This window comes from Maribellus maritimus (assembly GCF_022267315.1).
In the GTDB taxonomy this organism is placed as follows: Bacteria; Bacteroidota; Bacteroidia; order Bacteroidales; family Prolixibacteraceae; genus Draconibacterium; species Draconibacterium maritimum.
In genome coordinates this window covers 57,672-115,342 of the sequence record NZ_JAIKLE010000014.1, presented here as the reverse complement: position 1 = coordinate 115,342, position 57,671 = coordinate 57,672, and the positions used below count along the sequence as shown (strand labels likewise).

The window sequence follows — 57,671 nt, the reverse complement described above, 5'->3', positions numbered from 1 at the left end:
AACACAACAAAAACACCAACAAAGAAGTAAAGTTCCTGCAAATTTGGATTTTCCCAAATGCAAAAAATCTCACACCGCGATATGACCAGATTTCGATTCGCGATGTTGAAAAAGAGAACACATTCTATCAAATACTGTCGCCAAATGAAGACGACCAGGGAGTATGGATTCACCAAAACGCATGGTTTCATCTGGGTAAATTTGAAGCTGGAAAATCAGAAACGTATCAATTAAAAGATGCCAGCAACGGAGTTTATGCTTTTGTTCTTGACGGAGAAGTTGAAATAGCCGGACAAAAATTAAACAAACGCGATGGCTTTGGAATTTGGGATATCGAAAGTTTTCAATTCAAAGCACTTGAAAACAGCAGGATTTTATTAATGGAAATACCTATAAATTAACAAATTAAAGATTTAAATTTATAATACTAATAATTAAAAATTACAATGATGGAAAGCAAAAAAATAATTTGGAAAGTAGATGCAGCGCACTCAGAATTCACATTCAAAGTAAAACACATGATGATTTCGACAATGGGTGGCGAATTTGGAAAATTTGATGTTACTGCAGAAACAAAAGGCAACGATTTTACAGACGCTGATATTCAGGTAGAGGTGGAAGTGGATTCAATTGTCACAAAAAACAGTGACCGCGATGCCCACTTAAAATCTGACGATTTTTTCAATGCTGAAAAACACCCGCTGATTACCTTTAAATCAAAATCATTTGACGGCGAAACTCTGGTTGGTGACCTCACCATCAGAGACGTAACCCTGGAAGTTAGTTTAGACGTTGAATTTAATGGAATTGCAGTTGATCCTTACGGGCAAACAAAAGCAGGTTTTGAACTTACCGGCGCAATTAACCGCAAAGAATTCGGCTTAAAATGGAACGCTGTAACCGAAGCCGGAAACGTAGTTGTTTCTGACAAAGTAAAACTGGAAGTGAATGTGCAGTTGGTAAAACAAGCATAATACATAGAATAAATTCAGAAAGCATCAGTACAAAATACTGGTGCTTTTTTATTGCTCTTTTTGTTTCACCCAAATTAATTTCGAAGCGCTGTATCCGCGTTGCTCCGCTTTTTTAAGAATGCCAATTAAAACATGTTCGTCCAATTGAGTAGTGCGACTCAGAATCCACAAATATTTGTCGTTTGAACTTCCAATCAGCGCCCACTGATAATTTTCATCCAGTTCCAACACATTATAATCGGCATAAAAAATCCAAAAAAAAGACACTTTCAATTTGCCCGGCTCGTCGGTTAGTTTTGCTTTTCCAACCGCCTCACTCAATTCTCCATTCAATGAATTTTTATAGCCTCGATTTACGACTTCTATTTCTCCATCATCGCGTTTAGAATAAGTTGCAGTTACGCCAACCAAGTCACGTTCAAAACGGTGGTCGTAACGTGCAATTTCGTACCAGGTTCCTAGGTAGCGTTCAACATCAAGCTCTTTTACAGTTGAATAATCCATCGTTCCGGAATTTTGAGATTGACATCCAAAACCAATAAACAAAACCGAAAAAACAACAACCAAATAGTTAAGTTTTTGCATTTTATTCTTTTTTGTTAATAATACACACAAAAACTCATATTGTTTGTACGAACGGGACTAAAAAAAACAGCCTACTTTTCTAGCCTTCGAATCATTTCCAAACACATCCGTCCGTTATGATACGGCGCTTTCCAGGCATTAATTTTATGGTCGGGAAGCAAATCGAAATTTTTATCGCGTGCCCAAAACCACTCTCCGTATTCATGATTAATAATGTGCTTTTGAATGAACTTCCAACTTTTCTTCGTAAACTCCGCATATTTTGTATCGCCGGAAATTTGCCATGCATTAAAAAAGCCAATAACGGCTTCCGCCTGCGGCCACCAGTGGTATTCTTCCAAAAATTTTCCGCTTTCTTTTTCATAAAAAATACCGCCATTTTCCTGTAAACCTTCGGCAATTGTAATTTCCACCATCTTTAAAGCAACCGGTTTTATTCGATTTATTAAAGCTTCGTCGCCTAAAACCTCGGCAGCTTCATACAAAAGCCAGCTTCCTTCAATATCATGACCGTAAGAATCGATATCTCCGCGAATCGTCCAGTCATCATCAAAAAACAACAAAAAGTGACCGGTTTTTGAATCGATAATTTTATCCAGGAAAATATGAATCAGTGCTTCCAGCTTTTGTTTCAGAGCCTCATCTTTCCAAATTCGATATAAATTGGTATAAGCTTCCAAAACATGCAAATGTGTGTTCATAGATTTCCGCACATTCATATCTTTCGGGCTCAGCCGTTGATCCTCGATACTATTCCAGTTGGCAGTACTGGCTTCAATGTAGCCTCCGAATTCAGGCTCGGCACCGTATTTTTCCAAAAGCATAAACATGGAAATTGCCAATTGTTTTGTCACGTCGTTTTTGAAAGCAAGATAATATTCAGAAAGCGCGTAAATGAAAAACGCCTGAGCATAAAACTGCTTTTTCGTGTCCAGCGCGTCGCCATCGGGAGTAACGCACCAGAAAATTCCGCCATTTTCATTATCCCAGAAATTCTCCATTAAAATACGGTAAGCTTCATCGGCCATTTTTTTATAACCCGTTTCCGGGAAAATGCGGTGGGCTGCTGAAAAAGCCCATAAAATTCGGGTAACTAGCACTGCCGAATGTGGTTCTTCAGGAAAAATTTCATTTTCATTCGACACCTGCCCGAAGAATGTTTTTCTCTGCGGGTCATAAACCTTTTCCTGCCAAAATTTTAAAATATTGTTGGTTAGTTCGTTTTCAAATTGCGGCTTAAAAATTTCTGGTTTCAACTTCTTTTTTTTAAAAAATTAGACCTTTGTTAAAAAAATAAATTTTTATCGTGGTCAGGGAAAAATATTCCGGCGTCAATTCGGACGCGGTCAAGCGTTTCCATCAAATCAACACTCATTTGCCAACTCATCCGGTCGCTTTGAATTTTACCGGCATCCAGACATTCCATTACATGTGCGGCCTCGTACTGGTACCCCCAACCTTTTTCGTGCCCTGAATGCAAAATCTGCTCATCCTCACCATTCTTTTTTACTGTAATATTTGTTGGCGTAAACCAGCGCGGATTCAAAATCATGTAGCCGTTTTCAAACCAATATTCAGTTTGTGTAGGAGACAATGATGCAAAACTGGATGTAAGATTGGCCATCTCACCATTTTTGTATTTGAAAATCATACTGATGGTTTCTTCTGAGCCTGTAGGGCTGAAATCAACCAGCGTTTTCACCAACTCTGGTTTTCCAAGCGAAGTTAAGGCAGCAAATACCGGATAAATTCCAATGTCGAGCAAAGAACCGCCGCCCAGTGCCACATTGTACAAACGATTATCGGGATTAAACTCACCGTTAAAAGCAAAATCGGAACGAACCAATTTGAGTTTGCCCAATTCACCCGACCGGATAACTTCCATTGCTTTTACAAAACTTGGCTGAAACATGGTCCAAAAAGCTTCCATCAAAAAAGTGTTATTTTCGTTGGCACAGGCCACCATTTCTTCTGCTTCATTTTTGTTGATAGCAAAAGCCTTTTCACACAACACTGCTTTTTTATTTTTTAAACAAAGTATTGCATGCTCGCGGTGAAACGAGTGAGGAGTAGCCACATAAACAGCGTCGATTTGTGGGTCAGCAAGCATCTCCTCATAACTTCCGTAAGCTTTCTCAAAACCAAATTCATTGGCAAAATCCTGCGCTTTTTGCAAACTGCGAGAAGCCGTTGCATACAGATTTGCGTTTGAAAGCAATTTTAAATCACTACTAAATTTCCGTGCTATTTTTCCACAACCCAAAATGGCCCAATTGTACTTTTTATTCATTTTTGTTGGAATTAGATTTCCGGCAAAAATAAGTCTCTTTTAGCTGAAATCTTAATATTTTCCCTGATTCCTTTCGATCAATTTATTTATGGTTTCCACACTTTTCCCGGAACGGAATCCGTCTTCAGGTGTGTTTAAACAATAATCTAGCAAACGGTCAACAGTGGTAGTTGCCACGTGCATGCGTGTATCCGACGAAGCGTAATAAATAAACACCTCATCTTTTTCGTTGCGAATCCAGCCGTTGGCAAACAATACATTCGAAACATCCCCTACCCGTTCTTCGTTTTCGGGCGCTATAAAATAACCTCCCGGACGGGCAATTACTTCTGAAGGATCTTTCAAATCAGTCATAAACATAAACAAAACATAACGTAAACCAGCAGCGCACCCACGCACACCGTGTGCCAGATTTAACCAACCTCTTTCGGTTTTAATCGGAGCCGGTCCCTGTCCGTTTTTCAGTTCTTTTATGGTATGGTAAATTTTTTTATCGATAATCTTTTCTTCCGGCGCTTCAGCTTTTGTAATATCATCAACCAATGCCCAGCCAATGCCACCACCGCCGCCAACATCGATAAATCCATCCTGCGGACGGGTATAAAAAGCATATTTCCCGTCAACAAATTCAGGATGCAACACCAGGTTTCGCTGCTGCCCGTGATGCGAAATAAAATCGGGTAAACGTTCCCATTTTATCAAATCTTTGGTACGGGCAATCCCGCCGCTGGCTGTCGCTTGCGAAGTATCTCCTTTCGGAGCTGACGGGTCTTTCCGCTCAGCACAGAAAACACCGTAAATCCAACCGTCTTCATGCTGCGTTAAGCGCATATCGTACACATTGGTATCCGGGTCTTCGGTTTGCGGAAGTGTAATTGGTCGCTCCCAAAAACGCCAGTTATCAATTCCGTTCGGACTTTCAGCAATAGCAAAAAATGATTTCCTGTCCCAGCCTTCGGTACGTACCGCCATCAGATATCTCCCATTCAGATAAATTGCGCCTGCATTAAATGCAGCATTAATACCGATACGTTGCATTAAAAACGGATTATTTTCGTAGTTCAAATCGTAACGCCAGTGCAGAGGTGCGTGTTCCCCTGTGAGAATCGGCCGTTTGTAACGATAATAAATTCCGTTATAATTTTTCGTAAGGCGCTTATTCTTTTTTGTGAGCAATTTTTCATGCCCTTTTTTTAAGCTTGTGAGTCGTTTATTAAATTCTGCAATTGTTGGTATCATCGTTCTGTCAAAAATTAATTAATAGTGATTATTTCTCCGGAAGTTTGTTCCACCATGTTTTTTTCAAAATCACACCACAAACCACCGTAATAATTATCGTTATCCAAATTGGAAATGCATCTTTCAAAATAATATAGATTGGAAGTGCCACCAGCGCTGTCTGGCCAATTGTTCCAACTACAACATTAAACATATCGAGTTTGAAATTTTTATTGGGTTTAAAATCAGGGTCTTCAGCCATAACTTTCTTTTTGATTGGCCCCCAAAATCCCCAGGGATTTACTGTTTTGTAGAATGATTTTAGTGTTGCTTCGTCGGTTGGTTTTGTTAAGAAAGTTCCTAACAATGCACCTGCGGCAGATATAATTAACAACCACGGGAAGTAATACAAATCGAGTGTTTTAGTGAATACGTAAGGGAAAATCAAAGCCGGAATCAAACCGAAAACCATTCCCCAGAAATAGCCGTAGCCGTTAAAACGCCACCAGTACCATTTTAACACGTTTGAAACCACGTAACTTCCGTACAAAGCAGACACAATCCACTGCAACATGCTGTTTACATCTTGTGCAAAAATCCCGAAAATGATACTTACAATTACCACCACAATTCCGGTAATGTAATTCATATTTTTCACCTGATTATTGGACGCCTCCGGTTTTACATAACGCAAATAAATATCGTTTACAATATATGCCTGCGCAGCATTCAGCGTTCCGGCAAAAGTGGAGTTAAAAGCGGCCAATAAACCGGCAAGTAGCAATCCCATAAAACCAACCGGCACAAATTCTGCAATCGCCGAGGGTAAAATCTGCTCAAAATCAATTTGTCCACCTACCATTAAATTCAAACGGTCGTAATACACGATTCCAAGAATGGCAAAACCGGCAATCATAAAATAACGGATAGGCATCAAAACCACTGAAACAAAACCGCTCATTTTAGCTGCCTCCTTCGGTGATTTTGTTGAAAGAATTTTCTGCATATCGTATGTTGGAGCAGGTCCTGCAATGGAAACCAAAACTCCTTTAAAAACCATCATCATAAAAAAGATGGAGAACAAAGAATAACCGTCGCTGGAAATTTTTGAATTTACCTCGTCAATAATTCCACGCCAATCGAGGTCGTTTAACCTCCATCCGAAAAACGGAGTTTTCCACCCTTCCGGAACAACCAAGGATTCTGTCGCGAGAGCTTTCATTGCCAAAACGCCAATCAAAATCGCAGAAATTGTCATGATTATATATTGCAGAACATCGGCCCAAACGATACTTGTCATTCCACCTAAAACAGCATAAAAAACCGCAAACAATGTAAATGCAATTCCATAAACATGAGGCACATATTCCGGTGACACGTGAAATGGGAAATAAGGTTGAACGATATCCCAGGGAATAAAAATCATTACAAATTTACCGAGCCCTATAAATCCGTAAGCGAGATATCCCAAACACATTATCAAAGCAAAAACCACAACTACTCCGTGCGAAAGATTACTGTCGCGGGAGCGGCCAAAACGAGTTGTAATCCACTCTGCACCGGTTGTTACACCTGAACGGCGCAACCAGACACTCAGAAAAACCATAAGGAAAACCTGGTTAAAAACCGGCCACAACCACGGAATCCAAATACTCTTTAACCCGTAAACAAAAAGCAGGGTTACCAGCCACATGGTACCGGAAATATCAAACATACCCGACGCATTGGAAAGACCAAGCATATACCAGGGCAATTTATTCCCTCCTAGCAAATAATTTGATTTACTTTTTTGGGCCACCTTTTTTAATACCAGGCCAATTACAACAGTTGCAACAAGATAAGCAAATATGATTACAATGTCGGTTACAGTTAATTTCATTACTGTTTTAGTTTAAGTTTGTGTTGATTAAGATATAATTCAAGTTATCCTCCTGGTTCTTGTAAAAAATACAATAATACGATTTTTATTTGTTTTGCGGTTGTTATGAAGATGAAATTAAATACGTTTTAAAACAACTTTGCATTTGTAATAAAAATTCATTTTGATAAATTCATTTAAAAATACCAATTTTATATCCCGTAAAGAATATTCTGAAAAGTATTAAATCAATTTAAACCTGAAAAAAATGATGAATCGAAGAAATTTTATTGGAAAAACTGCCGCAGGTGCAGCTGCCGTTACAATAATTCCAAGGCATGTGTTGGGTGGAAAAGGATTTGTCGCTGCAAATGACAAAATCAATGTTGGTTTTATTGGAACTGGTAAACAGGGAGGAATTCTGTTAAATTATTTTACCGAGAACTGTAAAGAAATTGTCCCCATTGCAGCCTGCGATGTTTATAAAGTGAAACTTGATAAATTTGTAGATCAAGCAAAAAAATTACAGGGAGGAAATGGTTCGCCAAAAGTGGAACTAAAAACTACAGAATATTACGGAGAACTATTGGATAATAAAGAAATTGATGCAGTGGTAATTGCAACTCCCGACCACTGGCATGCTCAGGTTGCCGTTGATGCGGCAAAAGCAGGAAAGGATATTTACTGTGAAAAACCAATGGCATTAACCGTTGCGGAAGGAAGAGCGATGGTTGACGCCACTCGAAAATACAATCGGGTTTTTCAAACCGGAAACATGCAGCGTTCCTGGAGAGATTTCCGCCACGCCGTTGAATTAGTGAGAAATGGTTACATCGGTGATATCAAGGAAGTTAATGTTCACGTTGGCGATCCGGTTGTGCAGTGTAATTTGCCTACTGAAGAGTTGCCCAAAGGATTAAACTGGGATATGTGGGTCGGTCCTTCTTTATATCAGGAATTTAATTCAGAACTTGCTCCTCCTGTTGAAAGAGATATATACCCAAACTGGAGAAACTATCGGAATTTTGGCGGCGGTATGATAACAGACTGGGGAGCTCATATGTTTGACATTGTTCAATGGGCACTGGATATGGATAAATCGGGACCGGTTGGTTTTATTCCTCCTGAAAAACCAGCCAAACGCGGGCTAAAAGTGGTTTACGGAAATGATGTGGTTATGAATCATACTGACTGGGGAGAAACAAATGCCGTTCAGTTTGTTGGGACCGAAGGAAGAATTGAAGTCAGCAGAAGTTTCTTGCGAACCTACCCTGATGAAAAACTGGCTAAAGCTGAATTAAAAGAAACAGACAAACGGGTTTATTTCAGTGATAACCACTACCAGGATTGGGTTAAAGCGATTAAAAACAGGACCAAACCTATTTCAGATGTTGAAACCGGACATCGCACTGCATCGGTTTGTAATCTTGCCAACATTGCTTACGAACTACAACGTCCTTTATTATGGGATCCGGAAGCTGAAAAATTTAAAGGTGATGATTTTGCAAACATGATGCTTTCCCGCCCGATTAGAGGAAAATGGGATTTTACTGATTTTTAACAAAAAACAAATATTCCCGGAGATTTTAAAATCTTCGGGATACTTTTCATCCCAGCACCTTCCATTTTTATGTCAGCTCCAAAATACACCCATCCTCTAAGTCTTACACCTTTTACCGGTCAAAATAAACTTTCAAAAATGCAAACTGTTAAAGCAAAATAAACAAACCATAGAAGCCGGGGAGATAAATAAATTGTAACATTCCTGATAAAAAGAAGTCAAATAAAACGGTTCATCACTGAGAGACTAGTTTGAGTTACAAACAAGCAACTTATGTTCTATTTCAGACTGAAACAAAAACATATTAAAAATTAAACAGATGAAAAAAACGCTTCTTTCAATCGCAGGTATTTTTCTTTCCATAGCTTTATTTCCCCAACAGTTTAACAAAAAGAAGTTGGATCTGTTGTTTGAAAACCTGGCTTCGTACAATAAGTTTATGGGAAGTATTGCGGTTTCTCAAAACGGAAATCTAATTTATCAAAAATCAGTTGGCTATTCCGATGTTGAAAGCGGAATTACACCCGATAATCACACGAAATACCGCATCGGGTCTATTTCTAAAACTTTTACCTCAGTTCTTATTTTAAAAGCTGTTGAAGAAAAAAAATTGAATTTGGATGAAACGCTTGATACATTTTTTCCTTCCATAGAAAATTCCGATAAAATTACCATACAACACCTTCTTTATCACCGAAGCGGAATATACAGTTTCACTGACGACCCGGAATATCAGAACTGGAGAACTGAACCAAAATCGGAAAAAGAAATCGTAGGTATTATTTCAAAAGGAGAAAGCTTATTCCTGCCTGGAAGTATATACAAATACAGTAATCCAAATTATATTTTGCTCTCTTATATTCTTGAAAAGACATATAAAAAATCTTTTGCCAAAATTCTGGAAGAAAAAATCACAAAACCTCTTCAACTAAAAAACACTGGCTTTGGCGGAAAAATAGAAACAGAAGCCAATGAGGCTTATTCTTATTTGTACTCAAAATCGTGGGAAAAAGATAAAGAGACCGACATGTCAATTCCGATGGGAGCAGGAGGAATCATTTCAACCCCGGAAGAATTAACTCAATTCATTGAAGCGCTGTTTGAAGGAAAACTGATTTCAAAAGAAAACATAGGAAAGATGACTACGATAAAAGACGGTTACGGAATGGGAATTTATATACTGCCGTTTTATGATAAAAAGGGATTTGGGCATTCAGGTGCAATAGATGGTTTTACGTCAACTGTGGTTTATTTTCCTGACGAGAATATTTCATTTGCGCTCACATCAAACGGAACAAATTACAGCAACAACGAAATAACCATCAAAGTATTGAGCAGTGTATTTGGGAAACCTTTTGATATCCCGGAATTTAAAATTTATGAAGTAACATCCGCTGATTTGGACAAATACCTCGGAATATATTCAAGTAAGGAAATTCCTTTAAAGGTTACAATAACAAAAGATAGTTCTGCATTAATTGCTCAGGCTACCGGACAAAGGGATCTGAGGCTCGACGCTTTTGACAAAGATAAATTCAGCTTTGACAAAGTTGGGCTAATAATGGAATTTCAACCGGAAAAAGAAACCATGTTGCTAAAGCAGAATGGCAGCGAATTTCATTTTACAAAAGAAACCGCTGAGATTAAAAAGTAAAATAAAAACAAAACGATTTATGTATAGTATCAACAAAAAATCGACATTAAAAAAAGACCGGAACATTCATCAATTGTATTTCATCTTTCCAGGCTTTTGTCGAGATATATTATTACTGATTTTTATTCCTTCGATTTTTTCTGTGCGTCGCGCATCGGATTTGAGCCTCCTCCTAAACGTCGATCAAAATTTGATTTGTAAAGCTGAAAACGTGTTGGATGTACCTTGGGTGGCCAATTATTATTATCCAAATCAACATCGGCAGTTTCAAGAAATGGATCAAGAGTGATATTACTTACTTCTTTTTGGAAGAAAAACACCTTTGAAACCTCTTCATTATTCCGACGCCAGATTTCAGCCGGAATTCTTTTTACTTCTTTGGTTCCGTCATCAAAAGTAAATTCAAGAATTATTGGCATTACCAACCCACCTATATTTTTAAAGTCAAGCTGATAATAATTATAATTTCCTTCCTTAATTTTATTTTCTTCCTCCGAGTAGCCATTTTTTTTCTTTTTATATTCTTCAATGTCCTTTTGGGTCACCTCGTATTCATCGTAGGTCGAATAAAAATCATGAGTGGCGGGATCAATGGCCGTTACCGTCTGGTCTATGGTTTCCATGTTTCTGATATCTGTAATCGACACCAATTCTTCATCCTCCTTTTTCTCCAACGGCTTTTCAAGCTCCGGATTATCAGTTTTTGGCTGAAGCCACGTTACTTTATCCAATGAAATATCAACATTGTCGGTGGTATAAAACCAGCCACGCCAAAACCAATCCAAATCAACCCCCGAGGCATCCTCCATGGTTCTGAAAAAATCTTCCGGTGACGGATGTTTAAACATCCAACGCTGTGAATATTGTTTAAAAGCAAAATCAAACAACTCACGTCCCATAACGGTTTCACGTAAAATATTTAAGGCAGTTGTTGGTTTGCTGTATGCGTTGCTTCCCAAATTCCATACTGATTCAGAATTGGTCATGATTGGCGAAATATATTTTTTGTCGCCTTTCATATAATCCACAATTTTGTACGCTTGCCCGGCTCTTGATGGGAATCCATATTCCCACTCCTGCTCTGTAAGAAATTCAAGAAACGTATTTAATCCTTCATCCATCCATGTCCACTGTCTTTCATCCGAGTTTACAATCATCGGAAAAAAATTATGTCCGACTTCATGAACAATTACGCCAATCATCCCATATTTTGTTCGCTCGCTGTAAGTACCATCCGATTCAGGGCGGCCACCGTTAAAACAAATCATGGGGTACTCCATTCCAATTCTGTCGGTATGAACCGAAATTGCTACGGGATACGGATAATCGAAAGTAAATTTCGAATAGGTTTTAACGGTATGTGCAACCACCCGGGTTGAGTATTGCTCCCAAAGTGGGTTCCCTTCTTTGGGATAATATGACATCGCCATAACTGTACGATCGCCAAATTTTACACCCATCGCATCCCAAATAAACTTCCTTGAACTGGCAAAAGCAAAATCTCTGACATTTTTTGCTTTAAATACCCAGGTCTTCTCTTTATCCGATTTGTTTTTCTCTGCTTTCCGGGCATCATCCTCTGAAACAATCATCACCGGTTCTTTTGCCGATTTGGCTTTTTCATACCTGCGGATTTGGGCTTCTGTTAAAACTTCGTCGCTATTTTGCAGCTCTCCGGTTGCCCCCACAACATGATCATCAGGAACAGTAAGGCTCACTTCAAAATCACCAAAAGGAAGGGTAAATTCACCTGTTCCTAAAAACTGTTTATGCTGCCAGCCTTCAACATCGTTGTATACAGCCATACGCGGATAGAACTGAGCGATTGTATATAAATAATTGTCTTCATCTTCAAAGTATTCATAACCTGAACGACCATTATCACGTAAACGGTTATTGATATTATACCACCATTTTACAGAAAATGAAATGGATTCCCCAGGCTGCAAAACTTCAGTCAAATCAACACGCATCATCGTTTTAACAATGGTGTGATGCATAGGATTTCCTGCGGCATTTTTTACTTCTTCGATTTTAAAGCCACCATCAAAATCACTCTCCATACGTTCCAATTGTCGAACAGAAATTCGCTCTCCCATCTGAGATGTTCTTATTTTAGGAGAATCCGAATCCTTCGCGCGCATATTCTGGTCCAGTTGCATCCAAATATAACTTAGCGCATCAGGTGACTGGTTATGATAAGTAACGGTTTCCTCGCCATAAATCCGCTGGTTCTTGTCGTCCAGTTTTATGTCCATCACATAATCTGCCTTTTGCTGCCAATACTCATGTCCCGGGGCTCCGGAAGCAGTCCGGTAAACATTTGGAGTAGCAAACTCTTGTTTTAACTGTCTGAATTTGTTTTTATTGGTGTTCTCCTGCGCTGCTCCGCTGATCGCAAATAATATAAAAACGACAACAAACATTTTCAAAAAGGCAGAATATTTCATTTGAAAAAAACTTTTTGTAAGAAATCTGATTAATAAGACAGCAATTTTAACAATAATTACAAGACATTGTTCTTTATCCCCAGAATTTATTCTGAATAATTAAAGTTAACGCAATACCGGCCGCTGCACCGGAAATAAATATACGCCAGATGTGATGTTTTACCCGGAATAACTTCAAGGCTAAACCAAGTATTAAAAAATAAACTGAGAGGATTACAATCTGCCCAATTTCAAGCCCAACATTAAAGGCAAACAATGGTTGAACAATAGAAGTTTCGGCGCCAAGCAATTCCTTTAGGTAATTTGAGAAACCAAGCCCGTGAACCAAACCAAAAACCAGGGCAATAATATAAATCAGCTTTTGTCTTCCTTCCTTTGCAGGAAATAAATTTGATACGGCAGTGATAAAAATGGTAACCGGTATAAGAAACTCAATTACCGGCGCCGGAATCAAAACGTAATTTAGAGTGGAAAGAGCGAGTGTTACAGAATGACCGATGGTGAATGCAGTAACCAGTATGAGAACTTTTTTTATTTCAGAAAAAGAATAGGCAGCACACAAGGTTAAAACAAAAACGATGTGATCGTAACCATGAATATTTATGATGTGCTGAAAGCCCAGTGTCAGATAGAGCTGGAATGAATTCATTATTTAATACCTTTGTTCGAAAATTTAACTCAAAAAAAGAAACGGTGAAAATAGTCAAAAAAATAATCTTTCTTTCTTTACTTATTTTTTTTGCAGAAACAGGAACAGGCGCTGCACACCCTTTTTATGTGAGCATTTGCCAAATAAATTACAACACTCAAAACCGTGCATTGGAAATTTCTGTTAGAATTTTTGCGGACGATTTAATGGCTGCCCTTGAACAAAGAAATGTGAAAGACCTGCATTTGGGCGAACCTCAGGAAAACAGTGAAACAGATAAATACATTTTCAGTTATTTAAAAGACAAATTACAAATTGCAACTGAAGAAAAAACGCTTGATTATTTTTTCCTTGGAAAAGAAATGGAAGACGATGCAGTTTGGTGTTATTTGGAAACTGATGAAGTAAAAACTTTCAATAAAATAGAAGTAACAAACACCATTTTTACCGAGTTGTTTGACACGCAAAACAACATTGTACAGGTAACTTCGAAAGGAAAAACCAAAAATCTGCTCCTTAAAAAAGGGAATACAAGCGGAAGTCTGAATTTTTAAATATTTTCTTTTTATGTAGTTATCCCAAAGCACAAATCGATTTCTCAGAGACTTGGCAGTAAAACGACAAAAATACTTAGGATTGTCAGGTTTACTTTTATGACTGCCTCAAAAAAAGAAGTTATATAATTTTTCAAAAAGTTACTGCATAATTTACTTTTTCCCAAAAACATCAAATTCACAAAACAATTTTTAAATTTGTCACTAAACAAAATAAATTAAACCTAATACAATGCAAAAAGAAAAATACACCCGATTTGTGCAATTCGTTTTAGTGGTAATATTTCTATTATCAGCAACAACCGGGATAGCTTCAAAAAAATCAGGGGCCGACGATCTTCCATCGCTAAAAGGGAAAAAAGTTTTAATGGTTTGGGGTGGATGGAACGGGCACTTTCCAAAAGAATTAACAGAAAAAGTACTGGCCTTTTTTAAAGAAGAAGGGGCCATTGTAACCGTTTCCGATTCATTAGGAGTATACACCAACAAAGAACTTATGGGAGATATGGATCTTATTTTCCAGTCGTGGACAATGGGACAAATAACCAGTGAACAGGAAAAAGGACTTCTGGCTGCTATAAAAAACGGGGCCGGACTGGCGGGCACACATGGTGGTTTGGGCGATTCTTTCCGCAATAACACAGAATACCAGTTTATGGTTGGAGGGCAGTGGGTGGCACATCCAGGTGGTGTTATCGATTATTCGGTTCAGGTTACCGATAAAAAAGACCCTTTAACAAAAGGATTGGACGATTTCGATATTAAATCAGAACAATATTACATGCATGTTGATCCCAATGTAAAAGTGCTTGCTACTACAACAATATCAGGCGAGCATGCTGAATGGGCAACAGGAGCCGTTATTCCGGTTGTTTGGAAAAAATATTTTGGAGAAGGCCGTGTGTTTTATATTTCAGTCGGTCATACTCCTGCCGATTTTGATATTCCCGAAGCATGGGAAATTTTAAAACGAGGTATAAAGTGGGCCAGCGGAAGCAAATATTTACCAAAAGAAGAATGGGTAAGCCCGGTTTATCCCGGACAATAAAGTCAAATTAAAAATATAGTAAAGCATCGCTGATCGCGGTGCTTTTTTGTTTTCTGTAGATTAAGTCTTTGCTCCGAAAACAAAACGCCTAAACAATTCATTTTTATTCGCGTTGAGTTTTTATTAATTCGCAGTTCATCAAAAAAAACTACCGGATAAATGAACAAGATTCGAAATAAAAAACCGGGCATGGAATATCGCCGTTTTGGAAAAACTGAAAAATACCTGAGTGCAGTTACCCTTGGAGGTATGCGTTACAAACACGGAGGTAGAGAGCCGAAAAATGAAATTCCTGCAGATACTCTAAAACAAGCAACAGAAGTAGTGGAATTGGCCATGAGTCACGGAATCAACCACATTGAATCGGCATGGGGCTACGGGAAAAGCGAAAACATTTACGGGAAAGTTTTAAATGAAGAATTAAAAATTCCACGGCACAACTATCACCTGATGACCAAGGGAAATCCGAAAACTGCGGCCGATATGAGAAAAATGGTCGAAGCACAGCTCAAAGCCCTGCAAACCGACTACCTTGATTTTTATGGCTGGCATGGTATTAACAACGAAGAGCTACTGCAAAAATCGTGTGCATCAAAAGGTCCGGTTGAAGAGTTGCATAAAATGAAAGAAGAAGGAATTATCCGCCATGTTGGATTTAGTACACATGCACCGCTTCATGTAATTACCGGAGCCATTGGAACCGGCTTGTTTGAATTTGTAAATCTGCATTATTACTATTTTGATCAACACAACCTGGAAGCGGTCGAAAAAGCGGCAGCAAATGATATGGGAACTTTTATTATCTCCCCAAACGATAAAGGAGGGCAATTATTTAATGCGCCTCAAAAAGTGAAAAATGCAACGCTGCCTTTAACGCCAATCCAGTGGAACGCCAGGTTCTGTCTTCATAACAGGGCGATTCATACGCTTTCGTTTGGAATGACCGAAGCTGCGCATTTTGAGGAAATGAAAGGAATTTTTGCTTCTTCAAAACTTTGGAGCAATACAGAACAAAAAATAAAAGACAAACTCGACAGTTTTCTAAACAAAGATCCTTATTCCTTTTTTGAAGGTTTTGATCTTTCAAACGATCCTTCCGGAATAAACATCCCAGCGGTTTTACGATTGCGGAAACTGTGGAAATGTTACGACATGAAAGATTACGGAAAATACCGTTACAAAATATTTGAAAATAAAGGACATTGGTTTCCCGGCCTAAAAGCTTCAAAAAGCAATGTTGAAAAAGTAGATTGCTCAAAAGTTCCCGGTGAAATTCCACTAAAGAAAATGCTTTTGGAAACCCACGAGGAATTGTATACACCTGAATTTAGGCTGGCTAAAAAAGAATAAAATAACATCATTGCTGCATCAACAATTCATTTGATGTAAAATTTATATCTTGTGTCGCAATATTTTAACTAAATCAACTATCATGTTTAAAATGAAATCAAACAAACAACTAAAAATTATTGCCTTATTCCTGTTTGCAATTACACTCACTCTTTCAGGCTCAGCACGCGATTACTACCAGTTAAAAGTGTACAATCTGAAAGACAAAAACCAGGAAACACTTGTAGACAATTACCTGAAAAATGCTTACCTGCCCGCGTTGCACCGGACCGGAGTAAAACAAGTTGGTGTTTTTAAACCCGTTGACGCAAGTGGTGGCATGAAAGTAATCGTGCTTATTCCACTCAAAAATGTTGACCAGTTTGAAAAACTGGAGACAACTCTTTTGAAAGATAAAAAATTCCAAACCGATGGTGCCGACTATATCAACGCATCGTGGGAAAATCCGCCTTATGAACGAATGGAATCAATCATTTTGAGGGCTTTCGCTGATATGCCTGAGTTTGCGATTCCTGAACACAAAACTCCTGCATCGGAAAGAATTTACGAACTGCGCAGCTACGAAGGTCCAACAGAAAAATATTACCGGAAAAAAGTTGAAATGTTTAACGAAGGCGGAGAAATTACGATTTTTAAAAACGTAGGAAGTCAACCTGTATTTTTTGGTGAGGTACTTTCAGGAAGCACCATGCCCAATCTGATGTATATGACCACTTATTCAGATATGAAATCGCATGATGAACATTGGAATGCTTTCCGAACTCACCCCGATTGGAAAGAGCTTTCAGCCAAAGAAGAATATAAACATACCGTTTCAAATTCAGTTATTCAGTTGTTACATCCAACCGAATATTCTGATTTTTAATCGATTTTAAAAAGGATGTTTTGGAATATAAAACATCCTTTTTTCAACAAAATCCGGTGTTTGCGGTTATTAGATTTAATTCTATTTTTGAATCATGATTTATCATAAAACTTTTCGACATAAAAATTCCAAAACATGGGTGGTATTTATACATGGAGCCGGTGGAAGCAATGTTGTATGGTTTAAACAGTTGCGCGATTTCAAAAAGTATTTTAATGTACTTTTGGTCGATCTGCGTGGGCATGGAAAATCAAAAAAAGAATATTCAAAAGAAGAAACATATAAATTTGATGAAATTGGGCAGGATGTAATTCAGATTATGGATCATCTGCAAATTGAAAAAGCGCACTTTGTTGGAATTTCATTAGGATGTATTGTTATCCGTGCCATAGACAAACTTGCCCCGGGACGCGCAGAATCTATTATTCTGGGAGGTGCAATTATCCAATTCAATTCAAAAATCAACAGCCTTTTAGGTGTTGCCAAACTGCTGAATTCCATTCTCCCTTATATGTGGCTTTATAAACTAAATGCGTGGATTTTGATTCCATCAAAAAAACATACACAGTCGAGAAAACTGTTTATAAAAGAAGCTATGAGACTGGGCGAAAAGGAATTCAAAAAGTGGCTGCGCATGTCGGGCGAAATTCGCGACAACCTGCAGGAGTTCCTGATTAAAGAAGCATCAGCGCCCGTATTGTATTTGATGGGCGAACGCGACCACATGTTTTTGCCGATGGTTTCGAATCTGGTAAAAAAACATCTGAATTCAAAACTTGAAGTTATCAGTAACAGCGGACACGTTTGCAATATCGATCAGCCAAACGTTTTTAATGAACGCTCTATTTTTTTTATAAAAAGCATTTCAGATTAACAAGATTTTCGGGCGTAGAAAACATTCTCCGGCATTTTTTTGTTCCGAAGTAAATGTGTGTAAAATATAAACTCTTATGACAAAAAGAATAGGTCTGTACCTGATTCCGTTCATTAGCGTTTTTGTTATTTTATTTTCGGCTTGTACAAATGAAGAAGGGCTCGTTGCTGAAGATCCTGACAACACGCCGGAAAATATTATAATAAAATCAAACGATTTTCTTTCAGAAAGCAAATATGTTAAACTTGTTATAGAAATAACTGCGGTACAGGGTTTTGAACCTTCTGCTGAAGCAGTAAACAATCTAAAGGTTTTTCTGGAAAACCTTTTAAATAAAAGCGGAGGAATTACCATTGTTTCCAACTCGATAGCTTCTCCTGAAAAGGAAAGTTATTCTCTTGCTGACATCAAAGAAATTGAAGAGAACTGCCGGACCAGTTATCCTGAGGGAAAGACCCTGACAGCATGGTTTTTCTTTGCCGATGCTGATTATGCCGGGAATGAGGACGATTCAAAAGTATTGGGAATTGCTTATACTTCCACTTCTATGGCTGTTTTTGAAAAAACGATAGATGAATTTAGCGGAGGATTTTGGAAACCATCCACGAAAATTTTGGAAGAAACGGTTATGAAACACGAATTCGGGCATATTCTTGGTCTTGTAAATAATGGTACTGACATGGTTGAAAATCATCAGGACACCTCGCACGGAAGTCACTGCAACAACGAAGATTGTCTGATGTATTATGCCGCTGAGCACAGCAGTGGCGTAGTTCGCTTTTTAAGAGGTGGCGAAGTACCTTCATTAGACGCCAGTTGTTTGGTAGACTTAAAAAACAACGGAGGGAAATGAGTTGTTCTTTTTAACAATTCAGAATGGGAATTTCCAAAAAAAATTGAAACAGCCGTTGCTGCTTTTATAAAGAAACCCAATAGGAAAGTTTTATCAGAAAAACGTTATGCGGATCAATTCCAAAAAGATCTCTCATATCATTCCCATACGAAAATGTTCCGTTAGTAGCTGTACTGGTTCTGCCCTGCGACCAAACCAGGAAAAGCGTTGAGCCGGGTAAATATTCCCACCGGACAACGAGATTTGAGCGAAACTGCCGGAAATTAAAATCAGGGTTGTCAAAAGAATACATTGAACTTTCACTGCTGTTTTCTGTAATTGTATAACTGCGTTTTTCTGCATCATAACTGATTTCACTGTTCAAAAAAGTATGATATCTGTCTTTAAACTTATCTGCATCAGGTTCCAGAATATGTTTAAATTCTGAATACTTTCCTGCAGAAACAAATGGCTGTCCATAATATTCAAGCGAAAGTTCAGGGGTAAAAGTATAATTCAAACGAAAAGTAAAACTCAACGTTTTCTGTTCTATTTCTGCAAAGATATACCTGGCGGGGTCATTTACCTGTTGGATTGTTTCCACATATTGCAGTACGCTTTCAGAGATGCTGCATTCCGGATTAATTGACACAGACAGTGCATTCATCGGCCGGTAGTTAACCCCCATCCAGTAGGCTTGTTCCCGGTAATTTTTCAAATCTCCTATCCCTTGATAATTCCCGCCATACAACGAAAGTTTTTTGGAGTGGTCTGTTGAGACATTCAGGTTCATTTCCTGCCCTCCCGGCAAAGTAAACGAGGGACCTCCCCGTAACAAACTTGTTGAAATATTTTCTCCTATACGGGTAAAATTCCCATTTATCCGCCATCTGTTTTTAAACTGAGCATTAAAATTTGTATTGGTGAAGGTTGACAGTAGTTTTCCTGAAAAATTCCAATACATCCAGTAGTTTGTGTTCAGATAAAAATTATTAAATATTGAAAACGGATCGCGCAAATAATAGGCAACCCAGGTACCATGATGAATTACATCGGAATACCGCATATATCCGATATCGTTAAATTCCAGCCCGGGAGAACGAACCGTAAGCGCTGTCTCAAACTGAAGTCTCTTTTCGCTGGTTCTTCCGAATTTAAATGTTCCTCCGTATCCCGACAAGGAAGTAAGTGTAGAATCAAGAGACACATAATCAGCATCGGGACGCTGATAATACCTGGCTGAAGCCCCCTGAAGCCAGCTAATAGCCTCTTCCTTTCCGCTCACATAACTAAATTCTGCATTTCCGCTAAAATACCATGTGCGTTCTTTCCAACTATAGCTGAAATCAATTCCTCCGGTATATGCTTCAGCCGGAAGATAATCAAGCGCCGGATTTGTAATATCCCTGTTTACTGCGGTTACAATACCGCCCAGAGTGGTTTCACCTTTATTAAAATCCTGTTGTACCCGACCTACAAAATAGTTGGTAAGCGGTTCAACCGACTCTTCCCTTCTGTTGCCGTTTTTGTCAATCAGGGCATTTTCGTTGGCAGTAACACTTTCCAGAATTCCAACCGACAAGCCGTTTTTTGTTTTCCCTGATAATTTTAATGCACCGAGTATAGTTGTTGCTTCGGGGACTTCTGCGTTTTCGTCATCACCCAGATCCGGATAATTGTGTGGATATCTTCCAATCCTACGGGAGTAAAACAGGTTATCAGCCTGCATATTATGAATTACAATTGACCTGGAAGGTTGAAACTGGTATATATTTTTTCCTTCAACAAAGAATGGACGTCTCTCCGAAAAATAGGTTTCAAAAGCCGTTAAGTTTACTTCCGACGGATCCGCTTCTACCTGTCCGAAATCAGGATTTATAGAGAAGTCAAGCGTAAGATCATTGGTTATCGCAATTTTCCCGTCAAGCCCGGCAGAGATTGAACTTTTCTTCCCGTCGAGAAAAGGATTTCCTTCTTCTTTTTGAAAACGTTCCATGCGTGCAACCGTATATGGCAACAGTTCAATCTGGCGTTTTGGTTTAATTCCACGTATACCGTGTAATTCGCCATATAAATGAATTTCACCCGGAGACCCCTTGGGTATAAACTGCCAGATAGAACGCTCTTCGGAGCGAAAAATATGACGTATAAGCTGAATCCCCCAAATATGTTCGTCTTTTTTTCCAAACCGGAGTTGACTTAACGGTATTCTCATTTCGGCGCACCAACCTTCTTTGTCGATGGTAGTTTTGAGATACCAAACCGGGTTCCAGCTTTCATCCCAGTTGTTTCCGTTCTGGGTAACTGCCTCATCTCCTTTTGCTCCGGAAGCCATGGCTGTAAAAGAAAAAGCAGTTTGCTGATCATAATAACTGTCAATAATAATACCCACCATATCTCCGTCAAAATTATCCCTGCGCGACATTCTCCTGCTTATCTTTTCTGGCTCACCGTCATAAGCGCGAATGAATACATACAAATTATCGTCATCATAAAGTATTTTGAAAGCTGTTTTTTCCGAAGGAGGCTTATTCTCGTAAGGCCGGGTTTGAATAAAATCATTCCCCCAGTCAACATTATTCCAACAGGAATCATTTAACACCCCATCTATTTCGGGAGCTTTTTCTGTAAACGCAGTTTGAAATACTTTTTTGTCAATGTTTTGCGAAAAACAGTTTGTGAACATATGAACCAATAGTAGTCCAGCTATCATCGGAACTATTTTATACTTCATTAGCCAGTAGTTTTGTCGGTTATTAAAGGACATTAAAAAATAAAGACTGTCTTTTTTCAGAATCGTTTCACTTTGTCTTCAAATGATTCTTATTTATCCTGAATCAAGAATCTTGCCGAAAATACTGATAGTCAATTTTATCTGATTCCGGATGTACCATTTATGTCCTGTAATCTTGTTATTTGCTTCGAGTTTAAAAATGACATGATGAATTATAAAAAGCTCGTTCCTAAAAAAAAGCAATCTCCGTTACCCTCCCCTTACCAAATCTATATTCGCCACCAAAACTGTTGAATTGTCGCGATATTAGTACAGACACCTTCCCACACCCAAAATTTATTTCAAAAAATGATCTCATTTATTTTAAACCCAAAAATTCCAACTCACCAAACTAAAAATATCCGGTTCCGTCGGCAAAAATTGCCGGTTCTTCTATTTCATTTCCAAAAAAATGGTGGCCAATATAGTTTTGAGAATAAAAGCAACAAGATGTTATGAAAACAAAAACAATTATTTTGATTCTCTCAATTCTTTCACCTTTTATTTTGAAAGCGCAGCAAACTGAAACACCGGAAAGCTGGAGTTTAACCGATTGTATTGATTACGCGCTGGAACAAAATATTCAGGTTCGGCAAAGTATTCTGGCCAATTTGTCTGACAAGGTGAACAAAAAACAGGCAAAAGCAAACAAATTGCCGTCGGTGAATGCTTCAGTACGCCAGAATTTTAGTTGGTCGAATTCAGAAGATTTTACTACGGGAAGTTCTGAATTTACAGGAAACAACAGCACCAGTTACTCCGTTAGTTCCAGCCTTACGTTGTACAACGGTTCGCGTTTAAACAACCTTGTCAAACAGGCAGAGTTCGATATGCAGGCAGGTATTTACGACTCGGAAACCATAAAGGAGTCGGTTACTATTAGCATCTTGAATGCCTATTTGCAGGTATTATTTACAGCCGAGCAGGTAAAAAACGCCGAACGTCAGATTAAATCGACAACAGAACAGTTAAATCTTGCACAGGAGCGTTTAAATTTAGGGATTATTTCGCAGTCGGATTATTTGCAGGTAAAATCACAACTGGCATCTGAAAAACTGAGTTTGGCAAATGCAAACAGTCAGTTTGCCATTGCACGTGTAAACCTGATGCAATTGATGGAACTCCCGGTTAACGAGGATTTTACTATTGTCAATCCTGATTTGGGTGATTCTGTGAACCAGAACCTTTCGCCACTTTCTTCTGATATTTATGCCATTGCGCTGGAAATTAAACCTCAGATAAAAAGTGCAGAATTCATTAAAGAGAGTGCGGCATTAAACAGAAAGATTGCAGAAGCCGGTTATTATCCCACACTTTCAGCAGAAGCAGGATTAGGAACCGGGTATTCCAACCTATCTGAGGCAGGGTATTTTAACCAGTTAAACGACCAGATTTCACCTTCGTTCGGACTTTCATTGTCCATTCCTGTTTTTCAGAAAAAGCAGGTAAAAACCAGTGTTTCGCTGGCAGAAATAAACTACCAAAATGCTCAACTTCAGGAAATTGACACAAAAAACCAGCTGCGTAAAGAAATTGAACAGGTGACTGTGGATGTGGTTTCAGCTCAAACAGAATACGAAGCAAGCCTTGAGCAGTACAATTCCACATCGGAATCTTATAACCTGGCAGAAGAAAAATTTAAAAACGGATTGATTAATTCAGTTGATTTTCTGTATGAGAGAACAAATTACATTCTAGCTGAAAGTGAATTACTTCAGTCGAAATACAACCTGATTTTCAACTATAAAATCCTCGATTTCTACATCGGGAATCCTATCACACTTTAACCGAAACAATTAAAAACACAATACAATGAAAAAGAGAACCATTTTTATTATCGCAATTCTTGCAGCCGCTTCAGCCATTGCATTTATGGCACTAAAACCCAAAAAAGTAAATGCCGATAAAATCAACATCGAAACAGCAAAAGCTGAAACCGGTTCGGTGAGCAAAACGGTAACGGCAACAGGAACGCTCGAAGCGATTTCCACGGTTGAGGTAGGTACACAGGTATCCGGAATTATTGAAAACATTTATGTGGATTTCAACTCGTATGTAAAAAGAAACCAGGTAATTGCACAAATTGACACAACAAACCTTGTTGCTCAGCTGGAACAAAGCCAGGCAACGCTCGACAATGCAAAGGCAGAACTGGATTACCAGCAAGCCAATTACAATCGTTTAGCACCACTCAATGATAAAAAACTGATTTCGCAGTCAGACTTCGACCAAACAGTATATAACCTGAACAAAGCAAAAGCAAATTACAACAGTGCAATTGCTTCACACAGAAGAAATCAGATCAATTTAAATTACGCGTTTATTCACTCGCCCATCGATGGAATTGTGTTAAACCGGGCTGTTGAAGAAGGCCAGACTGTGGCGGCAAGTTTTAACACTCCCACCCTTTTTACCATTGCCAACGACCTTACGCAAATGCGCGTGGAAGCCGATGTAGATGAAGCTGATATAGGCCAGGTGAAAGAAGGACAGCGTGTGGAATTCACTGTTGACGCATTTCCTGATGATGTTTTTGAAGGAGAAGTAACCGAAGTGCGTTTGGAACCTACGGTTACCAACAATGTAGTTACTTATACCATCATTATTTCAGCGCCAAATCCTGATTTTAAACTGATGCCGGGAATGACAGCAGAAACAGAGATTTATGTTCAGGAAAGAAAAGATATACTGGTAGTGCCAAGTAAAGCACTGCGTTTTAATCCCGACCAGAAACTGCTTTTAAGTTATATGAGTGCCCGGCCAAAACCCGACGGCCCGGAAGGTGGACAAATACCGGAAAGTAATGCCAATAAGCAGGTAACAGGAAATGCACAGGCCAACCAGGGCAACGTAGTTTGGGTGAAAAAAGATTCTGTTATTCGCCCGATTCCAGTAAAAACAGGCATGGACGACGATATTAATGTAGAAATTTTGGCAGGAATAAATCCGGGTGACGAAGTGATTCTGGACATGGAAGAAACCGGGAAAATTGCCAGTGCTCCTACTGCAGGAGGCAACCCTTTTATGCCGGGACCTCCCGGAAGACGGTAAAAAATAAAACCGCTTTAGAAATCATTTAAACAGGAAACACAATGAAAAAAGCAATTATAAAAGTAAAAGAACTTCGAAAAGATTACCATGTTGGCGAGATGATCGTACATGCCCTGCGTGGAATTGATCTGGAAATTTTTGAAGGAGACTTTGCAGCCATTATGGGAGCCAGTGGTTCAGGAAAATCAACAATGCTAAACATTTTAGGGTGCCTCGATAAACCCACCGACGGTGATTATCTTTTGGACGGAGTGAACATGGGTAAACTAAATAAAAATCAACTGGCTGCATTGCGAAACAATAAACTGGGATTTATTTTTCAGTCGTACAACCTTTTACCACGTACCACAGCACTCGAAAATGTGGAACTTCCGTTGTACTATAACTCAAAAGTAAAAGCTAAAGAACGCAGGGAACGTGCCAAACACGCTTTGAAACAGGTAGGGCTTTCTGACCGTATGGATCACATGCCCAACCAATTGTCGGGCGGACAGCAGCAACGTGTGGCAATCGCCCGATCGTTGGTAAACGATCCCGTTGTTATCCTGGCCGATGAAGCCACCGGCAACCTTGATACACGCACTTCTTACGAAATAATGGAGCTTTTTCAGAAACTAAATAACGACGGAAAAACCATCGTATTTGTCACGCACGAAGCGGATATTGCCCGTTTTATGAAACGGAATGTAATCTTCCGCGACGGACGAATCCAAAAAGAAAACGATGTAACCGACCGTTTTAACGCCTCAGAACTCATTGAAGCTCTGCCGGTGGAAGAAGAGTTTGCATCATAAAATTATCAGAAAATGAACTATAAAAATCTTACAAAAATTGCAACCAATGCTCTGAAAAGAAATAAATTCAGAGCGATTCTTACGATGCTGGGGATTATTATTGGCGTGGGTTCAGTAATCGGAATGCTTTCTATTGGCGAAGGGTCCAAAAAAAGCATACAGGAAGAAATGTCGGATATGGGCACAAATATGATTATGATTCGGCCTGGCACGGAACGACGTGGTGGCGTAATGATGGGAAATTCCGATACAGAATCATTGCAAATTTCAGATATTGAAGCGATAAAAAAAGAAGCTGTAAATATTTCTGCTGTTTCACCCCAAGTGAGTTCGAGCGGACAGGCTGTAAATGGAAATAAAAACTGGCCCACTTCTATTTATGGTGTGAATGCAAATTACCTTGATATTCGAAAATATGAAATTGAAGACGGCCGGATTTTTACCGAACGGGAAATAAAATCGCTTGCCAAAGTATGCCTGGTGGGGCAAACCGTTGTGGAAAATCTGTTTGAAGACAATGTTGATCCAGTGGGGCAAACCATTCGTTTTAAAGGAATTCCGCTTAAGATTATTGGCGTATTAAAAGAAAAAGGAGAAAACGGAATGGGAATGGACCAGGACGACATGTTGATTGCACCCTACACTTCGGTTCAAAGAAGAATGCTGGCAATCACGCATATCCAATCAATTTATGCTTCGGCAGTGAGTGAAGAAAAATCGGATGTAGCCATTGACGAAATTGAAACCATTTTACGAAGAGAACACAAACTTAGAGAAAGCGAAGCGGATGATTTCCAGGTACGTTCGCAGGCTGAAATGGTGGAAACATTTTCATCCATCAGCGATATGCTGACCATGCTTTTAGGCGCCATTGCCGGTATTTCGCTTTTGGTGGGGGGTATCGGAATTATGAATATTATGTATGTTTCGGTTACGGAAAGAACAAAGGAAATCGGGTTGCGCATGTCGGTTGGCGGACGTGGCATCGACATCCTGGCGCAGTTTCTGATTGAAGCAGTGCTTTTAAGTATTGTTGGTGGAATTATCGGGATCATATTCGGACTTCTGATTTCGTATGTGGCAACCACGCTGTTAAATTTCCCCATGGTGATTATGACACAGGCAATTGCCGTTTCGTTCCTGGTTTGTTCGGTAATTGGTATTTTCTTTGGATGGTATCCGGCACGAAAAGCTGCCGGCCTTAACCCGATTGATGCTTTGAGACATGAGTAAAATAACCTGAAAAACAGAGATAACCCATGGAAAAAGTTATTTTTGTTTCGAGGTAAAAAACACAAAAATGAATATTTCAACTGTTAGAAAAAAAGGACTTCCCGTATTGCTTCACTTTCTCGCCTGGTTTATACTGCTTATTTTGCCGCAAATAATCATCAGACGATACAGGGGAAACATCGACTTTATTCCCTGGGATTTATACCTCTCAGCAGCAGTTTTTGGTTTTATCTTCTATTTCAATTACTTGTGGCTGGTGCCCCGGTTTTATTTCAAAGAGAAAAAAACGGTGTATTTTATTGTTGCAGCGGCCCTGATTATTGGCTTTTATTTTGTTTTTATTTATATCAATAGCTTTGACCACAATCCTGAAAGAGAACGGGCTATCAGGGAAGGCGTTGAAAACCTGACACGTGAAAGACGCAGACGACCACCTTTTCGATTGTTCCAAACCTACCAGTATAGTATCGTTTCAATTATTATTACAGTATTTTCGCTGGGGCTTAGGGTAATAGAAAAACATTCGGCCAGTGAAAAACGACAGAAAGAATTGGAAAAAGAAAAATTACACTCCGAACTGGCGTTTCTGAAGAACCAGGTGAGTCCGCATTTTTTCTTTAATACGCTCAATAATATTTATTCACTTATTGAAATAAACACAACCGACGCCCAGGAAGCAGTGATGAAGCTTTCGCGTTTGATGCGTTACCTGTTGTATGAATCAGAAAGTGGCTTAACGCAACTGAGCCACGAAATAAATTTTCTGAATCATTATATTGACCTGATGCGGTTGCGGCTTTCCCGAAAAGTCGACCTTCAGGTAGATCTTCCGGCAAACGATAATAATCTGAAAGTTCCGCCGCTGCTGTTTATTCCGTTTATTGAAAATGCATTTAAACACGGCATCAGTTACCGCGAGAAATCGTTTATTTACATCGCTATGAAAGTTGACGATTGTAAAATTTTGTTTACTTGTAAAAACAGTATTGGAAGACAAGCCGACAAGGAAATTAATGAAAATCATTCCGGTATCGGATTGGAAAATGTAAAAAAACGGTTGAACCTGATTTTTCCTGATAAATATGTTTTAACCATTGAGCCTACAGAAAAGGAATTTGATGTTTCACTTGAAATTGATTTAAAAGACTGCTGATATGATACGAACCATTGCTATCGACGATGAACCCCTCGCCCTGCAGTTGGTTGAAGGTTATATTTCGAAAACACCTTTTCTGGAACTGGTTGATACTTTTGATAATCCGTTGGATGCAATGGATTTTCTCAACAATAAAAGCGTTGATTTAATTTTCCTCGATATTCACATGCCCGACCTTTCGGGAATTGAATTTACGCGTATTCTTCAAAACCGGCCAAAAATTATTTTTACAACCGCCTATGAAAAATATGCACTTGAAGGGTTTAAGCTTGAGGCTGTGGATTACCTGCTTAAACCTTTTAATTATGAAGAATTCCTGACAGCCGCAAAAAAAGCACAAAAATTGATTGGCCTCGAAAAGCAGTCGCACGAAAAAGTTGAAGCCAATAACGAATTTTTGTTTTTAAAATCGGAATATAAAATACGGCGAATAAATTTTAACGAAATCAAATATATTGAGGGGTTAAAAGATTATGTGAAAGTTTATCTTCAAAACGAAACCAAACCGATTCTTTCGCTAAATACGTTAAAGGCGTTGGAAGCAAAACTTCCCTCCGAAAAATTTATGCGTGTACATCGTTCCTACATTGTTAACCTCGAAAAGATTGAAACCATAGAACGCAGCAGGATTGTTTTTGGGAAAACCTACATTCCGGTAAGCGAACAATACAAAGATAAATTTCAGGAATTCCTCGATAAAAATTTTTTATAATTACTCAGTACAAAAACACGACGCCGGTAAACCCGCTCCGTTAAATAAATTTGGAGTTGCAGTATTCCGCCACGCAAACCGAACATTCACAGGCTCTTTTACTTTTTTTGACTGAATAATAACCTGCTCTCCCTTAATCTTGGCAACTGCGGGGTAATATACATTATCATCGCCCGCAATTTCAAAACAATTTAAACTATTGCCTTTCGCATATAATCCAGTAGCGTGTTCAAAAGAGATTAACGCTTTGTTTTTGTCGATCTCTATCGATTTAAAAAGTGGACCGGAATCTTCTATTTTTTCGGTTTCATAATAGCGGTTTAAAGCCATATTTGCAAATCGCAAGCCCACATCCTGTTTATTTTTAGGATGAATATTGGTTGTATCACCAATATCGCTAAGTACTACCATTCCTGTATTTTCAACTTCCTCCAGGGTTTTTCTCTGTGCCTCTCTGACTATGACTCCCTCCAGCGGTTTTCCATATTTGTAAGGTGCAATCTGAGCAAAATAAAAAGGAAAATTATATCCCCAGTTGTTCCGCCAGCTTGCGATTAAATTTGACAATAACCTGGTATAGGCATAGCCGTTTATGGTATTTGCTTCGCCCTGATACCACAACACTCCTGCAATACGAAAAGGAATAAGCGGAAAAATCATTGCGTTATAAATTCGTCCTGGTTCAACAGGTCCCCAGGGAACAGTTTTTTTTAAAGCAGCGGCGGTCTGCAGAAAATCATCGTTCTTAATAACTTTCTCCGGCATCCATGCTTCGGCTGGTGTTCCTCCCCAACTAGAATTAATTAAACCTACCGGAACCCCCATCTCTTTTTGGAGCTGTCGTCCAAAAAAATATGCAACAGCACTAAAATCTTTCATGGTTTCCGGCGAACATGCTTTCCATACTCCTGTACAATGTTCCTGTGGATAAAGCGAAGAACTGTTCTGCACAGTAAAAAGACGTATTTCGGGATAATCAGCTGCGGCAATTTCTTCATCGCGATTGTTAATACCTGCCATCGCGGTCCATTCCATATTCGATTGACCGGAACATAACCAGACTTCGCCAACGAGGACATTTTTGAGTACAATTTTGTTGTAACCTTCTATTGCGATGTTATAGGGGCCTCCAGCCCCCGGCGTTTTCAGTTCTATTTCCCAGGTTCCCTGACTTTCTACTTTGATCGACTTTGATTCGTCCATCCAGTCACCTTTTATAGCTACAGTCTCGCCCGGTTTTGCCCAGCCCCAGAATTTGACTTCTGCGTTTTGCTGAAGTACCATATTATCTGAAAATATCTCAGGAAGCGAAATACTGGCTACTGCTGAATGATAAAAACCAATAAATACAGAGATAACTAAAATTGACAGTTTTCGTATCTTTTTCATTTTTTGCAGAAGAATAACGGTTTCAGTAAAAGTAGGCAAAATATTATTTTCCGCCTGACTTTCCCTGCATTTGAAGGCTTAAAAACAGTTAAAATAATTCTACTTCGGAGAAATTTATATGTTTTTGCTAAATTTAGCGTCCTAATCCTTGTTCAATGAATAAAAACCTAATTCATATTTTAACTTGCCTTACATCGATTTTGTTTTTTTCAAGTCAGCTATTAGCACAAGACTTTACACTGGAAATCACGATTGAAAATCAACCGGATAATCTAATTACTTTAGGTGAGGTAAAGGGCGATAAATTCACTCCAATTGACAGTGCACAGGCAGAAAACAACGTAGTCAGGTTTACCTTTCCGGGAAATACACATACGGGAGTATACCGTTTAATTCTTGGCCAAACCCTGGTTGCTAAAGTCATGAATGAAGCTCCCCAACAACTCGATCTTATTTTTAACGGTGAGAATATCATTCTGAAAACCGACTTTAATGCGCCGGAAGATAGGCTGCAGGTAATTTTATCGGAAGAAAACAGGGTATGGCATGAGTTCAAAAGACGGGAAATTTTATTCAGGGAAGAATTAAACACCCTTGAGAAGGAGGTAGACTATTACTCCGGTAAAAACAGTTCTGAAAAATTGGCCGCTTCCATCGAAAATTATAACCGATTACAAAAACGGCGTGATGAATTTATTACTGAAATTACAGATAAAAACAACCAGCTGCTGGCTTCAAGAATGATCCTGCTTTTTAGAGAACCTTTTCTGGATGGCTACCTAAGCCCGGAACTTCGAAAAAAGATATTTCAAACAGAATACTTAAAAAACAAAAATTTTGCAAACGATACACTGATTTACTCACAGGTGTATACCGACATTATTTTTAGTTACCTGGTAAGCTTTAATCAAAAAAATTATACGCCGGTACAACGTGAAAATGAATATAAAAAAGCTGTGGATATAATTCTTCCGGCAACAAATCAAAATCCAAAAGTGTATGAATTTATTCTCGATTATTTAATTCATGGTTTTGAGGTTTTACAGATGGGTAATGTCCTTTCTTACATCGGCGAAAATTATGCGGAGACGGTTTGTAAAACAGACGAAAAAACAACGCTGGAAAGAAAACTGTTATCGTATAAGATGAGCCCCGGAACTTCAGTTCCCGATTTTACACTCAACGACATTAACGGTGATCCGGTTACACTTTCCGAAGTACAAAAAGAGAAAACCTTATTGTTGTTTTGGGCAAGTTGGTGCCCGCATTGCAACGAAATGATTCCCTACATCAAAAGCTGGATAAAACAACAAAATACTCCTGTTGAAACAGTTGCTATTTCACTTGATACCTCAGCTGAAGAATGGAAAAATGCAATAGCAAATCTAAAAACCGGCGCATGGTTTAACGTTTCCGATTTACAAGAATGGGACGGGCAAGTAGCGACCGATTACAACATTTACGCCACACCTACTTTGTTTATCATCGATAAAAACCGGAAAATTATCGCCATGCCTGTTACAACAAAAGATCTGGCCGGACTAAGTTTGTAATAAAATACGACTTTTTGATGTATTGTTTAAATAAAAGCGGGTAACAAGCCGGGGGCACATTTCAGCGACTCTCCGGCAGAGATCCCTCTACTAATTTATTCATCAGTTCCACCGATCTCTGAACTCCATCTACAGCCCGAACCTGTTTCCGTATGTTTGCTGCTTTTCTCCGGTACTTTTCTTTTGAGATCTCTTTTACTGTTTTTAAAATCCGTTTCTCCGAGACGGCATAGAGCGGAATCCGAATCGCCATTCCTTTGCGTGCAATCCCATCGATATTGGCCTGTTGTTCTGCCTGAAAACCGATGCCTACAAACGGTGTTCCTGCCCAGGCAGCCGTTTGGATGGTTCCCTGCCCGCCATGAAGAACAGCTACATCAGCCATTTCACTTACCTGAGCAGCGGGCAAAAAGCGGGTGGCAAAAAAGTTGTCTGCTGATCTTCCGAGTTCATGAGGATCAATAATCGTGGTAGTAGAACAAACTATATTTAAATCAGGATTTTTTCTTAACGCTTTTACAATCAATTTGAGTGTTTCCGGATATCCCGAACTTCCGAGCGAACAATAAACATTGATACCGGGCCGGGCAAATACTTTTTTTATTCTGTTATCAAGTAAAAAATCAATCCTTGAAAATATAGGCCCTGTATAATAATATCCGGGAGTGAGATCATCTTCAGCCAAACCACTTAATACGGGTAAATCCGGCAACAAAGTAATGTCGCCTCGAAACAAATCAGTAATATTATAAATTGGTTTTAATCCAAAATGTGCCCTTGCCTCATTAAAAGTAGTAAGCGATGCTTTGGCAGAATCGCCCAGCAACACTTTCTTCATAATTTTCCGTTTGACTATACCGGGTAAAATATGCCGCATAAAAAAATTCCGCTCCATCGTATTGGGCATATTATACATTTCGTGGTGAATAAAAGCCGGACAATTGACCGTTGGCACCTGCGTAACCATAGGCAATTTGGCATACGGAACCGATATCATACAACTCAGGTTTAACCCGGCATATACACCATCTGGCTGAAAATCGCCAAAAGCTTTTAAATCGGCCTCGGCCATTTTTATCCATTGTTCTTTTGATATCGGAAGAGGTGTCCCAACAGCAGCTTTATAACGGTTAATATCCATTATAACCTTATGCTGCTCCCACGTCAGTTCAGGCTGAAGATTTTTCTCATCAATTCCGGCTTCTGCAATATACTTATTGTGTATCCCGCCATGATTAAAAAATTTTACCCTGGCTCCTGTTCTTTTCATACCAATTGCGGTTTCCAGAGCACGTGTAAAATCGCCCAGATTATGTCCATATGAAAAAAAAGCCCATTTGAAATTAGATCTATGCATTAGCCGGTCGTTTTAATTGGAATATTTTGCCTGATATAAACCCCGTTTATACCCCTTATGTTTATCAAAAGAAAAGATAAACAAAACAAAAGAAGTTTCCCCGCTTATGTGTCATAAAATATGAACGAATAAATCTGAGTTTGTAATTATAAATGGCAACAACTACTTTTATTGCTGAAAAAACAGCCTGATGAACCTTGAAAATGAAATTCAAAATGAACTAAAATCCCGTGGAGCAGATCTTGTTCATTTTGTTGATATTTCGCATCTGCATAAAAAGCACAATAAAAATTTTCCTGTTGCCATTTTAGTTGGAATGATTTTATCGCGCAAATATCTTGGAGAGCTTACGCTCAATCCCGATTATGTTGCGGAAAAAATTCGAACTAAAATTGTTAAAAACGACGAGTTCGAAATAAAAGAAAAACAAACCGATGCATTAGCCGATTTTATGGCAGTTTTTCTCACGAATAAGGGCTACAGAGCCTATTCACAATCGGAGAAAAACATTGCTGACACGGGGTTTTATGATTTTAACAACAACCGCACTCCCCTGCCCCACAAAACCGTTGCCCTCCTGGCCGGACTGGGGTGGATTGGCAAACACAATCTGTTGGTAACCCGGGAGTTTGGAAGCGCCATTTCCATGTGTACAGTGTTAACCGACGCACCATTAAAAACCAAAGCTTTTCCTCTGCCAACATCTTCCTGTGGAAATTGTAAAGTTTGTGTAGATGTTTGTACCGACGGTGCTTTACATGGAAACAACTGGAAACCCGGACTGGAACGCGAAAAGATTATCGATGTAAACCAATGTACAACCTGTATAAAATGTCTGGTTTTCTGCCCGTGGACACAAAAATATATATCTGAAAAAGAAGCTGTTGAGACATAAACAAATGTTTGCTTTTACTGAAAAGGTTTGCTACTTTTAATTGAATAATAGACAGCCAAATTTAAATCGCATGCCTCAAAAATTAGAATCATATTAAATGACAGAGATAAATAAGTCCAAAAATTTAAATTAATCCATATAGAATTAACAAATGAATCGACTTTTGAACAATATTAAATCAACTATATACTTTCTTTATAGTTTCTCCGGTATTCGACATCTTTGGGAAAATATAATTTGGCCTGTTGAAAAGGAAACAAAAAAAAAGAAACCGAGTACATTCTCTTTTTGGATTATTGGTCTTTATATAGCCTTATTCGGTATTTCATCTCAACGGTATGAAAATAGAATTGATTTAATCGAAAATAGAATTAGCTCAATATTTACTCAGTTATCAACGCCTCTTTATAAAAACGCCTTCCCAAAGATTGCTGAAATACAACAATTATCATGTCCTTTAAAACCGGACATTAAAAAACCTTTAACAGTTTTTCGATCATTATTTGTGGATACTATTTATCCTGAAGGTGTTGACATAATGAAAACAACTATTGAGAATTGGAGAGATAGTTTACATTTAGCGGAATTATTTGGCGCCGATTTGAGTGATGCTTATTTATGTTGCGCTGATATGGAAAATGCAGGCTTGAGTCATGCTAATTTAAGTCATGCATATTTGTGCGAAGCAAATTTAAGTTATGCGTATTTTATGGATGCAGATTTAAACCATGCAAATCTTATTCGTGCAAATTTGAGTTTTGCGGATTTATGCTCTGCAGATTTGAGCTATGCTAATTTAAGTTATGCTAACTTGAGTAATGCTGATTTACTTGATGTTGATTTTAAGGGTGTATATTTGGAAAGAGTCGATTTCAAAAACGCTCATAATTTAAAAAAAGAGCAACTATCAAAATCTTATTTTACTGATAAGGCTCCAATCAACCTCCCCAATGGAATTGATCCACCTTTACAATTTGAGGAATGGAAGAAGTTATTTGGAACAAGCATGGATATTCCTATTCCATTTGATGGAACAATTACTATAAAAAAAATCCAAATTGATACTTTTGAGAACCTGCTATTAACCCCAGATGAATAGAAAACTTCGCTACCGCACACTTGTATCGTATGTGTTATAATTAAAAATAAAACCAGAGGTTAAAACCTGTTCAACAAACCTTAACTAATCGTTCCCCAAATGACAACCAAAAAAGAAATCGAATCAATTATACAGCGGCAGGGTTTTGCCGATTATAAATGGATAAATCCGAAAGACATTGTAGTTGCACGGTGGGTGCGGGTAAAATGTACCTTCGGGTGCAGCGATTACGGACTGGGAACCTGTCCGCCCAATACACCCACTGTGAGCGAATGTGAGAAGTTTTTCAAAGAATACAAAAGCGGAGTAATTATAAAACTCACCAAATTTGCAGATAAGAACGCTTACCCATCGGAGTGGTCGCGGGAAATGACCAATAAATTACTGGAAACAGAAAAGGCCGTTTTCCTGCTGGGACATCAAAAAACTTTCTTGCTCAACCAAACCTGCTGCACCTTATGCAAAGAATGCCCGGGAAACCGCTCCGATTGTAAAGACAAAAAAAAATCGAGGCCCAGCCCCGAAAGTTTCGCCGTAGATGTTTACCAAACCATTAGAAACATTGGAATGGATATAAATGTAATTTCAGAAAACCCGTCGGAAATAAACCGGGTTGCGATATTGCTGATAAACTGACAAAAACGCAAACAACTCAATACCTTACCAAAGCGAATCCCTATGTTTTAATTGAGCTTTCGTTACATTTGTATTGTGTTTTATAATTTAAACTGACAAGCTGTGTAGAAATGATAAAAACAACTTCCGAAAACAAAAACTACAAAGCCGTTGATATTGGCCCGTTGGCTGAGCTGGCAAAACATGAGTTTATTCATCCCAAATTCAAAACAACGGATAAAGGCAGAATATTTATCGGGGAGCTTCTACAGACCACCGGAGCAGAGATTTCTTTCAGGGAACTACCAGCCGGAACAGTTATTTCATTTTTACATAAACATATTAAACACGAGGAAATCTATGTGTTTTTAAAAGGTAGCGGGCAGTTTCAGGTGGATGATGATGCTTTTCAAATAAGTGAAGGTTCAATCGTAAAAGTATCAGTGCACGGCAGCCGGGCACTAAGCAGCGACTCAAATGAACCGCTGGTTTATATGGTTATTCAGTCTCATCAAAATACCCTGGCAGATTACAATGTTTCTGACGGGTACCGGGTTGAAGGCAACCTAAAACTATAGATTAATCACAGCTCAACAAGTCATTGTTTCAGAATCTCTTTAAGCACAATTTCATCCGAAAAATACATTTGGTGTGAATGTCCGCTCAACTGCTCCCCGATGGGTACTTTACGATTAAGTTCAATACTTTCAAAACTATCGGATAAAGGATCTTTCAGAGTAAGCGAACAAAGCCAGTCTTTGTAGGAAAAATAATCCTGCCAATGCTGAACATTTGGATTTTTCTGAGCCTGAAAAAGCACCTCTCCAATCCAACGGGCACGGTTTATTATAAAACCTAGAGAGGCACCCAGTGTAACTACCCGAATCTTTTTATTTTCAGGAAAAAGGTTATTATATGACAAAAACTCAGTAGCTAATATACTTCCAAAACTGTGTGCTAAAATCTGAATGGAATCAAACCTGTCGTCTTTTCCAACTTTTTCCATCACTGTAATAATACGTTCCCTGATTTTAGAGCGAAGGGTTGAATCCTGCAAATAACTCCTGCTAAAATAAGCCATACTGATGATTCTGTCGGTTGGAAAAACAGTTAACAACAAGGTAAAAATACCCCAAACAACCCAGCTTTTCCAGCTGGTTATTGAGTTGATAAAACATACCAGCTGTTGGTAGTCCTGCAAATAATTTTTAAGTCCGTCGGCAAAAATTAAAAGCAGACTAAGGTACCAGCCGAGCACCAGCAACATACTCCCCAAAAGAGGCAAAGCCATTTTGGGAGTATAAAAGATAGCACGCCAAATACCTGAAAACAACCAGTAGGATATTAACGTTGTACTTTTAAAAAACCGATGTAATGGTCGTTCCTCACTAAACGATCTTTTTAAATCTCCCCAAAATACTTCAAAAACATAAAATTCCTTTACCTTTTTTGTATCATGATAGGTAAGTTGCACTTTTTTGACTGTTTTACTTGTGCTGAGATCTGTTTCAGTGACTATACTGACATCCGCAAAAGAGTTGACGTTTACAAGATCTTTTTCCAGTTGATCAATAGCTTCGTTCTTTACCGTACAGTGAGAACCATGGATATACAATATCGCTTCTTTTGAGTTCATTTGGTTCACAATCTTAGCTTTATAACAAGTTAGTTTATAAACCAATAAGGTTTAAACCTGCCGAATTGTTTAAAAAGAGCTTTGAAAAAAAAAACGAACGAAAAGATTGTTTTAAAAAGAAAGCAAGAAATATTTTAGTATCCGGATAAAAGCCAAAAGAAAACTAGTCAATCCTTTATAAACAGATCTCTTCAACCGGATAAATAAAAAAAGTGCCGGAAAATTCTCCCGGCACTTTTATCCATATCTTTTTTATACAATGGTTCGAAATAACAGATTGTTTGAATAGTGTTAAAACATTATTGGATCACAATTTCACCGGACAGTTTATTCATCTCTTCCCGAAGGTACTGTTTAAATCCATCTTCCGTTTTCCATTGATCTTTCTCCAATCCCCACACCGCAGCAAAATAGTGTTTTGCAGGTACTTTGTCTTTACACTTCTGACCAATGTAATATGTTTCTGAAATTATATTACTAAAACTCTTTTCTACTACCGTTTGGTAGCCCAATTTAAAAAAGTTGATGTCAGTGGTTCTTCCAATTTTTCCTGTTTCATTTTTAGGAACCAAGACGGCCATTCCCAGTTCATCGTTATTTAGCGACTGAACATCGTGTGTACCGATACACTGAAAATCTCCTGCCTGAAATTCAAACGGTTCTCGTTTTAACATGCTGGTTACAATTCCGGTCACAATCTGATCGCCTTCCCTGCGACCATTAACAGTCACATCAGACTCAAACCAGTACTTCCCCGGATAAATCGAAATACGCTCAACTGCTTCCAGCATTTCTCCATCAACTTCCCAACCGCTGTAACGAAGTTCAAAAACAGAACGTACCGGTCCTTCCGTCAATTTCTGATAACTGTATTTTTTTGTTGAGCCCAGACGAAACAAGGAATCATTTCGCATGAGAGCTACCCCCCCCGAACCAAGAGAACTGCCGCAATGCAAAACATCCATTCCCCAGTCATCCAGGTCATGATAATTGGTAATTTCTTCAGTATGAATCTTATCAATAATTAATCCGGGCAATAGTTTACCAAATAAATCCTTTACATTTCTGCAATCAAAATAATTCCGAAATGCAATTTTATCATTCTCCCAGCTCACGCTTTCTCCCTGGGCAATAATTTCAAACCCCCCGGTACATGGCAGGGCGTCGTAAGCATCTACTTCTTTATAAGTTCCATCGTCCTGGATAATTCCTAAACGAAGATTTGTTCTTTTCTCAAATGACGGATATTCATTTTCTGAAACCGGTTCAATGATAAGCATTTTGGTTTCGTTAGCTCCAAAAGCAAGCAGAACAGCAACCTCATCCCAATTTCCATCACCGTTTAAATCATCAACCTGGCTGGGAACCAGATTTCCTGCCTCATTTTTAAAAACAGGCAATTGCTCATCGGTGAGAGAAATTTTTTCATTTACCTGCTCCCGGCTCAGAATAATAACTTCGTCGGGTTTATCAACATCCAGCGGATTTATCAAAGTTATCGACGGTTGATTATTACTGCAGGAAAAAATAACAGTAGCCAATAAAAAAAGAAGGAGATAATTTGTTTTCATTTTATTCAGGAATATCATTTTCACCTTTTACATAACCAAAGTTGGCCAAAATTCCGCCATCGACATAAAGAACATGACCATTTACAAAATTGCTGGCTTTTGATGCCAGAAACAAAGCAGCATTCCCGACATCTTCGGGTTCTCCCCAGCGACCTGCAGGAGTGCGTGTCATAACCAAATCGTTAAAGGGATGTCCGCCTTCTCTGATTGGTGCTGTTTGCGAAGTAGCAATGTACCCGGGACCAATACCATTAATCTGAATGTTGTATTTTGCCCATTCGCATGTCATATTGGACGTAAGAAGTTTCAGCCCTCCTTTTGCAGAAGCGTAGGCTGAAACCGAATTTCTTCCGTACACACTCATCATTGAACACATATTGATGATTTTACCGGCTCGTTTTTCAATCATTTTGGGTACCACTCTTTTTGAAACAATCAGCGGAGCAACCAAATCCACATCGATAACCTGTTTATAGTCAGAAACAGCCATGTCGAGAATCGGAATTCGTTTAATAATACCTGCATTGTTAACAAGGATATCAATATCGCCTACCTCTTTCTCAATTTGAGAAATTCCCCTGTCAACATCATCCTCATCTGTAACATTAAACTTTAATGTATATACATCAATTCCGGCTTCGGCATACTCTTTTTTACAACTCTCAAGTTTTTCTTCCGATATGTCGTTTACACATATCTTTGCACCGGCACTTCCCAAAACTTTTCCTATCGCCATTCCAATTCCGTGTGTTCCGCCGGTTATCAATGTAACTTTTCCCTTTAAATCAAATAATTCCTGTATCATGATTTTTTGTTTTTTTTAAATACTTCTTTACTTCAAATCTTTAATATCAATGGCATCCATATCGGTATAATCCAAATTCTCGCCAGCCATTCCCCAAATAAAAATGTAGTTACTTGTTCCGGCAGCTGAATGAATTGACCAGTTGGGAGAAATTACAGCCTGTTCATTTTGCATCCAGATGTGTCGGGTTTCATCGGGCTGGCCCATAAAATGGCAAACCGCCTGATTTTCGGGAACATCAAAATAAAAATAAACTTCGTTCCTACGGCTGTGCCGGTGCGGAGGCATTGTATTCCACACACTTCCCGTTTTTAGCTCAGTCATTCCCATCTGCAACTGGCAGGTTTCAACAACACCACTAATAAGCAATTGATTGATATCTCTTTCATTTGAAGTTTCCAAGGATCCCATGTGAAGGACATTAGCATCGGCCATTGTAACATGTTTCACAGGATATTCTTTATGAGCCGGAGCGGAATTGATATAAAAGTGGGCCGGATTAGCCGGATCATCCGATTTAAAAATTACTTCCTTACTTCCTTTCCCAATATAAATGGCGTCTTTAAAGTCCATTTTATATTCTGTTCCGTCAACAACGATTACTCCCGAACCGGCAACATTTATTACACCAACTTCACGTCGTTCGCAAAAATAATCGGCTTTTAAAGGGTCTATTGTTTCCAGCAACAAACCTTCTTTAAGCGGAACAGCTCCCCCTACAATATAACGCTCAATAATTGAATACACCAACCGGATATTTCCGGGATCCATCACTTTTTTAACCAAAAACTCTTTCCTGATTCGTTCTGTATCATACTTTTTAAAATCATCAGGATGATAATTGTATCTTTCTTCGTAAATAGTAGCCATAATTATATTTTTAATTTTTGATGTTTTTAAGTTGCATAAAAACTTTATTTTCACAAAAATAAAAAACTAAAAACTAAAATGCAATCGATTGCATAATTAAAAATATTTTTATTATTTTTGATTTCAAATTGACTATAATGACTAAACAGGCAGAAACGACAATTCACGATATTGCTAAATATCTTAACATTTCAGCGTCTACTGTTTCAAGAGCATTAAACGATAATCCGCTAATAAGCGAGGCTACAAGAAAGAAAATAAGAAAGGTTGCCAATGAAATGGGGTATCGGCCCAATACCCTTGCAGCAAATTTCAGGACAAAACGAACCAATACGATTGGTGTTATTGTCCCTTTAATAAACCGTCACTTTTTCTCATCTGTTATCAGTGGTATTGAAGATATTGCCTATAGCCAGGGGTATACTGTTTCGATTTCTCAATCAAATGACAATTTTCAGAAAGAAACCAAAATTGCAAAAACCATGTTTAACAATCGTGTTGATGGCGTTATTGTTTCAATTGGTATGGAAACCAAATCGTTTGAGCATTTGGAACTTTTTTTGGAAAGAAAGATCCCCCTTGTTTTTTTCGACCGGGCCGTTGATGAAATCAATGCACACAAAATTGTAGTTGACGACTTTGGAGGAGCTTACAGAGTAACAAAACATTTAATCGAACAGGGTGCAAAAAAAATAGCACACATTGGTGGTCCAACCAATTTAAAAATATATGAAGACCGGAAACAGGGTTTTTTGAAAGCAATGAAAGATGCTGGTTTGAAAACGGAAAAAAAACTTATTATACACAATAGTTTAAGACATGATGATGGTGTAGATGCAATTAGAAAGTTAATGAGTAAAAACCAAAAAATAGATGCCATTTTTTGTGCGAATGATACAACAGCACTTAGCGCCATTGTTTATTTAAAAGAATTGGGAATTAAAATACCTGAAGATATTCTGGTTATGGGATTTAGTAACGAACCTTTTTCCAAGGTAACCACTCCTTCTATTAGTACGGTTAAACAGCCGGGGTTTTTAATGGGACAGAAAGCTGCTGAATTACTCATTCATCAGATCAACAACAAAAAAGCCGACATTAAATATCAAACACTTGTGATGCCCACAGAGCTGCTAATCAGGGAGTCTTCTCAAAAAAATGTACTGAATCTTCACTAAAAAAAGTTTTACAAAACGAAGTTGTTTCCCGCCCTCAATTATTTAAAATCCCTCGAAGGAAAGAGTTTTCCCTGCACCATTTTACTATCATGATCTTTCCCGCTTTCGGCCTTCTTTTCATTAGTCTCTTTTTGAGCATTTATCGGTTTATTCACGAAACCAAGATTACGTCCTTCCATTTCTATACTCATCAACTCGTTCATATTAAAACACTCATTAACAACCACATGAATGACTTCTCCTTCAATCTGCAGCTTACCTGACACCATAAGTAAGCGAGATTGCAAAATTACTTTACGGTATTTTTCAAAAGTTTTTGCCCAAACCACCAGGTTGGCAAAACCGGTTTCATCCTCAATAGTAATAAATATTACTCCTTTGGCTGTTCCCGGACGCTGCCTAACAGTTATTAAACCACATACTTTAACCCATTTCCCGTCTTTCATTTTACTTAATTCTGAAGTCGGTGCAACCAGGAAGCGATTCAGTTTCCGGCGAAGAAAACTCACCGGATGTGCTTTAAGCGAAAGAGAAATACTGGCATAGTCCTGTATCACGTACTCTCCGGAAGTCATTACCGGCAATGTTGTAAATCCTTCCTCTACACTCTGAGAAGGTGTTCCGGTGAATATTCCGGCGGGATGGTCATACAGGGCAGAAACTTCCCACAGTGCCTGTCTTCGGTCGAGAGAAATTGAGCGAAAAGCATCAGCATCAGCAAGTCTCTCCAAGGCAGATGCTGAAACGCCAACATCAAGTAATTCATTTATATTTTTGTAAGACACTGACCTGCCAGCTACAAGCCTTTGTACATCATCTTCTCTAAGACCTTTTGCCTGCCGGAATCCCAACCGAACAGCACAATAACAGCCACTTTTTTCTTCAAGGGTATTATCCCAAAAGGAATAATTGATATCAACCGGTCTTACTTCCACACCATGTCTGCGGGCATCGATAACAATTTGAGCAGGTCGGTAGAAACCCATGGGCTGACTGTTAAGAAGTGCCGCAGCAAATATATCGGGATAATAACATTTAATCCAGGATGAAATGTACACCAGCAATGCAAAACTGGCTGCGTGGCTTTCGGGAAAACCATAACTTCCAAAACCTTCAATCTGCTTAAACACGCGCTCTGCAAACTCTTTTTCATAGCCTTTTTTCACCATCCCTCCCACCAGTTTTTCCCGGTACCAGCTTACTTTACCTTTTGATTTAAATGTAGCCATACTTCTTCTTAATCCGTCAGCTTCAGCGGGGGTAAACCCGGCGGCAACAATGGCAATTTCCATGGCCTGCTCCTGAAATAAAGGAACCCCTAAAGTTCGTCCTAAAATATCTTCCAGTTCTTTGGATGGATACACCACCGGCTCCAGTCCTTTACGTCTTTTTAAATAAGGGTGTACCATGTCACCCTGTATCGGTCCAGGCCTCACAATAGCTACTTCGATAACAAGATCATAAAAATTTTGAGGTTTCAATCGTGGCAACATGGACATTTGTGCACGGCTTTCAATTTGAAATACGCCGAGAGTATCGGCATGGCCAATCATATCATAAACCTTTTTATCATCCTGTGGAATATTGGCTAAGGTGAAGTTCTTATTATAATGTTCTTTAGCAAGATCAAATGCTTTGCGGATACAGGTCAGCATACCCAGAGCCAGTACATCCACTTTCATAAAGCCCAATGCCTCAATATCATCTTTGTTCCATTCAACACAAGTACGATCCTCCATGCGGGCATTTAGAATGGGACACAATTCATGCAGCTTCCCTCTGGTAATCACAAAACCACCTGTGTGTTGCCCCAGTTGTCGTGGAAAACCTTTATACTGCAGGGTAAGTTCTACTACTTTGCGCAGATGCGGGTCTTTGGCATTAAAACTTTCTGATGATGAAGGTTTCCCTCCAAACCAGTCTTCAGTAAACTCATACGCCGACTTGGAAAGAACATTGATGGCATCGGTTGACAAACCCATAGCTTTTCCCACATCACGCACTGCTCCCTTCCAATGCATTCGTGTTACGGTAGCAACAATACCGGCGCGGTCACGTCCATATTTTTCATAAATGTACTGCATGATCTCCTCACGGCGTTCATGTTCAAAATCCACGTCAATATCCGGTGGTTCGTTTCGTTCATCGCTCATAAACCGTGCAAACAATAAATTAAATTTGGAAGGATCGACAGAGGTAACCCCCAGGCAATAGCAAACAACTGAGTTGGCCGCTGAACCACGTCCCTGACAAAGAATCCCTCTGCTCCTGGCTTCACGCACATAATCATATACTGTCAGAAAATAGGAGGCATAATCTTTTCGCCCTATAAATTCCAGTTCCATTTCAATAGTAGCTTTGATTTCTTCAGAAATCTGATTATCAAAACGCTCATTCGCCCCTTTCCAGGTAAGATGAATCAATTCTTCCATTGGTGTTCTCCCTTCATTGGTAATTTCTTCCGGATAGAGATATTTTAACTCATCGAGTGAAAACCGGCAGGCATCTGCTATTTCCTGTGCATGGTAGATTGCTTTGGGATAATCCCGGAAAAGGCGTCGCATCTCCTTCGCAGACTTCAGGTAACGTTCTGCATTCTGATGAAGTTTGAAACCGGCCGTATGAATGGTACATTTCTCCCGGACACAGGTCAGAATATCCTGCAACTCCCGGCGTTCAGACACATGGTAGTATACATTGTTGGTAGCCACCATCGGGATGTTCAAATGTTCTCCCAATTGAGAAAGCCGGAACAATTTCTTATGGTCATCACCATGATAAGAGAAATTTGCACCAAGATAAAGATTCTCTCCCAACATTTCTTTGTACTCTTCCAAGACTTTTATAAACTCCGGTTCAAAATCAAAATTTTCATTCAGCGCCCCCGGAGGAACGACAATAAATTTTATACCTTCAGCGTATTTGTAAACGTCTGTCCGGTACAAATAGCATTCTCCTTTTTCAGCACACAGGTTGCCTTCAGTGAGTAATCCTGTTAAGTTGGAATAGGCTGAACTGTTTGTTGGATAGGCTAGTAAACTTGGTCCATCCAGTAAATCGAGGCGACACCCGGGAATAAAACGGATATTTTTTCCCCGCGCAGTCACATGAGCCCGTACAATTCCTGCGAGAGTATTTCGGTCAGTAACTGCAATTGCTTTGTACCCCAGTTCAGCCGCCCGCTCAACGATTTCTTCCGGGTGCGAACCGCCCCGAAGAAATGAGAAATTTGTCGTCACCTGCAATTCTATATAACCCATTATTCTTTCCCTTTTTATCAGACAAAAAATCCATGAAGAAACCATTGTGGTTTTTCATTTCCGTATAAACCAAGTCGAAACAACCAGTAACGTGCTCCGTTTTCATCTTCTACCCGGTAATAATCCCTCGGTGGCCCTGTTTGAAGCCACCACTCCTGTTCTATCCGCTCCGGTCCGTCAGCTTTGACAACCCGAATAATATTTCCCTTGTACCGAAAGTGCAGCGGCGGATAATCAGGAAGTACAACCATAACATCTACAGGGTCAGGCCTGGGTAAAAGGTGAAGTGGCCTGGGGCGATCAGTGCGCCACTCTGTTTCGGGTTGTTCTTCCAGGGAGTTAACTTCCTTTACTGAACTCTCCGGCCAGTAATGTTCCTGTGGCAGATAGCGGTGAATAGCCTGCATTCCCACCTTTCCGGCAATGTTATCCAATAATTCTGCAATGACTTTGGGATTATTCCCCCCCATATTCCACAATGCCTCCTGTGTCTCACCGACGTCCTCAACCAGCGTGGCTTCCAGAACAAAAAGCTCAATTCCAAGTGCCGGTTCTATTTCTGATATTTTAAGTTCGAACAGCTTAAAAAGATGTGCTGCATTCCGGGATGCCCTGCTGGTACCAATACCGATTTGCTCAACCTCCCCGTCAATACGATACCCTTTTAATATCCCCGTCCGCATACCTTTCCCTTCCCTGGAAAAGCGTTCACACAAAGTTTCCAGCAGGCGACTGAGTGCAATTTCAATTCCTTTAGCTGTACGAATGGGTTCCAGGCAAGGCAGCCGCTCCTGGTAAACAGGAGCCGGTTGCACAGGGTACAAAGTTTCGTGCTCTGTTCCCAATGCTTGTCCTAACCGGATAAGCAAACCATCGCCAAAGCGCCTGCGCAGATTTGAACGGGGAATATGGATAAACTGACTGATTTGTCTGAATCCAAGTTTTCCCATACGTTGCAGAGTGATATCGTCCAGTCGCAAAGCAGCAGGCGGAAGAGTAAGAAGGGCCTCAGCCTGCTTTCCTGAAGCAACGATGGGCTGATCTGTACCGTAACGTGCAATTGCCCAGGCTGTACCAATGGTATCAGCTATCGCAGCACGTACATCATATCCACCTTTCTGAAGACGGCTTATGATTGTTTTAAGATAAGAGAGTTCTCCTCCCCACAGATGAGGACATCCGGATATGTCCAGTATCAACCCGTCCGGAGAGTCGGTGGCAACTGCAGGAGTATAACAAACACACCATTCCGCCAAATCCGACAGAAGCTTTTTCTCTGCCTTCGGTTCATCAGGAAATACTTCAACAGTAGGAAGTATAGCCCTTACATCGGCTACAACCATGCCGGGTTCTATACCTTCCTTACTCAAAGCCTGACTGGAAGCTTTGACTACCATCCGGCCACGTTCAGGAGCGTACAAAAGGAAAGCTTTTCCCTTAAGCTCCGGATGTAGCCTGGCCATCCTGTCTGTGGCAAAATGACGAAACCAGATAGACATATAACGCCTACGCATACCGCTCTTTTTTTGCAGTTACAGAACCGGAAATAATTTGCTTTTGAGCAGGAAGATGCCTGAATACTCCATCCCTCCATTCGAACTGCCATTTTCCGGGCCTGCCATTTCGTATCTTCATCAGCTCTACCTCCCAACGAGGAAATCCAACCCCCGGAATCCCTTCCGGTAACCAGCTTACTGCGGGTCTAATCTGCCACCGGGACACACAGGCAAGGGTATTATTTATGAATGGATGATGACGGTGCAAAAAGCCTGTAACCCGGCTCTCCCCTACAGCCAGCTGCAGCCTCCTTGATTCTGCAAAACTGACGTTCCTTAATTCGGCGACAACAGCCGCAAATGAACTGCATTTCAGAGCCTGCTCTGTGACCCAAAGAGCTTCCTTTTCTTTCCTTGCATCGATGAATATTACATGGTGTGGCTCAATCCCGAAAAATTTCAAAGCCGGGGGAAACAATTTGCGACCGGCACTTATCCATATACAGGAGCCTCCCTTTTTCAGAAGTGTACTTAACAGTCCGGAAATAAAACCATTCGCTGCAGCAAAACTTGCCTCCGTTGGACTAACAAATTCATGTATTGCCCCAACAGGAAAAGTACCTCCGGGAAATGAATTGTTCACAGGCCCCAAAGCAAAATCAGACTGTCGGACATCTGCCCTGGTGCTGAATCCTTCCAGTGTAAATATCTTCTCCCTCAACTGCCTGATAATTTCCTTTTTCCCGGCCAACTCTTTCATAATTAATAATTATCATTAAATTTGTTACCATAAATAACAATACGATGTTTATAAATATAACAAATGAATAATAGACCTCAAAAAATATTTTTTGCCAGGAACATCAAATTTCTACGGGAACGAAAAAAAATGAGTCAGGAAGTTCTTGCAGCTCAACTGGGATTGACCCGTGCCAAACTTGCGGCTATTGAAGCCGGCAACACAAAATCGCCACAGCCGGAGGACTATCTGAATTTCTCGGATTTTTTTAAAATAAGCATCGATACCTTATTAAAAATAGATCTTTCAAAACTGGGGGAACTAAAAATGCGGGACCTGGAGGCCGGGAACGATGTGTATATCCGTGGAGGGAACCTTCGGGTGCTGGCTATTTCAGTAGACCAGTCAAATAATGAAAATGTGGAATACGTTCCGGTAAAAGCAAAAGCAGGTTACATGACAGGATACAACGACCCGGAATTTATTGCCGCCCTGCCCAAATATTCAATTCCCAACCTACCCGCCCAGGGGACATTCCGTATCTTTCCCTCCACCGGGGATTCCATGTTGCCCGTTCCCGAAAGCAGTGACATCATCGCGCAATATATAGCAGACTGGACAGCCATCAAACCCAATACTCCCTGTATTGTCATCCTGAAAGAACAACAGGACTTTGTATTTAAAATGGTAACAATACATCCGAATGGCACCATTCTTTTAAAATCGCTCAATCCGGAATACAAACCTTACCTGGTAGAGGCTGGTGATGTGATGGAAATATGGCAATTTTACGCTTATACCAGCAGAAAATTCCCTGAAGCCCGTTCTGAAATGGCAACCATTCTGGCTGCCATAAAGAATCTGGAAGAAAGAATAGGAAAAATTTAAATAGAAATAAACACTCCGGATATTCCTTTATTTATCATGAAAATCCGGGATTCAGTGATAAATATTTTATACTATAACTCGGCTAAAACATTCATCAAGTTTTGTTAAAAAAGCCAGAATTATTCTGTAGAAAAACCCAAAGAACAAACAAGTGTTTCCTGAAAATTACAATTGATAATTTTTATTGTTAATAGCTAATATTACTCTTATGCTCTTTTAATTGTGTTGGCGGGTAACCAAACTGCTTTTTAAAAGCAAACGAGAAATGTGAAAGATTTTCAAAACCTACTTCATAACATACATCAATGGGTTTCGATTTATTTTGTGTTAAGCGATAATGTGCGAGTTCTAGCCGTTTTTGTGTCAGCCATCGTTGGGGCGTTAAACAAAATGCTTTCTTAAAGTCTCTTTTGAAGGTTGTCAAGCTTCGTCCTGTCAGATAACCAAATTTTTCCAACGGAAGATTAAATATAAAATTCTTCTCCATAAAACCAACTAAATCAACTTTCCCGGGTTCCTCAAAGTTGGCCAAAACATTGTCAATTTTCTTGTCGATGCTTCTGAGGATACTGATGGCTTCTGTTATTTTTAATGAGGCAATTTCTACCGGGATATCGGTCATCTCAAAATAGGGAATTAGAGAAGAAAGGCAACTTTGTAATAAAGGATGGTTGTTGTAGCTCAATATTTGAGGCGAAGCTGACGGTTTTAGTTTAACATCAAGTTTCGAATAAAATCCCCTTAACCTTGTTGTTGAAAGATGCATTACAACCGTTTTGTGCGGTTGACCGTGTTTAGGGTAGTTAATTATTGTAGCTAACTGATTTCTTGGAATTAAAAATATATCTCCGGTTTTGAAATGATAGGTAGCATCAGATTGAACGATTTTTGTTTCGCCCGAAATGAACCAGATAAGCATATGGTGGTCAAACATAATGTCCGACTTGAAAAAGTTATCCTCATATGAGGATAACTTTATGTCTTCGGTGATATATTTTGCCTTATATTCCATCGTAATATTTGTTTTTATTTTGAAATCAACAACGTAAAAATAGCATTCAGGGTTTTGAAATATTAAATGTTATTCCCGTCATTTTCTCGCTTAATTCCCATAATTCTTTTGCGTTAGCTTCATCCAGTGAGTACTGTTTTACTCCAGCCGAAAAGGTTTGTCCGTGATTTATTTCTGCAATGTTCACATCCTCGCAGTAAACACCGCCAAGGTCATTAAGCAAGGGACTGGTGGCAGCCCAAACCGTTGTTGCCGCCCCTTGTGGGATTGTTTTTAGTGACGCTACAACTTCAGGCTTCATGTTTCCTTTCTCATCCAAAAATCCCATTTGCTGAAACAATTCCAAAGAAGCTTCTCTAGCCAGCTCAGTTCCGTTTATAGACCCCGGATGTAATGAATAAGACCTGACATTGAAAGCTTTTGCACGATTATCCAATTCCAGTGAAAACAGGTTCACAGCAGTTTTGGATTGACCATATGCTGCAAGTGTTTCATATTCGTGTTCCTGAAAATTAGGGTCATCAAAGTTAAAGGGCGAGAATTGATGGCCTTGTGAAGATACATTAACAACTCTTGCTCCATTAGCTTTTTTTAGTGCAGGCCAAAGTCTTGCGGTAAGTTGAAATTGTGCAAGGTAGTTTGTTGCCAGTTGTGATTCTATTCCCCGCTTATCCCTGCGCAGGGGAACCCACATAATTCCGGCATTGTTGATGAGCAGGTGAAGCGGCCTGGCCGAAACCAGAAATTTATTTGCAAATGCATCGATTGAATCCGGATTCATTAAATCCATTGGCTCAATTTCTACATTAGGAATATCTTGAAGATTATGCTTGGCTTTATCAACATCCCTTGCAGGAACAATAACCACTGCACCTGCCAATGCCAGTGTTTTGACTGTTTCCAAACCAATACCGGTATTTCCTCCGGTTACGATGACGATTTTCCCTTCAAGGTTAATACCGTTGATTACTTCGTTTGTTGTTGATTGAGCGTTAAAGCCACTGTTTAATGCTTTTTGCAACGCTCCCTGATAATTGTTTTGTTCCATCTTTGTAATTTTAATTGTTTTGATAAAACAAAGATAGAGTAAGACAAACCAGTCAACTTTGTTCAAAAGGCCGAAGTTGCTTTGTTTAAAAGGTCATGTAATTTTTCTGAGATTAGCCAATTGTATCAGTTTTTAGCTGTTGAATTCCTTTTTTTTCCTGTCAGTTCTCCTGGTGTTTGTCCAAAAGACTTTTTAAAGGCGAATGAGAAATGAGACAAATTCTCAAAGCCCAATTCTATATAAATTTCAGACGGTTTTCTATTCTTTTCTTCTATTAGAAAATAAGCCTCCTGCAGTCTTTTTTGCACTAACCAGTGGCTGGGTGAATCATTAAATATGTACTTGAAATCACGTTTAAAAGCTGACAAACTTCGTCCCGTCATAAATGCAAACCGTTCAATACCGACATTGAATTTGTAATTACGGTTCATAAACTCCTCCAGATTTATTTTTTCAGGAATACCAAAATCAAAAAACACACCGGCTAATTCTGGTTGCGACTGGAGTATAATGATTAATAATTCTTCCCTTTTTACATCTGCAAAAATTTTGTCAATTTTTCCTTCTCCCTTATAATATGGTTTTAACGATCGGACAAAGTCAGGTATCAGTTTATTTTTTTCAATAGGAATAAAAGTTTCAGCTAATGGAGATTTTGTGGCTGATATTTTGTGTTTTTGCTGAAATTTTCTGAGAAATACTTCATCGAAAATGACGGCTACTTTTTCATAATCTCCGTTCTCTTTTTGTTTATTGTACCGAGCCAAACGATTTTTTCGGAGAAGACAATATTCGTCTGGTTTTAACGTGTACTTTTTACTTCCGTCGTAACCATACATAAGTCCTTTCGCCAGATATAAAAAGATATGCTCCGGGATAAATTGCTCCGGAGAAATCTCCGGTCCGAGATGACACGATTTTATTTCTTCTTTCATTTAATAATGCCGAATTTTATTAAACTGGCGGCCGTATCAGTAATAACAACTTCCTTGCTTCTTGGTTTCCAATTCAAAACCTGCTTTGCCTTTTCGTTTGACAATATTTTTACTTTCCCCACTTGAGCAGAAACGGATTTAAGCTCTGGCTTAAACAAAGACGCAAATCTCACAATCCAATTGGGCATTACCTTTTTTGTGATTCTTTGCGAAAATTTATTTTTTTGAGTCTTTAGTATTTTAGCAACCTCTGGAAAAGACGCAGTGCCATCGGAAGTTGCTAAAAATCGCTGCCCATTCGCTTTAGGATTTGTCATTGCCTTGATATGAATGTCAGCCACGTCGCGAACATCTACAATACCAAAACTAATTTTTGGCGTCGACTTCATTTTTCCATTCATCAGTTGTTCTATCATCTTGATTGAACTGGAAAAATCTTTGCCCAAGACTGGACCGAAAATTCCAACTGGGTTGATTACTGTCAACTCCAAATTGCCACCTTCCTTTTTTATAAAATCCCACGCTGAAAGCTCTGCAAGTGTTTTTGATTTGATGTAAGCCGAAATATTTGCATCCGGGTCTGTCCAGTCCTCTTCTGTAAAAATATGATTCTTCGGATTGACACTGTACCCAATAGCAGCGAAGGAAGACGTTAATACAACACGTTTTACACCTGCATTTCGTGCTGCTTTCAAGACCCGTAGTGCTCCTTCCCGGGCGGGTATAATAAGCTCGTCCTCATTTTTGGGTTCACCAGAAGGGAAAGGTGAAGCGACATGTAAAACATATTCACAGCCTTTTACAGTTTCATCCCAATTATCATCTTTAATTAAATCCGCTTCGACAAATTCAAGATTATCAAACGAAGTAATACCGCCGTTTTTAAGCATTTCATATACTTCGCTTTTTCTGTTCAGATTACGGATTGTTGTTTTTACCTTGTACTCTTTTTGCAATAGTTGCAGAATGATGTGAATGCCTACAAAACCGGTTCCACCTGTTACTAAAACAGTTTTATTGTTTTTCATTGTCAATGTATATAAAAACAATAGTCAAACTAAATAGATAATTCAGCTTTTGTTACTTTATTTGAGATAAGTAGCTAACCATTTGGCTTTTATATCCGCCCTGTTTTTAATAAATTCTTTATCTGTTCCTTGCGCTATTGCGTCTAAAGGAAAGCGTAGTGGACGACTGCCATCTTTCATATTTACAAGTTCCAATATTCCGTCTGCCACGGTTTGAGGATTCATTTTGAATTGTTCCATTTTACCAAATAATCCTGCACCTATGGTATTAAACATTTCTGTTGCAATAGGATCATAAGCTTGTGCAATTTCCAGCTTGTCAGCATTTAGACCAGTTTTTTCACCGCTGTTCATCTTCGTGGGGTATACCCCGGGTTGTATGGTTACGTTTTCGATATTGAATTGTTCTAATTCATCCTGAATCGCTTCAGAAATCGCTTCTACTCCAAATTTAGATGCTAAATAAACTCCCATAAATGGCAAAGAATGTCCGCTTGCACCCGAAGTGATATTTATGATTAAACCGCTTTTAGCTTGTCGCATTGAAGGCAATACGGCTTGATAGGTACGAATAATGCCATAGAAATTTACTTCGAATATCTTTCTAATTTGTTCAATAGAGTAGGCTTCTACAAGTCCATAACCAGATACTCCTGCATTATTGATCAGCACATCTATTTTTTTATATTTTTCTAATGTTTGCTTAAATACATTGGAAACAGAAATATTATCTGTAACATCAATTTCTGCGACTTCCACATTAGGAAGTATGTTTAGTTCTTCTGCTACGGCTTTGTTTTTATTTGTTGTGCCACGCATTCCCGCAATTACTGTATGACCTGCTTTTGATAATGTAATGGCAGTGAGTTTGCCAAAACCTGAGCTTGTTCCTGTAATAAAAATTGTTTTTTCCATTTTCCTTTGTTTTTAATTTTATACTACAAAGTTCAGCATAAAAAATATACTCCACTTTGTTAAAAAGCCCAATATTGTATTGTTGAGAAGCTCAGGTATCAGGCGTTTTTTTAAATCAGGAATGATTGCTGTTTTCGAGAAGGTGTTTCAAATTTTGTCCAAGAAGATTGTCCCACCCCCATTCAAATCGCTCTCTTTTGAAATGAAGATGGTCAGGAAAACTTTCCAAATCTGTTTGAGTCACCCCTTAACCTGGTTTTACCCTCTTCTGAAAACAAATCAAATGTAACCTCTGAGCTCCCCGGATAGCCTTTATAGGCCCAGCTATGCGCCAGCATTCTGCCCTTAACCACTTTGGTCATAACCCATTCTTTTAGGTACCCGGCACCATCGTCCTCAAATTGAAATTTAAACCCGACTTCCGGTTCAAATTTTTGAAGTTGAGGGAAATACCATTTCCTCATTTTATCCTTAACCGTTAAAGCCTGCCAAACGTTCTCAATTGGCACGTTGTAACTAAACTCTTTTATAAGTGGTGCTCATATCTTCTTATTTTTGACTTTCTCAATAAAGCTATATCACAGTCAGAAAACAGTTTTAGTCGAAACAACTTTTGTTTTAGCCGAAATAATGAATTTTGTTCTGTCAGTTGAACGATTGTGTAAATTTCAAGGGCGAAAGGTTAGTTTTGTTTTACCAACGAAAAAAGGCTAATACGTTTTCTATTGATGACCAAAATAGAAAAAGAGATAAGTGCAGTGACAAGCATCATTCCTGCTACTGGGATGCCATCTGAAACATTTAGCAAACCAATACCTCCCGAAGTTAGCCCTGCAATTCCAATTCGAATAGTTCCGACCAGAGCCGATGCACTTCCCAGGTTCTTTTGAATAGGCGAAAGTGCAAGAGCAATGCCATTGGGTGACGTAAATCCCAAACACAACAAAATCAGGAATAAAAATACGATGATAGTGTTTCTCCCATACCAATTATTTAAGATGCCAATAAAAAAGACCATTGCGATTGACATTTGGCACAACAAAGCAAATTGGAATATTTGCTGACTTTTGAATTTTTTTAAAGCCAGAATATTTAATTGACTGCCGCCGATGAAACCAACCGAAAGCATGGCGAAGACAACACCAAAATTTTGTGCTGTCATATGGTATTTTTCCATAAAAATAATCGGTGATCCGGCAACGTATATAAACAGCGATGCAAACGAAAAAGCTCCGGCCAATGCATAGGTAATAAATTGTGGGTTACTCAGTATCGCCCAGTAATCTTTTACTAAAACAGCTATTTTTAGTTTTGAGTTTTTATCGGGAAAATAATTTACCGGAAGGACAAAAAAGACGAGGTTTATAAGAGCCACTGCCATTAACGAAAGGAACACGAAAATCCATGGCCAACCAATGTGTGCCGTGATATAACCGCCAAGAGTTGGAGCAATAAGCGGTGAACTGCCGATAACCAAAACAAGCATCGAAAAAATTCCGGAACTTTCTTCCGGTGGGAAAAAATCGCGCACCATAGCCAATGCCGAAACAGAAGCTACCGAAGCACCAAGTGCCTGAATAAAACGGAAGATGATAAATGAGCCTGCATCCCATGCAAAAATACACGCAACACTTGCAAGGATACTTATTACTAACCCAATGTACAGGGGTGTTTTTCGGCCATACAAATCGAGTAACGGGCCGTACAAAATTTGTCCCGTTGCAAATCCAATAAAAAATGTCGTAAGCGAGAACGTCATTTTTGCCGACGTTGTACCGAAATAATCTGCAATGTGAGTCATTGCAGGTAAATAGGTGTCAATTGAAAAAGGCACGTAAGCGGTGAGTATACCAAGTATTAGTATTATTTTAACTCTTCCTTTTCCTGTTTTATAAAATTCTGGAGATTGTTTTTCATTCATGGGGTTATTAACAAGTGGATTTGGTGAATGTTTTGATTAAGTACAATCGAAATTGAACTGTTCATTCATCATTCCGTGATTGGGATCTTATTCTTTTGTTTCTTATTCTAATATAGTTGCAGGAAAGTGGTTTAAATTAGCTTAGTTAAAAGATTGCCGAAACTCCAGGGGCGAAACATTCGTTTTTGTCTTGAATAATTTACTGAACGACTGCGGATGCTCAAAGCCTAGTTCGTAGGCAATTTCGCTTACAGACAGATTGGTTGCAGATAATTTTTCCTTAGCTTTTTCAATCAGTTTTTCATGAATGTGTTGTTGGGCTGTGAGTCCTGTGAGTTGCTTGAGCATATCGCTGAAGTATTTGCTTGAAATATTTAATTTACTAGCAAAATAACTTACAGTAGGTAAACCTTCCAAATGTCGATTTTCCTCTGAGAAGAAAGCTTCCAAAAGATTTTCAAACCTCGAAAGTAAGTGATTGTTCAACGGTTTTCTGGTTATAAACTGACGGTTGTAAAAACGGTTGCTATAAGTAAGCAATAAATCTAACTGCGCGATAAGTACGTCCTGACTAAATTTATCAATGGGTCGGTCTATTTCCTGTTTTATTTTTTGAAACAAATCTACAATATCCCGTTCTTCATCTTCCGATAAAATAAGTGCTTCGCTTACCGCATAATCGAAAAAATGATACTGTCTGATTTTTCGTGCGAGCTCGTAGTTAAGCAAAAAATCAGGATGAAAGATCAGGCACCAACCTTGTTCAGGGAAATAGAAATCTTCATCAGCCTTAAAAACTTGATTTGGCGCAGTAAAACCCATAACCCCCTCATCATAATCATAACTGGTCTGGCCATACTGCGATTTGAAGTTACATTCGCGTTTGATAGTTACCACATACAAACCAAGTGTAAATCGAATAGGCTCCTGAATATCAATTTTTGGAATCTCAGAGAACGAATAGATAGCTACCAGCGGATGCCTGGGTTTGCCTAAACCACTAATATCATAATACTGTGATATGTTTTTGACATGTAAGATTTCGTTACGATGCATAAGCTACTTAATTTCCAGTTTGAGATTTTTGCGCATTTGGTTACCCCACATTTTTAATCCAAACTTGGTTGGTACAATAAAAAGCAATCTTCGGGCTATTTTGTTCTGAAAGCCACTTATTGTAACCATTGACTTTTTTCGAAGGCCTTTCATCGCAGATTCAACTACCGCATCAGGAGTTTCCAGATTTTTGGTTGAAAAACTGCTTTTCCGTTCATTTCCAATTTTTGCTGCATCGAAGAAGCCTGTTTCTGTTGCTCCAGGACAGAGTAGCATGGTTTGGATATTATATAGCCTGTTTTCTTCCCAAAGTGCTTCAGTAAAATATTTTACAAATCCTTTTGTGGCGGCATAAATGTTCATATATGGAATAGCCCCAAAACCAGCCATAGAACTGACGTTGATAATTGTTCCGTTTTTGGCAGCCCGCATTTGAGGTAAAAAAGTGTAAGTGAGAGCTACCATTGCATCCATATTTAGGTGCATCATGTTTTGGTAATCTTCCAGACTGTATTCCAAAATATCACCACCAGAACCGATACCGGCATTATTAATTAACCAGTTCACTTCCAGATTTCTCTTTTTGACTTCATCCGCTATCAATTTATAGCAGTCCTTCTTAGCCAAATCAACAGTAATATACTGCGCGTCAATCCCATTTTGATTGCTGAGTGACTGACATAATGATTTCAGTTTGATTTCAGACCGTGCAACGAGTAATAAGTTGTGTTTCTCTTTTGCTAATCGTTTTGCAAAAGCTTCACCAATTCCGCTTGATGCCCCTGTAATTAGTGTCGTTTTCATTTTTCAATTTTTTATACAAAGTTCGTTTATGAAAACCTCACTTAAGTATCCAAAAGTCGGGAAATTGTATCCAAATTTTCGAAGTATAGTTTTTTTATATTTAAGTGTAGTTTGCAGGGAGTCAGTCTCTTTTCTAATTAAACGACTGCCTGAATTCCAATGGTTAAAATCTGGTTTTTGTCTTGAATAATTTGTTGTCTCCATTTTTACCTTTTCGTGTTTTTGTTTCAGCAAGGTTCTGTAATGTTTAACGCTCCGGGAGGGGAGTAAAAAAACTCCACAATCTCTTTTTGAATGCGGAGTTGATACTATTTTGTGATTCCAATGGAAAGATTTCGAGCTTTTACTTACATGCTTTTGAGATTATGTTGAAATTATTACTATTGAAAAAATCAAGGTGTAATTTGATGGGAATGATTATTTATCCTATTTCAACTACCAAGTCACTAATGGGCAACCTAACTTTTTTCTGGTTTGCCAAAAAATCTTTTTCGGCATCACGATATCCCAATGCCATGAGCAAAACACTTCTCAGTCCTTGCTCTTTTAAATTTAACAAATCGTCTAATTTTTCAGTATTAAACCCCTCCATTGGTGTTGCATCTACTTTTAAGTTAGCGGCAGCTATTAATCCTGTTCCAAGGGCAATGTAGGCTTGTTTGGATGACCAGATAAAATTCTCTTCATTGGTTCTGCCCAAAAGATGAAACTCAAGAGTGTTTTTGTAATCTTCCAGATTATCTTCGGGAATACCTCTTTCACTGGCCATAAGTTGAATTAAATTTGCTATCCTTTCTTTTGTTACAGAATCAAAGGCAGCAAAAGCAAGAAGATGAGAAGCTTCAGTAATTTGCGGGTTAAAGGATTCTTTAGCCAATTCCTGTCTGATATCCTTGTTGCTAATTACGAAAATTCTGTAGGGTTGAATGCCTGTTGAAGAAGCTGAAAGCGATATAGCACTTATAATCTGGGAAACATTTTTTTCAGAAACTTTTTCCTTGTTAAACTTCTTTACAGCATATCGCCAATTGAGTACATTAATTAAATCCATGTTCTTATTTTTTTGTGTTATTATGTGCAAACTTAAATAGATTTAATTTACTTTTGTCATCAAGTGACA

General features: G+C 38.9%; 50 protein-coding genes (1 of these 50 only partly in view). 23 read left to right on the top strand and 27 right to left on the bottom strand.

The annotated features are described in order from the left end of the window. Positions 1 to 401 carry the 3' portion of a pirin family protein gene (locus tag K5G00_RS14070; protein WP_238766812.1) on the top strand. It extends 310 nt beyond the left edge of the window, so the window shows 401 of its 711 coding nt (coding positions 311–711); its start codon lies off the left edge, out of view; it ends in the stop codon at positions 399 to 401. A gap of 45 nt (positions 402 to 446) precedes the next feature. Next, positions 447 to 974 (top strand): YceI family protein, encoded by a 528-nt coding sequence (locus K5G00_RS14065; protein WP_238766811.1) that lies wholly within the window; start codon positions 447 to 449, stop codon positions 972 to 974. 48 nt (positions 975 to 1,022) lie between these two features. Here K5G00_RS14065 and K5G00_RS14060 read toward each other — a convergent pair whose 3' ends face one another. The 5 genes from K5G00_RS14060 to K5G00_RS14040 all read right to left on the bottom strand — a co-directional run bounded on the left by K5G00_RS14060 (position 1,023) and on the right by K5G00_RS14040 (position 6,946). Further along, the gene (locus tag K5G00_RS14060; RefSeq protein WP_238766810.1) at positions 1,023 to 1,559 is read right to left on the bottom strand and encodes a lipocalin family protein; all 537 of its coding nucleotides are present in this window, start codon (positions 1,557 to 1,559) and stop codon (positions 1,023 to 1,025) included. A gap of 71 nt (positions 1,560 to 1,630) precedes the next feature. Continuing rightward, positions 1,631 to 2,815 carry an AGE family epimerase/isomerase gene (locus K5G00_RS14055; RefSeq protein WP_238766809.1) on the bottom strand — a complete coding sequence of 395 codons (1,185 nt, stop codon included), beginning with the start codon at positions 2,813 to 2,815 and terminating at the stop codon, positions 1,631 to 1,633. A 29-nt stretch (positions 2,816 to 2,844) separates the two neighbouring features. Then, positions 2,845 to 3,849, bottom strand: a complete 1,005-nt coding sequence (locus K5G00_RS14050; RefSeq protein ID WP_238766808.1) for a Gfo/Idh/MocA family protein — start codon at positions 3,847 to 3,849, stop codon at positions 2,845 to 2,847. A gap of 51 nt (positions 3,850 to 3,900) precedes the next feature. Next, entirely contained in the window at positions 3,901 to 5,088 is a 1,188-nt protein-coding gene (locus K5G00_RS14045; RefSeq protein ID WP_262921364.1) for a glycoside hydrolase family 130 protein, read from the bottom strand. A 28-nt stretch (positions 5,089 to 5,116) separates the two neighbouring features. After that, entirely contained in the window at positions 5,117 to 6,946 is a 1,830-nt protein-coding gene (locus K5G00_RS14040) for a sodium:solute symporter family protein (RefSeq protein ID WP_238766807.1), read from the bottom strand. A 247-nt stretch (positions 6,947 to 7,193) separates the two neighbouring features. On the opposite strand from K5G00_RS14040, the gene K5G00_RS14035 reads away from it, so the two are divergent. Both K5G00_RS14035 and K5G00_RS14030 read left to right on the top strand, forming a co-directional pair. After that, the gene (locus K5G00_RS14035) at positions 7,194 to 8,486 is read left to right on the top strand and encodes a Gfo/Idh/MocA family protein (protein WP_238766806.1); all 1,293 of its coding nucleotides are present in this window, start codon (positions 7,194 to 7,196) and stop codon (positions 8,484 to 8,486) included. Between the two features lie 319 nt (positions 8,487 to 8,805). Further along, positions 8,806 to 10,140, top strand: coding sequence for a serine hydrolase domain-containing protein (locus tag K5G00_RS14030; RefSeq protein ID WP_238766805.1), 1,335 nt, complete (start codon positions 8,806 to 8,808; stop codon positions 10,138 to 10,140). Positions 10,141 to 10,262: 122 nt separating this feature from the next. On the opposite strand, the gene K5G00_RS14025 is transcribed toward K5G00_RS14030, so the two are convergent. Both K5G00_RS14025 and K5G00_RS14020 read right to left on the bottom strand, forming a co-directional pair. Continuing rightward, positions 10,263 to 12,590 (bottom strand): M1 family metallopeptidase, encoded by a 2,328-nt coding sequence (locus tag K5G00_RS14025; RefSeq protein WP_238766804.1) that lies wholly within the window; start codon positions 12,588 to 12,590, stop codon positions 10,263 to 10,265. 73 nt (positions 12,591 to 12,663) lie between these two features. Next, positions 12,664 to 13,239, bottom strand: coding sequence for a HupE/UreJ family protein (locus K5G00_RS14020; protein ID WP_238766803.1), 576 nt, complete (start codon positions 13,237 to 13,239; stop codon positions 12,664 to 12,666). A 44-nt stretch (positions 13,240 to 13,283) separates the two neighbouring features. Here K5G00_RS14020 and K5G00_RS14015 point away from each other — a divergent pair, with 44 nt between their 5' ends. From K5G00_RS14015 to K5G00_RS13990, 6 genes are all read left to right on the top strand, one after another. Continuing rightward, complete coding sequence (locus K5G00_RS14015; RefSeq protein ID WP_238766802.1) at positions 13,284 to 13,793, top strand: DUF6702 family protein; 510 nt, start codon at positions 13,284 to 13,286, stop codon at positions 13,791 to 13,793. 232 nt (positions 13,794 to 14,025) lie between these two features. Further along, positions 14,026 to 14,841 (top strand): ThuA domain-containing protein, encoded by an 816-nt coding sequence (locus K5G00_RS14010; RefSeq protein ID WP_238766801.1) that lies wholly within the window; start codon positions 14,026 to 14,028, stop codon positions 14,839 to 14,841. A 159-nt stretch (positions 14,842 to 15,000) separates the two neighbouring features. Further along, complete coding sequence (locus K5G00_RS14005; protein WP_238766800.1) at positions 15,001 to 16,191, top strand: aldo/keto reductase; 1,191 nt, start codon at positions 15,001 to 15,003, stop codon at positions 16,189 to 16,191. A 91-nt stretch (positions 16,192 to 16,282) separates the two neighbouring features. Then, positions 16,283 to 17,056 carry an NIPSNAP family protein gene (locus K5G00_RS14000; protein ID WP_238766799.1) on the top strand — a complete coding sequence of 258 codons (774 nt, stop codon included), beginning with the start codon at positions 16,283 to 16,285 and terminating at the stop codon, positions 17,054 to 17,056. 94 nt (positions 17,057 to 17,150) lie between these two features. Next, on the top strand, positions 17,151 to 17,930 hold the full coding sequence (locus tag K5G00_RS13995) for an alpha/beta fold hydrolase (protein ID WP_238766798.1): 780 nt from the start codon (positions 17,151 to 17,153) through the stop codon (positions 17,928 to 17,930). A gap of 76 nt (positions 17,931 to 18,006) precedes the next feature. After that, positions 18,007 to 18,783, top strand: a complete 777-nt coding sequence (locus K5G00_RS13990; protein WP_238766797.1) for a zinc metalloprotease — start codon at positions 18,007 to 18,009, stop codon at positions 18,781 to 18,783. Positions 18,784 to 18,847: 64 nt separating this feature from the next. Here the strand turns inward: K5G00_RS13990 and K5G00_RS13985 are convergent, their stop codons facing one another. Further along, positions 18,848 to 21,496, bottom strand: a complete 2,649-nt coding sequence (locus tag K5G00_RS13985) for a DUF5916 domain-containing protein (RefSeq protein ID WP_238766796.1) — start codon at positions 21,494 to 21,496, stop codon at positions 18,848 to 18,850. A gap of 494 nt (positions 21,497 to 21,990) precedes the next feature. Between K5G00_RS13985 and K5G00_RS13980 the strand changes: the two genes are divergently transcribed. From K5G00_RS13980 to K5G00_RS13955, 6 genes are all read left to right on the top strand, one after another. After that, on the top strand, positions 21,991 to 23,322 hold the full coding sequence (locus K5G00_RS13980) for a TolC family protein (RefSeq protein WP_238766795.1): 1,332 nt from the start codon (positions 21,991 to 21,993) through the stop codon (positions 23,320 to 23,322). Between the two features lie 25 nt (positions 23,323 to 23,347). Then, positions 23,348 to 24,586, top strand: a complete 1,239-nt coding sequence (locus K5G00_RS13975; protein ID WP_238766794.1) for an efflux RND transporter periplasmic adaptor subunit — start codon at positions 23,348 to 23,350, stop codon at positions 24,584 to 24,586. A gap of 41 nt (positions 24,587 to 24,627) precedes the next feature. Further along, positions 24,628 to 25,380 carry an ABC transporter ATP-binding protein gene (locus tag K5G00_RS13970; RefSeq protein WP_262921363.1) on the top strand — a complete coding sequence of 251 codons (753 nt, stop codon included), beginning with the start codon at positions 24,628 to 24,630 and terminating at the stop codon, positions 25,378 to 25,380. Positions 25,381 to 25,392: 12 nt separating this feature from the next. Beyond that, entirely contained in the window at positions 25,393 to 26,613 is a 1,221-nt protein-coding gene (locus tag K5G00_RS13965; RefSeq protein ID WP_238766793.1) for an ABC transporter permease, read from the top strand. A 67-nt stretch (positions 26,614 to 26,680) separates the two neighbouring features. Beyond that, on the top strand, positions 26,681 to 27,766 hold the full coding sequence (locus tag K5G00_RS13960) for a sensor histidine kinase (RefSeq protein ID WP_238766792.1): 1,086 nt from the start codon (positions 26,681 to 26,683) through the stop codon (positions 27,764 to 27,766). 1 nt (position 27,767) lies between these two features. Further along, positions 27,768 to 28,481 carry a LytR/AlgR family response regulator transcription factor gene (locus K5G00_RS13955; RefSeq protein ID WP_238766791.1) on the top strand — a complete coding sequence of 238 codons (714 nt, stop codon included), beginning with the start codon at positions 27,768 to 27,770 and terminating at the stop codon, positions 28,479 to 28,481. Here K5G00_RS13955 and K5G00_RS13950 read toward each other — a convergent pair whose 3' ends face one another. Beyond that, positions 28,482 to 29,870, bottom strand: coding sequence for a sialate O-acetylesterase (locus K5G00_RS13950; RefSeq protein WP_238766790.1), 1,389 nt, complete (start codon positions 29,868 to 29,870; stop codon positions 28,482 to 28,484). It lies immediately after the preceding gene. Between the two features lie 155 nt (positions 29,871 to 30,025). On the opposite strand from K5G00_RS13950, the gene K5G00_RS13945 reads away from it, so the two are divergent. After that, positions 30,026 to 31,423: a TlpA family protein disulfide reductase gene (locus K5G00_RS13945; RefSeq protein ID WP_238766789.1), complete on the top strand. Its 1,398-nt coding sequence runs from the start codon at positions 30,026 to 30,028 to the stop codon at positions 31,421 to 31,423. A gap of 61 nt (positions 31,424 to 31,484) precedes the next feature. Here the strand turns inward: K5G00_RS13945 and K5G00_RS13940 are convergent, their stop codons facing one another. Continuing rightward, entirely contained in the window at positions 31,485 to 32,780 is a 1,296-nt protein-coding gene (locus tag K5G00_RS13940; RefSeq protein WP_238766788.1) for a glycosyltransferase, read from the bottom strand. A gap of 190 nt (positions 32,781 to 32,970) precedes the next feature. On the opposite strand from K5G00_RS13940, the gene K5G00_RS13935 reads away from it, so the two are divergent. The 4 genes from K5G00_RS13935 to K5G00_RS13920 all read left to right on the top strand — a co-directional run bounded on the left by K5G00_RS13935 (position 32,971) and on the right by K5G00_RS13920 (position 35,967). After that, positions 32,971 to 33,675 (top strand): hypothetical protein, encoded by a 705-nt coding sequence (locus K5G00_RS13935; protein ID WP_238766787.1) that lies wholly within the window; start codon positions 32,971 to 32,973, stop codon positions 33,673 to 33,675. A 151-nt stretch (positions 33,676 to 33,826) separates the two neighbouring features. Beyond that, on the top strand, positions 33,827 to 34,774 hold the full coding sequence (locus tag K5G00_RS13930) for a pentapeptide repeat-containing protein (protein ID WP_238766786.1): 948 nt from the start codon (positions 33,827 to 33,829) through the stop codon (positions 34,772 to 34,774). A 99-nt stretch (positions 34,775 to 34,873) separates the two neighbouring features. Continuing rightward, positions 34,874 to 35,410, top strand: a complete 537-nt coding sequence (locus tag K5G00_RS13925) for a DUF2284 domain-containing protein (RefSeq protein ID WP_238766785.1) — start codon at positions 34,874 to 34,876, stop codon at positions 35,408 to 35,410. Between the two features lie 110 nt (positions 35,411 to 35,520). Further along, a complete protein-coding gene (locus tag K5G00_RS13920) occupies positions 35,521 to 35,967 on the top strand; it encodes a cupin domain-containing protein (RefSeq protein ID WP_238766784.1) in 447 nt (148 codons plus the stop codon). A gap of 20 nt (positions 35,968 to 35,987) precedes the next feature. Here K5G00_RS13920 and K5G00_RS13915 read toward each other — a convergent pair whose 3' ends face one another. The 4 genes from K5G00_RS13915 to kduI all read right to left on the bottom strand — a co-directional run bounded on the left by K5G00_RS13915 (position 35,988) and on the right by kduI (position 40,271). Continuing rightward, on the bottom strand, positions 35,988 to 37,025 hold the full coding sequence (locus tag K5G00_RS13915) for a hypothetical protein (protein ID WP_238766782.1): 1,038 nt from the start codon (positions 37,023 to 37,025) through the stop codon (positions 35,988 to 35,990). Between the two features lie 299 nt (positions 37,026 to 37,324). Next, the gene (locus K5G00_RS13910; protein ID WP_238766780.1) at positions 37,325 to 38,596 is read right to left on the bottom strand and encodes a DUF4861 domain-containing protein; all 1,272 of its coding nucleotides are present in this window, start codon (positions 38,594 to 38,596) and stop codon (positions 37,325 to 37,327) included. 1 nt (position 38,597) lies between these two features. After that, positions 38,598 to 39,401, bottom strand: coding sequence for a gluconate 5-dehydrogenase (locus K5G00_RS13905; RefSeq protein WP_238766779.1), 804 nt, complete (start codon positions 39,399 to 39,401; stop codon positions 38,598 to 38,600). A gap of 27 nt (positions 39,402 to 39,428) precedes the next feature. Next, positions 39,429 to 40,271 (bottom strand): 5-dehydro-4-deoxy-D-glucuronate isomerase, encoded by an 843-nt coding sequence (gene kduI, locus K5G00_RS13900; RefSeq protein ID WP_238766777.1) that lies wholly within the window; start codon positions 40,269 to 40,271, stop codon positions 39,429 to 39,431. Between the two features lie 137 nt (positions 40,272 to 40,408). Between kduI and K5G00_RS13895 the strand changes: the two genes are divergently transcribed. Further along, the gene (locus K5G00_RS13895) at positions 40,409 to 41,449 is read left to right on the top strand and encodes a LacI family DNA-binding transcriptional regulator (protein ID WP_238766775.1); all 1,041 of its coding nucleotides are present in this window, start codon (positions 40,409 to 40,411) and stop codon (positions 41,447 to 41,449) included. A gap of 38 nt (positions 41,450 to 41,487) precedes the next feature. Here K5G00_RS13895 and K5G00_RS13890 read toward each other — a convergent pair whose 3' ends face one another. The 3 genes from K5G00_RS13890 to K5G00_RS13880 are packed head-to-tail and all read right to left on the bottom strand — an operon-like array spanning position 41,488 to position 46,965. Then, entirely contained in the window at positions 41,488 to 44,709 is a 3,222-nt protein-coding gene (locus K5G00_RS13890; protein ID WP_238766773.1) for an error-prone DNA polymerase, read from the bottom strand. 17 nt (positions 44,710 to 44,726) lie between these two features. Next, positions 44,727 to 46,223, bottom strand: a complete 1,497-nt coding sequence (locus tag K5G00_RS13885; RefSeq protein ID WP_238766771.1) for a Y-family DNA polymerase — start codon at positions 46,221 to 46,223, stop codon at positions 44,727 to 44,729. Further along, positions 46,216 to 46,965, bottom strand: a complete 750-nt coding sequence (locus K5G00_RS13880; RefSeq protein WP_238766770.1) for an ImuA family protein — start codon at positions 46,963 to 46,965, stop codon at positions 46,216 to 46,218. The genes K5G00_RS13885 and K5G00_RS13880 overlap by 8 nt, the downstream gene beginning before the upstream one ends. 63 nt (positions 46,966 to 47,028) lie before the next feature. On the opposite strand from K5G00_RS13880, the gene K5G00_RS13875 reads away from it, so the two are divergent. Continuing rightward, complete coding sequence (locus K5G00_RS13875) at positions 47,029 to 47,832, top strand: XRE family transcriptional regulator (protein ID WP_262921362.1); 804 nt, start codon at positions 47,029 to 47,031, stop codon at positions 47,830 to 47,832. A 187-nt stretch (positions 47,833 to 48,019) separates the two neighbouring features. Here K5G00_RS13875 and K5G00_RS13870 read toward each other — a convergent pair whose 3' ends face one another. From K5G00_RS13870 to K5G00_RS13825, 10 genes are all read right to left on the bottom strand, one after another. Continuing rightward, the gene (locus K5G00_RS13870; RefSeq protein WP_238766767.1) at positions 48,020 to 48,844 is read right to left on the bottom strand and encodes an AraC family transcriptional regulator; all 825 of its coding nucleotides are present in this window, start codon (positions 48,842 to 48,844) and stop codon (positions 48,020 to 48,022) included. A 46-nt stretch (positions 48,845 to 48,890) separates the two neighbouring features. Then, on the bottom strand, positions 48,891 to 49,892 hold the full coding sequence (locus K5G00_RS13865; RefSeq protein ID WP_238766765.1) for an SDR family NAD(P)-dependent oxidoreductase: 1,002 nt from the start codon (positions 49,890 to 49,892) through the stop codon (positions 48,891 to 48,893). A gap of 125 nt (positions 49,893 to 50,017) precedes the next feature. Continuing rightward, positions 50,018 to 50,827, bottom strand: a complete 810-nt coding sequence (locus K5G00_RS13860; protein ID WP_238766763.1) for a helix-turn-helix domain-containing protein — start codon at positions 50,825 to 50,827, stop codon at positions 50,018 to 50,020. Continuing rightward, the gene (locus K5G00_RS13855; RefSeq protein ID WP_238766761.1) at positions 50,824 to 51,855 is read right to left on the bottom strand and encodes an SDR family oxidoreductase; all 1,032 of its coding nucleotides are present in this window, start codon (positions 51,853 to 51,855) and stop codon (positions 50,824 to 50,826) included. The genes K5G00_RS13860 and K5G00_RS13855 overlap by 4 nt, the downstream gene beginning before the upstream one ends. A 57-nt stretch (positions 51,856 to 51,912) precedes the next feature. Continuing rightward, complete coding sequence (locus K5G00_RS13850) at positions 51,913 to 52,770, bottom strand: SDR family oxidoreductase (protein WP_238766759.1); 858 nt, start codon at positions 52,768 to 52,770, stop codon at positions 51,913 to 51,915. 212 nt (positions 52,771 to 52,982) lie between these two features. Continuing rightward, positions 52,983 to 53,279, bottom strand: a complete 297-nt coding sequence (locus K5G00_RS13845) for an SRPBCC family protein (protein ID WP_317235553.1) — start codon at positions 53,277 to 53,279, stop codon at positions 52,983 to 52,985. Between the two features lie 173 nt (positions 53,280 to 53,452). Then, positions 53,453 to 54,691 (bottom strand): multidrug effflux MFS transporter, encoded by a 1,239-nt coding sequence (locus K5G00_RS13840; protein ID WP_238766756.1) that lies wholly within the window; start codon positions 54,689 to 54,691, stop codon positions 53,453 to 53,455. 141 nt (positions 54,692 to 54,832) lie between these two features. Then, on the bottom strand, positions 54,833 to 55,747 hold the full coding sequence (locus K5G00_RS13835) for a helix-turn-helix domain-containing protein (RefSeq protein WP_238766754.1): 915 nt from the start codon (positions 55,745 to 55,747) through the stop codon (positions 54,833 to 54,835). A gap of 3 nt (positions 55,748 to 55,750) precedes the next feature. After that, positions 55,751 to 56,551, bottom strand: a complete 801-nt coding sequence (locus K5G00_RS13830; protein ID WP_238766753.1) for an SDR family NAD(P)-dependent oxidoreductase — start codon at positions 56,549 to 56,551, stop codon at positions 55,751 to 55,753. 421 nt (positions 56,552 to 56,972) lie between these two features. Next, positions 56,973 to 57,602 (bottom strand): nitroreductase family protein, encoded by a 630-nt coding sequence (locus tag K5G00_RS13825; RefSeq protein ID WP_238766751.1) that lies wholly within the window; start codon positions 57,600 to 57,602, stop codon positions 56,973 to 56,975. Positions 57,603 to 57,671: the final 69 nt, after the last annotated feature.

Bases quoted from the DNA above. Each gene is read 5' to 3' on its own strand.
- K5G00_RS14040 (WP_238766807.1), bottom strand. From the start codon at position 6,946: ATGAAATTAACTGTAACCGACATTGTAATCATATTTGCTTATCTTGTT.
- K5G00_RS13875 (WP_262921362.1), top strand. From the start codon at position 47,029: ATGAATAATAGACCTCAAAAAATATTTTTTGCCAGGAACATCAAATTT.
- K5G00_RS13945 (WP_238766789.1), top strand. From the start codon at position 30,026: ATGAATAAAAACCTAATTCATATTTTAACTTGCCTTACATCGATTTTG.
- K5G00_RS14000 (WP_238766799.1), top strand. From the start codon at position 16,283: ATGAAATCAAACAAACAACTAAAAATTATTGCCTTATTCCTGTTTGCA.
- K5G00_RS13925 (WP_238766785.1), top strand. From the start codon at position 34,874: ATGACAACCAAAAAAGAAATCGAATCAATTATACAGCGGCAGGGTTTT.
- K5G00_RS13850 (WP_238766759.1), bottom strand. From the start codon at position 52,770: ATGGAAAAAACAATTTTTATTACAGGAACAAGCTCAGGTTTTGGCAAA.
- K5G00_RS13910 (WP_238766780.1), bottom strand. From the start codon at position 38,596: ATGAAAACAAATTATCTCCTTCTTTTTTTATTGGCTACTGTTATTTTT.
- K5G00_RS13825 (WP_238766751.1), bottom strand. From the start codon at position 57,602: ATGGATTTAATTAATGTACTCAATTGGCGATATGCTGTAAAGAAGTTT.
- K5G00_RS14035 (WP_238766806.1), top strand. From the start codon at position 7,194: ATGATGAATCGAAGAAATTTTATTGGAAAAACTGCCGCAGGTGCAGCT.
- K5G00_RS14025 (WP_238766804.1), bottom strand. From the start codon at position 12,590: ATGAAATATTCTGCCTTTTTGAAAATGTTTGTTGTCGTTTTTATATTA.
- K5G00_RS14020 (WP_238766803.1), bottom strand. From the start codon at position 13,239: ATGAATTCATTCCAGCTCTATCTGACACTGGGCTTTCAGCACATCATA.
- K5G00_RS14060 (WP_238766810.1), bottom strand. From the start codon at position 1,559: ATGCAAAAACTTAACTATTTGGTTGTTGTTTTTTCGGTTTTGTTTATT.
- K5G00_RS14005 (WP_238766800.1), top strand. From the start codon at position 15,001: ATGAACAAGATTCGAAATAAAAAACCGGGCATGGAATATCGCCGTTTT.
- K5G00_RS13955 (WP_238766791.1), top strand. From the start codon at position 27,768: ATGATACGAACCATTGCTATCGACGATGAACCCCTCGCCCTGCAGTTG.
- K5G00_RS13950 (WP_238766790.1), bottom strand. From the start codon at position 29,870: ATGAAAAAGATACGAAAACTGTCAATTTTAGTTATCTCTGTATTTATT.
- K5G00_RS13880 (WP_238766770.1), bottom strand. From the start codon at position 46,965: ATGAAAGAGTTGGCCGGGAAAAAGGAAATTATCAGGCAGTTGAGGGAG.
- K5G00_RS13840 (WP_238766756.1), bottom strand. From the start codon at position 54,691: ATGAATGAAAAACAATCTCCAGAATTTTATAAAACAGGAAAAGGAAGA.
- K5G00_RS13860 (WP_238766763.1), bottom strand. From the start codon at position 50,827: ATGAAAGAAGAAATAAAATCGTGTCATCTCGGACCGGAGATTTCTCCG.
- K5G00_RS13935 (WP_238766787.1), top strand. From the start codon at position 32,971: ATGAACCTTGAAAATGAAATTCAAAATGAACTAAAATCCCGTGGAGCA.
- K5G00_RS13995 (WP_238766798.1), top strand. From the start codon at position 17,151: ATGATTTATCATAAAACTTTTCGACATAAAAATTCCAAAACATGGGTG.
- K5G00_RS13855 (WP_238766761.1), bottom strand. From the start codon at position 51,855: ATGAAAAACAATAAAACTGTTTTAGTAACAGGTGGAACCGGTTTTGTA.
- kduI (WP_238766777.1), bottom strand. From the start codon at position 40,271: ATGGCTACTATTTACGAAGAAAGATACAATTATCATCCTGATGATTTT.
- K5G00_RS14030 (WP_238766805.1), top strand. From the start codon at position 8,806: ATGAAAAAAACGCTTCTTTCAATCGCAGGTATTTTTCTTTCCATAGCT.
- K5G00_RS13985 (WP_238766796.1), bottom strand. From the start codon at position 21,496: ATGAAGTATAAAATAGTTCCGATGATAGCTGGACTACTATTGGTTCAT.
- K5G00_RS13830 (WP_238766753.1), bottom strand. From the start codon at position 56,551: ATGAAAACGACACTAATTACAGGGGCATCAAGCGGAATTGGTGAAGCT.
- K5G00_RS13915 (WP_238766782.1), bottom strand. From the start codon at position 37,025: ATGAACTCAAAAGAAGCGATATTGTATATCCATGGTTCTCACTGTACG.
- K5G00_RS13890 (WP_238766773.1), bottom strand. From the start codon at position 44,709: ATGGGTTATATAGAATTGCAGGTGACGACAAATTTCTCATTTCTTCGG.
- K5G00_RS13865 (WP_238766765.1), bottom strand. From the start codon at position 49,892: ATGGAACAAAACAATTATCAGGGAGCGTTGCAAAAAGCATTAAACAGT.
- K5G00_RS13980 (WP_238766795.1), top strand. From the start codon at position 21,991: ATGAAAACAAAAACAATTATTTTGATTCTCTCAATTCTTTCACCTTTT.
- K5G00_RS13975 (WP_238766794.1), top strand. From the start codon at position 23,348: ATGAAAAAGAGAACCATTTTTATTATCGCAATTCTTGCAGCCGCTTCA.
- K5G00_RS14010 (WP_238766801.1), top strand. From the start codon at position 14,026: ATGCAAAAAGAAAAATACACCCGATTTGTGCAATTCGTTTTAGTGGTA.
- K5G00_RS13970 (WP_262921363.1), top strand. From the start codon at position 24,628: ATGAAAAAAGCAATTATAAAAGTAAAAGAACTTCGAAAAGATTACCAT.
- K5G00_RS13930 (WP_238766786.1), top strand. From the start codon at position 33,827: ATGAATCGACTTTTGAACAATATTAAATCAACTATATACTTTCTTTAT.
- K5G00_RS13940 (WP_238766788.1), bottom strand. From the start codon at position 32,780: ATGCATAGATCTAATTTCAAATGGGCTTTTTTTTCATATGGACATAAT.
- K5G00_RS13835 (WP_238766754.1), bottom strand. From the start codon at position 55,747: ATGCATCGTAACGAAATCTTACATGTCAAAAACATATCACAGTATTAT.
- K5G00_RS13960 (WP_238766792.1), top strand. From the start codon at position 26,681: ATGAATATTTCAACTGTTAGAAAAAAAGGACTTCCCGTATTGCTTCAC.
- K5G00_RS14050 (WP_238766808.1), bottom strand. From the start codon at position 3,849: ATGAATAAAAAGTACAATTGGGCCATTTTGGGTTGTGGAAAAATAGCA.
- K5G00_RS14045 (WP_262921364.1), bottom strand. From the start codon at position 5,088: ATGATACCAACAATTGCAGAATTTAATAAACGACTCACAAGCTTAAAA.
- K5G00_RS13885 (WP_238766771.1), bottom strand. From the start codon at position 46,223: ATGCGTAGGCGTTATATGTCTATCTGGTTTCGTCATTTTGCCACAGAC.
- K5G00_RS13870 (WP_238766767.1), bottom strand. From the start codon at position 48,844: ATGGAATATAAGGCAAAATATATCACCGAAGACATAAAGTTATCCTCA.
- K5G00_RS13905 (WP_238766779.1), bottom strand. From the start codon at position 39,401: ATGATACAGGAATTATTTGATTTAAAGGGAAAAGTTACATTGATAACC.
- K5G00_RS14065 (WP_238766811.1), top strand. From the start codon at position 447: ATGATGGAAAGCAAAAAAATAATTTGGAAAGTAGATGCAGCGCACTCA.
- K5G00_RS13990 (WP_238766797.1), top strand. From the start codon at position 18,007: ATGACAAAAAGAATAGGTCTGTACCTGATTCCGTTCATTAGCGTTTTT.
- K5G00_RS13895 (WP_238766775.1), top strand. From the start codon at position 40,409: ATGACTAAACAGGCAGAAACGACAATTCACGATATTGCTAAATATCTT.
- K5G00_RS13965 (WP_238766793.1), top strand. From the start codon at position 25,393: ATGAACTATAAAAATCTTACAAAAATTGCAACCAATGCTCTGAAAAGA.
- K5G00_RS13920 (WP_238766784.1), top strand. From the start codon at position 35,521: ATGATAAAAACAACTTCCGAAAACAAAAACTACAAAGCCGTTGATATT.